This window comes from Campylobacter porcelli (assembly GCF_002139855.1).
In the GTDB taxonomy this organism is placed as follows: domain Bacteria; phylum Campylobacterota; class Campylobacteria; order Campylobacterales; family Campylobacteraceae; genus Campylobacter; species Campylobacter porcelli.
Genome location: NZ_CP018789.1, coordinates 1,556,986 through 1,610,870, shown reverse-complemented (window position 1 = coordinate 1,610,870; position 53,885 = coordinate 1,556,986). Strand labels below are relative to the sequence as shown.

General features: G+C 34.8%; 75 protein-coding genes, 1 tRNA gene and 1 pseudogene (2 of these 77 only partly in view). 58 read left to right on the top strand and 19 right to left on the bottom strand.

Features of this window, described 5'->3' with window-relative positions; translation table 11 throughout:
* Positions 1-521, top strand: the 3' portion of a protein-coding gene (locus CSUIS_RS08225) for an anthranilate synthase component II (RefSeq protein WP_086298485.1). 52 nt of this gene lie to the left of the window's left edge; 521 of the gene's 573 nt are visible here — the last part of the coding sequence; its start codon lies beyond the left edge, outside the window; the stop codon is at positions 519-521.
* Between the two features lie 2 nt (positions 522-523).
* On the opposite strand, the gene CSUIS_RS08220 is transcribed toward CSUIS_RS08225, so the two are convergent.
* Together CSUIS_RS08220 and thiC are read right to left on the bottom strand one after the other, a co-directional pair.
* Positions 524-1,510 (bottom strand): YeiH family protein, encoded by a 987-nt coding sequence (locus tag CSUIS_RS08220; RefSeq protein WP_086237517.1) that lies wholly within the window; start codon positions 1,508-1,510, stop codon positions 524-526.
* On the bottom strand, positions 1,491-2,855 hold the full coding sequence (gene thiC, locus CSUIS_RS08215; protein WP_086237516.1) for a phosphomethylpyrimidine synthase ThiC: 1,365 nt from the start codon (positions 2,853-2,855) through the stop codon (positions 1,491-1,493). Before thiC ends, CSUIS_RS08220 begins: the two co-directional genes overlap by 20 nt.
* A gap of 367 nt (positions 2,856-3,222) precedes the next feature.
* Between thiC and CSUIS_RS08210 the strand changes: the two genes are divergently transcribed.
* The 9 genes from CSUIS_RS08210 to sodB all read left to right on the top strand — a co-directional run bounded on the left by CSUIS_RS08210 (position 3,223) and on the right by sodB (position 11,657).
* Complete coding sequence (locus tag CSUIS_RS08210) at positions 3,223-4,338, top strand: bifunctional 2-C-methyl-D-erythritol 4-phosphate cytidylyltransferase/2-C-methyl-D-erythritol 2,4-cyclodiphosphate synthase (RefSeq protein ID WP_086298483.1); 1,116 nt, start codon at positions 3,223-3,225, stop codon at positions 4,336-4,338.
* Entirely contained in the window at positions 4,335-5,207 is an 873-nt protein-coding gene (locus CSUIS_RS08205; RefSeq protein ID WP_086298481.1) for a response regulator, read from the top strand. Before CSUIS_RS08210 ends, CSUIS_RS08205 begins: the two co-directional genes overlap by 4 nt.
* Entirely contained in the window at positions 5,185-6,363 is a 1,179-nt protein-coding gene (locus CSUIS_RS08200; RefSeq protein WP_086298479.1) for a sulfate adenylyltransferase, read from the top strand. Before CSUIS_RS08205 ends, CSUIS_RS08200 begins: the two co-directional genes overlap by 23 nt.
* 8 nt (positions 6,364-6,371) lie before the next feature.
* A complete protein-coding gene (locus CSUIS_RS08195; RefSeq protein ID WP_086298477.1) occupies positions 6,372-6,866 on the top strand; it encodes a phosphatidylglycerophosphatase A family protein in 495 nt (164 codons plus the stop codon).
* Positions 6,867-6,920: 54 nt separating this feature from the next.
* Complete coding sequence (locus CSUIS_RS08190) at positions 6,921-8,420, top strand: nicotinate phosphoribosyltransferase (protein ID WP_236860784.1); 1,500 nt, start codon at positions 6,921-6,923, stop codon at positions 8,418-8,420.
* Positions 8,421-8,479: 59 nt separating this feature from the next.
* Positions 8,480-9,502, top strand: coding sequence for a ribonucleotide-diphosphate reductase subunit beta (locus tag CSUIS_RS08185; protein WP_086237511.1), 1,023 nt, complete (start codon positions 8,480-8,482; stop codon positions 9,500-9,502).
* The gene (locus tag CSUIS_RS08180) at positions 9,492-10,160 is read left to right on the top strand and encodes a carbon-nitrogen hydrolase family protein (protein WP_086298475.1); all 669 of its coding nucleotides are present in this window, start codon (positions 9,492-9,494) and stop codon (positions 10,158-10,160) included. Before CSUIS_RS08185 ends, CSUIS_RS08180 begins: the two co-directional genes overlap by 11 nt.
* Positions 10,153-10,788 (top strand): protein-L-isoaspartate(D-aspartate) O-methyltransferase, encoded by a 636-nt coding sequence (locus CSUIS_RS08175; RefSeq protein WP_086298473.1) that lies wholly within the window; start codon positions 10,153-10,155, stop codon positions 10,786-10,788. The genes CSUIS_RS08180 and CSUIS_RS08175 overlap by 8 nt, the downstream gene beginning before the upstream one ends.
* A gap of 212 nt (positions 10,789-11,000) precedes the next feature.
* A complete protein-coding gene (gene sodB / locus CSUIS_RS08170; RefSeq protein WP_086292881.1) occupies positions 11,001-11,657 on the top strand; it encodes a superoxide dismutase [Fe] in 657 nt (218 codons plus the stop codon).
* A 42-nt stretch (positions 11,658-11,699) separates the two neighbouring features.
* On the opposite strand, the gene CSUIS_RS08165 is transcribed toward sodB, so the two are convergent.
* Together CSUIS_RS08165 and CSUIS_RS08160 are read right to left on the bottom strand one after the other, a co-directional pair.
* Entirely contained in the window at positions 11,700-12,092 is a 393-nt protein-coding gene (locus CSUIS_RS08165) for a PepSY domain-containing protein (protein WP_086298471.1), read from the bottom strand.
* A complete protein-coding gene (locus CSUIS_RS08160; RefSeq protein ID WP_086298469.1) occupies positions 12,061-12,792 on the bottom strand; it encodes a PepSY-associated TM helix domain-containing protein in 732 nt (243 codons plus the stop codon). Before CSUIS_RS08160 ends, CSUIS_RS08165 begins: the two co-directional genes overlap by 32 nt.
* Before the next feature lie 168 nt (positions 12,793-12,960).
* Here CSUIS_RS08160 and CSUIS_RS08155 point away from each other — a divergent pair, with 168 nt between their 5' ends.
* The 3 genes from CSUIS_RS08155 to CSUIS_RS08145 are packed head-to-tail and all read left to right on the top strand — an operon-like array spanning position 12,961 to position 16,737.
* Positions 12,961-13,530, top strand: a complete 570-nt coding sequence (locus tag CSUIS_RS08155) for a cytochrome C (protein ID WP_086298467.1) — start codon at positions 12,961-12,963, stop codon at positions 13,528-13,530.
* On the top strand, positions 13,527-16,043 hold the full coding sequence (locus tag CSUIS_RS08150; protein ID WP_086298465.1) for a molybdopterin guanine dinucleotide-containing S/N-oxide reductase: 2,517 nt from the start codon (positions 13,527-13,529) through the stop codon (positions 16,041-16,043). The genes CSUIS_RS08155 and CSUIS_RS08150 overlap by 4 nt, the downstream gene beginning before the upstream one ends.
* A 52-nt stretch (positions 16,044-16,095) precedes the next feature.
* The gene (locus CSUIS_RS08145; RefSeq protein ID WP_086237504.1) at positions 16,096-16,737 is read left to right on the top strand and encodes a Crp/Fnr family transcriptional regulator; all 642 of its coding nucleotides are present in this window, start codon (positions 16,096-16,098) and stop codon (positions 16,735-16,737) included.
* 12 nt (positions 16,738-16,749) lie between these two features.
* Here CSUIS_RS08145 and CSUIS_RS08140 read toward each other — a convergent pair whose 3' ends face one another.
* Positions 16,750-17,439, bottom strand: coding sequence for a methyltransferase domain-containing protein (locus tag CSUIS_RS08140; RefSeq protein ID WP_086298463.1), 690 nt, complete (start codon positions 17,437-17,439; stop codon positions 16,750-16,752).
* 306 nt (positions 17,440-17,745) lie between these two features.
* Between CSUIS_RS08140 and rpsJ the strand changes: the two genes are divergently transcribed.
* The 41 genes and pseudogenes from rpsJ (at position 17,746) to tkt (ending at position 41,626) form a co-directional block, all read left to right on the top strand.
* Positions 17,746-18,057 carry a 30S ribosomal protein S10 gene (rpsJ, locus tag CSUIS_RS08135; protein ID WP_002847957.1) on the top strand — a complete coding sequence of 104 codons (312 nt, stop codon included), beginning with the start codon at positions 17,746-17,748 and terminating at the stop codon, positions 18,055-18,057.
* 18 nt (positions 18,058-18,075) lie between these two features.
* Positions 18,076-18,654: a 50S ribosomal protein L3 gene (gene rplC / locus CSUIS_RS08130; protein WP_086237502.1), complete on the top strand. Its 579-nt coding sequence runs from the start codon at positions 18,076-18,078 to the stop codon at positions 18,652-18,654.
* Positions 18,651-19,265: a 50S ribosomal protein L4 gene (gene rplD / locus CSUIS_RS08125; protein WP_086298461.1), complete on the top strand. Its 615-nt coding sequence runs from the start codon at positions 18,651-18,653 to the stop codon at positions 19,263-19,265. The genes rplC and rplD overlap by 4 nt, the downstream gene beginning before the upstream one ends.
* A gap of 2 nt (positions 19,266-19,267) precedes the next feature.
* Positions 19,268-19,549 carry a 50S ribosomal protein L23 gene (locus tag CSUIS_RS08120; RefSeq protein WP_086298459.1) on the top strand — a complete coding sequence of 94 codons (282 nt, stop codon included), beginning with the start codon at positions 19,268-19,270 and terminating at the stop codon, positions 19,547-19,549.
* Between the two features lies 1 nt (position 19,550).
* Positions 19,551-20,381 (top strand): 50S ribosomal protein L2, encoded by an 831-nt coding sequence (gene rplB, locus CSUIS_RS08115; protein WP_086298457.1) that lies wholly within the window; start codon positions 19,551-19,553, stop codon positions 20,379-20,381.
* A 2-nt stretch (positions 20,382-20,383) separates the two neighbouring features.
* Positions 20,384-20,665, top strand: coding sequence for a 30S ribosomal protein S19 (gene rpsS / locus CSUIS_RS08110; protein WP_063997500.1), 282 nt, complete (start codon positions 20,384-20,386; stop codon positions 20,663-20,665).
* Between the two features lie 9 nt (positions 20,666-20,674).
* Positions 20,675-21,007: pseudogene (gene rplV, locus CSUIS_RS08105) on the top strand (50S ribosomal protein L22); the annotation flags it as partial.
* A gap of 7 nt (positions 21,008-21,014) precedes the next feature.
* Positions 21,015-21,713, top strand: coding sequence for a 30S ribosomal protein S3 (gene rpsC, locus CSUIS_RS08100; RefSeq protein ID WP_086298455.1), 699 nt, complete (start codon positions 21,015-21,017; stop codon positions 21,711-21,713).
* The gene (gene rplP, locus CSUIS_RS08095; RefSeq protein ID WP_086225391.1) at positions 21,713-22,138 is read left to right on the top strand and encodes a 50S ribosomal protein L16; all 426 of its coding nucleotides are present in this window, start codon (positions 21,713-21,715) and stop codon (positions 22,136-22,138) included. Before rpsC ends, rplP begins: the two co-directional genes overlap by 1 nt.
* Positions 22,125-22,310, top strand: a complete 186-nt coding sequence (gene rpmC, locus CSUIS_RS08090) for a 50S ribosomal protein L29 (protein ID WP_086225392.1) — start codon at positions 22,125-22,127, stop codon at positions 22,308-22,310. Before rplP ends, rpmC begins: the two co-directional genes overlap by 14 nt.
* Before the next feature lie 22 nt (positions 22,311-22,332).
* Entirely contained in the window at positions 22,333-22,578 is a 246-nt protein-coding gene (gene rpsQ / locus CSUIS_RS08085; RefSeq protein ID WP_418229014.1) for a 30S ribosomal protein S17, read from the top strand.
* On the top strand, positions 22,578-22,946 hold the full coding sequence (rplN, locus tag CSUIS_RS08080) for a 50S ribosomal protein L14 (protein WP_086298453.1): 369 nt from the start codon (positions 22,578-22,580) through the stop codon (positions 22,944-22,946). The genes rpsQ and rplN overlap by 1 nt, the downstream gene beginning before the upstream one ends.
* The gene (gene rplX, locus CSUIS_RS08075) at positions 22,946-23,179 is read left to right on the top strand and encodes a 50S ribosomal protein L24 (RefSeq protein ID WP_086292867.1); all 234 of its coding nucleotides are present in this window, start codon (positions 22,946-22,948) and stop codon (positions 23,177-23,179) included. The genes rplN and rplX overlap by 1 nt, the downstream gene beginning before the upstream one ends.
* A 2-nt stretch (positions 23,180-23,181) precedes the next feature.
* Positions 23,182-23,724 (top strand): 50S ribosomal protein L5, encoded by a 543-nt coding sequence (gene rplE / locus CSUIS_RS08070; RefSeq protein WP_086237493.1) that lies wholly within the window; start codon positions 23,182-23,184, stop codon positions 23,722-23,724.
* Position 23,725: 1 nt separating this feature from the next.
* Positions 23,726-23,911 (top strand): type Z 30S ribosomal protein S14, encoded by a 186-nt coding sequence (locus CSUIS_RS08065; protein WP_038452543.1) that lies wholly within the window; start codon positions 23,726-23,728, stop codon positions 23,909-23,911.
* A gap of 10 nt (positions 23,912-23,921) precedes the next feature.
* Positions 23,922-24,317 carry a 30S ribosomal protein S8 gene (rpsH, locus tag CSUIS_RS08060; protein ID WP_086237492.1) on the top strand — a complete coding sequence of 132 codons (396 nt, stop codon included), beginning with the start codon at positions 23,922-23,924 and terminating at the stop codon, positions 24,315-24,317.
* Positions 24,318-24,423: 106 nt separating this feature from the next.
* On the top strand, positions 24,424-24,960 hold the full coding sequence (rplF, locus tag CSUIS_RS08055; protein WP_086237491.1) for a 50S ribosomal protein L6: 537 nt from the start codon (positions 24,424-24,426) through the stop codon (positions 24,958-24,960).
* A gap of 9 nt (positions 24,961-24,969) precedes the next feature.
* Positions 24,970-25,326: a 50S ribosomal protein L18 gene (gene rplR / locus CSUIS_RS08050; RefSeq protein ID WP_086298451.1), complete on the top strand. Its 357-nt coding sequence runs from the start codon at positions 24,970-24,972 to the stop codon at positions 25,324-25,326.
* A gap of 14 nt (positions 25,327-25,340) precedes the next feature.
* A complete protein-coding gene (gene rpsE, locus CSUIS_RS08045; RefSeq protein ID WP_086292863.1) occupies positions 25,341-25,784 on the top strand; it encodes a 30S ribosomal protein S5 in 444 nt (147 codons plus the stop codon).
* 9 nt (positions 25,785-25,793) lie between these two features.
* Positions 25,794-26,195 carry a 50S ribosomal protein L15 gene (gene rplO / locus CSUIS_RS08040; RefSeq protein WP_086237488.1) on the top strand — a complete coding sequence of 134 codons (402 nt, stop codon included), beginning with the start codon at positions 25,794-25,796 and terminating at the stop codon, positions 26,193-26,195.
* Entirely contained in the window at positions 26,195-27,457 is a 1,263-nt protein-coding gene (gene secY, locus CSUIS_RS08035) for a preprotein translocase subunit SecY (RefSeq protein ID WP_086298449.1), read from the top strand. The genes rplO and secY overlap by 1 nt, the downstream gene beginning before the upstream one ends.
* 1 nt (position 27,458) lies before the next feature.
* Positions 27,459-28,220 carry a type I methionyl aminopeptidase gene (map, locus tag CSUIS_RS08030; protein WP_086242389.1) on the top strand — a complete coding sequence of 254 codons (762 nt, stop codon included), beginning with the start codon at positions 27,459-27,461 and terminating at the stop codon, positions 28,218-28,220.
* A 28-nt stretch (positions 28,221-28,248) separates the two neighbouring features.
* Entirely contained in the window at positions 28,249-28,467 is a 219-nt protein-coding gene (gene infA / locus CSUIS_RS08025; protein WP_009649712.1) for a translation initiation factor IF-1, read from the top strand.
* Positions 28,468-28,470: 3 nt separating this feature from the next.
* Positions 28,471-29,082 carry a Crp/Fnr family transcriptional regulator gene (locus CSUIS_RS08020; RefSeq protein ID WP_086298446.1) on the top strand — a complete coding sequence of 204 codons (612 nt, stop codon included), beginning with the start codon at positions 28,471-28,473 and terminating at the stop codon, positions 29,080-29,082.
* A gap of 67 nt (positions 29,083-29,149) precedes the next feature.
* Positions 29,150-30,475 carry a hydroxylamine reductase gene (hcp, locus tag CSUIS_RS08015; protein ID WP_086237484.1) on the top strand — a complete coding sequence of 442 codons (1,326 nt, stop codon included), beginning with the start codon at positions 29,150-29,152 and terminating at the stop codon, positions 30,473-30,475.
* Between the two features lie 198 nt (positions 30,476-30,673).
* Positions 30,674-30,787 (top strand): 50S ribosomal protein L36, encoded by a 114-nt coding sequence (gene rpmJ, locus CSUIS_RS08010; protein ID WP_002848032.1) that lies wholly within the window; start codon positions 30,674-30,676, stop codon positions 30,785-30,787.
* 3 nt (positions 30,788-30,790) lie between these two features.
* Positions 30,791-31,159, top strand: coding sequence for a 30S ribosomal protein S13 (rpsM, locus tag CSUIS_RS08005; RefSeq protein ID WP_086225406.1), 369 nt, complete (start codon positions 30,791-30,793; stop codon positions 31,157-31,159).
* Positions 31,160-31,168: 9 nt separating this feature from the next.
* Positions 31,169-31,561, top strand: a complete 393-nt coding sequence (gene rpsK, locus CSUIS_RS08000; protein WP_086225407.1) for a 30S ribosomal protein S11 — start codon at positions 31,169-31,171, stop codon at positions 31,559-31,561.
* A gap of 27 nt (positions 31,562-31,588) precedes the next feature.
* Positions 31,589-32,215, top strand: coding sequence for a 30S ribosomal protein S4 (gene rpsD, locus CSUIS_RS07995; RefSeq protein ID WP_086298444.1), 627 nt, complete (start codon positions 31,589-31,591; stop codon positions 32,213-32,215).
* A 13-nt stretch (positions 32,216-32,228) separates the two neighbouring features.
* Positions 32,229-33,227 (top strand): DNA-directed RNA polymerase subunit alpha, encoded by a 999-nt coding sequence (locus CSUIS_RS07990; RefSeq protein ID WP_086237481.1) that lies wholly within the window; start codon positions 32,229-32,231, stop codon positions 33,225-33,227.
* 16 nt (positions 33,228-33,243) lie between these two features.
* Positions 33,244-33,600: a 50S ribosomal protein L17 gene (gene rplQ, locus CSUIS_RS07985; RefSeq protein WP_086237480.1), complete on the top strand. Its 357-nt coding sequence runs from the start codon at positions 33,244-33,246 to the stop codon at positions 33,598-33,600.
* A gap of 130 nt (positions 33,601-33,730) precedes the next feature.
* Positions 33,731-34,006 (top strand): NifU family protein, encoded by a 276-nt coding sequence (locus tag CSUIS_RS07980; protein WP_086237479.1) that lies wholly within the window; start codon positions 33,731-33,733, stop codon positions 34,004-34,006.
* A 206-nt stretch (positions 34,007-34,212) separates the two neighbouring features.
* Positions 34,213-34,341 carry a hypothetical protein gene (locus CSUIS_RS08650; protein WP_257789240.1) on the top strand — a complete coding sequence of 43 codons (129 nt, stop codon included), beginning with the start codon at positions 34,213-34,215 and terminating at the stop codon, positions 34,339-34,341.
* 61 nt (positions 34,342-34,402) lie between these two features.
* Positions 34,403-35,197 (top strand): autotransporter outer membrane beta-barrel domain-containing protein, encoded by a 795-nt coding sequence (locus CSUIS_RS07975; RefSeq protein ID WP_086237478.1) that lies wholly within the window; start codon positions 34,403-34,405, stop codon positions 35,195-35,197.
* 114 nt (positions 35,198-35,311) lie between these two features.
* On the top strand, positions 35,312-35,857 hold the full coding sequence (locus CSUIS_RS07970) for a hypothetical protein (RefSeq protein WP_086242386.1): 546 nt from the start codon (positions 35,312-35,314) through the stop codon (positions 35,855-35,857).
* Positions 35,838-37,127 (top strand): UDP-N-acetylmuramoyl-L-alanyl-D-glutamate--2,6-diaminopimelate ligase, encoded by a 1,290-nt coding sequence (locus CSUIS_RS07965; RefSeq protein ID WP_086298442.1) that lies wholly within the window; start codon positions 35,838-35,840, stop codon positions 37,125-37,127. Before CSUIS_RS07970 ends, CSUIS_RS07965 begins: the two co-directional genes overlap by 20 nt.
* The gene (gene panD, locus CSUIS_RS07960; protein ID WP_086298440.1) at positions 37,117-37,464 is read left to right on the top strand and encodes an aspartate 1-decarboxylase; all 348 of its coding nucleotides are present in this window, start codon (positions 37,117-37,119) and stop codon (positions 37,462-37,464) included. Before CSUIS_RS07965 ends, panD begins: the two co-directional genes overlap by 11 nt.
* Before the next feature lie 55 nt (positions 37,465-37,519).
* Positions 37,520-37,837 (top strand): YbaB/EbfC family nucleoid-associated protein, encoded by a 318-nt coding sequence (locus tag CSUIS_RS07955; RefSeq protein ID WP_086237474.1) that lies wholly within the window; start codon positions 37,520-37,522, stop codon positions 37,835-37,837.
* The gene (locus CSUIS_RS07950) at positions 37,834-38,895 is read left to right on the top strand and encodes a DUF7488 domain-containing protein (protein ID WP_086298438.1); all 1,062 of its coding nucleotides are present in this window, start codon (positions 37,834-37,836) and stop codon (positions 38,893-38,895) included. Before CSUIS_RS07955 ends, CSUIS_RS07950 begins: the two co-directional genes overlap by 4 nt.
* The gene (locus tag CSUIS_RS07945) at positions 38,892-39,719 is read left to right on the top strand and encodes a polyprenyl synthetase family protein (protein WP_086292855.1); all 828 of its coding nucleotides are present in this window, start codon (positions 38,892-38,894) and stop codon (positions 39,717-39,719) included. The genes CSUIS_RS07950 and CSUIS_RS07945 overlap by 4 nt, the downstream gene beginning before the upstream one ends.
* 2 nt (positions 39,720-39,721) lie before the next feature.
* Positions 39,722-41,626 (top strand): transketolase, encoded by a 1,905-nt coding sequence (gene tkt / locus CSUIS_RS07940; RefSeq protein ID WP_086298437.1) that lies wholly within the window; start codon positions 39,722-39,724, stop codon positions 41,624-41,626.
* Positions 41,627-41,633: 7 nt separating this feature from the next.
* Here the strand turns inward: tkt and CSUIS_RS07935 are convergent, their stop codons facing one another.
* Together CSUIS_RS07935 and moaC are read right to left on the bottom strand one after the other, a co-directional pair.
* The gene (locus CSUIS_RS07935) at positions 41,634-41,900 is read right to left on the bottom strand and encodes an HP0495 family protein (protein WP_086237470.1); all 267 of its coding nucleotides are present in this window, start codon (positions 41,898-41,900) and stop codon (positions 41,634-41,636) included.
* Positions 41,884-42,369, bottom strand: coding sequence for a cyclic pyranopterin monophosphate synthase MoaC (gene moaC, locus CSUIS_RS07930; protein WP_086237469.1), 486 nt, complete (start codon positions 42,367-42,369; stop codon positions 41,884-41,886). Before moaC ends, CSUIS_RS07935 begins: the two co-directional genes overlap by 17 nt.
* Positions 42,370-42,555: 186 nt before the next feature.
* On the opposite strand from moaC, the gene CSUIS_RS07925 reads away from it, so the two are divergent.
* Positions 42,556-42,643: transfer RNA gene (locus CSUIS_RS07925), tRNA-Ser, on the top strand.
* 211 nt (positions 42,644-42,854) lie between these two features.
* Here CSUIS_RS07925 and CSUIS_RS07920 read toward each other — a convergent pair.
* The 11 genes from CSUIS_RS07920 to CSUIS_RS07870 all read right to left on the bottom strand — a co-directional run bounded on the left by CSUIS_RS07920 (position 42,855) and on the right by CSUIS_RS07870 (position 51,274).
* Positions 42,855-43,661: an ABC transporter substrate-binding protein gene (locus tag CSUIS_RS07920; protein ID WP_086298434.1), complete on the bottom strand. Its 807-nt coding sequence runs from the start codon at positions 43,659-43,661 to the stop codon at positions 42,855-42,857.
* 1 nt (position 43,662) lies between these two features.
* Entirely contained in the window at positions 43,663-44,430 is a 768-nt protein-coding gene (locus CSUIS_RS07915) for an ABC transporter ATP-binding protein (RefSeq protein ID WP_086298632.1), read from the bottom strand.
* Position 44,431: 1 nt separating this feature from the next.
* Entirely contained in the window at positions 44,432-45,418 is a 987-nt protein-coding gene (locus CSUIS_RS07910) for a FecCD family ABC transporter permease (protein ID WP_086298432.1), read from the bottom strand.
* Position 45,419: 1 nt separating this feature from the next.
* Positions 45,420-46,181 (bottom strand): HugZ family heme oxygenase, encoded by a 762-nt coding sequence (locus tag CSUIS_RS07905; RefSeq protein WP_086237467.1) that lies wholly within the window; start codon positions 46,179-46,181, stop codon positions 45,420-45,422.
* Positions 46,182-46,246: 65 nt separating this feature from the next.
* Entirely contained in the window at positions 46,247-46,831 is a 585-nt protein-coding gene (locus CSUIS_RS07900; RefSeq protein WP_086298430.1) for an ABC transporter domain-containing protein, read from the bottom strand.
* A 9-nt stretch (positions 46,832-46,840) separates the two neighbouring features.
* On the bottom strand, positions 46,841-47,356 hold the full coding sequence (locus CSUIS_RS07895) for a flavodoxin family protein (protein ID WP_086298428.1): 516 nt from the start codon (positions 47,354-47,356) through the stop codon (positions 46,841-46,843).
* Positions 47,353-47,535 carry a hypothetical protein gene (locus CSUIS_RS07890; protein WP_086237464.1) on the bottom strand — a complete coding sequence of 61 codons (183 nt, stop codon included), beginning with the start codon at positions 47,533-47,535 and terminating at the stop codon, positions 47,353-47,355. Before CSUIS_RS07890 ends, CSUIS_RS07895 begins: the two co-directional genes overlap by 4 nt.
* Positions 47,536-47,538: 3 nt before the next feature.
* Positions 47,539-48,216, bottom strand: a complete 678-nt coding sequence (locus tag CSUIS_RS07885) for an energy transducer TonB (protein ID WP_086298426.1) — start codon at positions 48,214-48,216, stop codon at positions 47,539-47,541.
* Between the two features lie 8 nt (positions 48,217-48,224).
* On the bottom strand, positions 48,225-50,240 hold the full coding sequence (locus CSUIS_RS07880; protein ID WP_086298424.1) for a TonB-dependent receptor: 2,016 nt from the start codon (positions 50,238-50,240) through the stop codon (positions 48,225-48,227).
* Between the two features lie 21 nt (positions 50,241-50,261).
* Complete coding sequence (locus CSUIS_RS07875; RefSeq protein WP_086237461.1) at positions 50,262-50,675, bottom strand: ExbD/TolR family protein; 414 nt, start codon at positions 50,673-50,675, stop codon at positions 50,262-50,264.
* Positions 50,672-51,274 (bottom strand): MotA/TolQ/ExbB proton channel family protein, encoded by a 603-nt coding sequence (locus CSUIS_RS07870; protein WP_086242379.1) that lies wholly within the window; start codon positions 51,272-51,274, stop codon positions 50,672-50,674. The genes CSUIS_RS07875 and CSUIS_RS07870 overlap by 4 nt, the downstream gene beginning before the upstream one ends.
* 215 nt (positions 51,275-51,489) lie before the next feature.
* Between CSUIS_RS07870 and CSUIS_RS08410 the strand changes: the two genes are divergently transcribed.
* Together CSUIS_RS08410 and CSUIS_RS07860 are read left to right on the top strand one after the other, a co-directional pair.
* Positions 51,490-51,996: a hypothetical protein gene (locus CSUIS_RS08410; protein WP_192940188.1), complete on the top strand. Its 507-nt coding sequence runs from the start codon at positions 51,490-51,492 to the stop codon at positions 51,994-51,996.
* A 435-nt stretch (positions 51,997-52,431) separates the two neighbouring features.
* The gene (locus CSUIS_RS07860) at positions 52,432-52,635 is read left to right on the top strand and encodes a hypothetical protein (protein WP_086298422.1); all 204 of its coding nucleotides are present in this window, start codon (positions 52,432-52,434) and stop codon (positions 52,633-52,635) included.
* 179 nt (positions 52,636-52,814) lie between these two features.
* On the opposite strand, the gene rpsU is transcribed toward CSUIS_RS07860, so the two are convergent.
* Positions 52,815-53,027, bottom strand: a complete 213-nt coding sequence (gene rpsU / locus CSUIS_RS07855; protein WP_086237457.1) for a 30S ribosomal protein S21 — start codon at positions 53,025-53,027, stop codon at positions 52,815-52,817.
* A 153-nt stretch (positions 53,028-53,180) separates the two neighbouring features.
* Between rpsU and ccoG the strand changes: the two genes are divergently transcribed.
* Positions 53,181-53,885: the 5' portion of a cytochrome c oxidase accessory protein CcoG gene (ccoG, locus tag CSUIS_RS07850; protein ID WP_086237456.1), read on the top strand. Its footprint extends 672 nt past the window's final position; only the first 705 of its 1,377 coding nucleotides appear in the window; the start codon lies at positions 53,181-53,183; the stop codon falls past the right edge of the window.

The following is a 53,885-nucleotide window of genomic DNA, read 5'->3' as shown; positions in this document are numbered from 1 at the left end:
ATTATTTAAAAGAGCTTGGTGTTAAGGTTAAGGTAGTAAAAAATGATTTTGCCAAAGCTAGAAAAGCCATAAAATACGCAAAAAAATTTGATAGAATTATCATCTCGCCTGGATTTGGCACGCCTGATGATTCTGGAGTTTGTATGGATATTATAAAAGCTCTTGGGGATAAAAAGAAAATTTTAGGCATTTGTCTAGGTCAGCAGTGTATAGCCAAAGCTTTTGGTGCTGATATTATCCGTATGCCTCGCCCTTTTCATGGTGTAAAAGTGGAGTGTGAATTTAAAAAATCCCCACTTTTTAAAGGGGTGAAAAAGCCACTAAAAATCGCTTTGTATAACTCCTTATGCGTAGAAAACATATCTGAATTTGATATCTTGGCGTATATAAAAGTGGAGAATAAAAGGGTTATTATGGCTATAAAACATAAAAAATATAGTTGTTATGGAGTGCAGTTTCACCCTGAGTCTATATTACAAGAGCAGGGCAAAAGGATACTAAAAAATTTTTTAGATATTTAGGGTTAAAATAGTAAATTTGCTAAAACAAAAGCCAAAATAATAAGCCATAAAAATATCAAGCTAGAGGCTATAAATACCTTTAAATTCGCATTTTTTAGTGCTTTTTTGGTGATTGTAAGTCCTAGTGCGCTCATAGCAACGCTAAGTAAGAAATTATCAACCAAAGATATAAATTCCTTAATTTGCGGATTTATAAATCCAGAACAAAACAGAGCTACAAAAAACCATAGAGCAAAATATGGAAAATTCGATTTTACACTAGATTTTTCTCCTAAGAAAAAGCCGCTTGCAAGGCTTAAGATTATCAAAAATGGGGCTAACATAAGCACTCTTAGCATTTTGATGATTATTGCGTTATTGGCAGCTACTACATCATACGCACTAGCCCCTGCTACATGTGCTACTTCATGTAAGCTAGCACCGATTATAAAACCAGCCTTTATATTATCAATCCCACTAAGTATAAATGGATAGATAAACATACCCAAACTACCAAATACCACAACCGAGCAAAGTGCGATAGCAACAGCATTTGGTGATGCTTTTACTATGCTTTGAGTAGCCATTAAAGCAGCCGCTCCACAAATGCTAGATCCAGAGCTTATCAATACAGAAAGTTTCTTATCAATGCCAAAAATACGGCATATAAAATATCCAAAAACAAAGCTACTAAAAACAATGATAAAAGCACTCAAAACACCAGCATAACCGATACTAAGCACATCATCAAGGCTGATTTTAAAGCCATATAAGATAATTCCAAGTCTTAGAATTTGCTTTGTAGATATGCCTAAAATACCGCTTCTAGCTACTAAATTTACACTTTTTTTGCTGGTATTGGCTAAAAGCGCTCCTAAAATCACAGCAATTATCAAAGCACTTATACCAAAATCAGCTAAAAAAGTGGCTAAAAAAATTGAGATCGCCGCTAAAATGATTAAGATAGTAGCGGCGTAAATTTTCCTTGTTTTATATATTTTTTGTATCATCTTCTTTTGGATAGCTCTCACAGCTATTTTTGGCTATCTCTTGACTTATTTTATAAGCACAAAATTTCGGCCCACACATAGAGCAAAACTCAGCTTCTTTAAAGACATCTTGAGGCAAACTCTCATCGTGAAGTTCTCTTGCTTTATCTGGATCAAGTGCTAACTCAAATTGTTTATTCCACTCAAATTTATATCTAGCGTCGCTCATAGCGTGATCTCTATCTATTGCCCCTGGTCTATTCAGGGCTATATCGGCTGAGTGAGCAGCGATTTTGTGAGCTATGATACCATCTCTTACATCTTTGGCATTTGGCAGACCTAAATGCTCTTTTGGCGTTACATAGCATAGCATACTAGCACCGTGATACGCAGCCATAGTCCCACCAATAGCACTTGTGATATGATCATATCCAGCACCTATATCAGTTGGAAGTGGCCCAAGGATATAAAATGGAGCGTCGTCGCAAAGCCTTTGCTCCTCTTTCATATTAAATTCAATCTGATTAAATGGCACATGACCAGGGCCTTCTACCATTACTTGGACATTTTTAGCCCATGCTCTTCTAGTTAGGTTTCCAAGCTCTTTAAGCTCTGCCATTTGTGCTGCGTCACTTGCATCAGCTAAGCAACCAGGACGCAAACTATCGCCTAAGGATAAAGAGACATCGTATTTAGCACATATATCGCATATATCATCAAAGGCGGTGTGGAATGGATTTTCTTTATGATGTTTCATCATCCAGCTAGCCATCAGGCTTCCACCACGACTGACAATCCCCATTTTTCGTTTAGCCACTAATGGCATAAACTCAAGCAAAAATCCAGCGTGAATAGTGAAGTAGCTTACGCCTTGTTTGGCTTGTTTTTCGATACAATCAAGCATAATTTGCGGTGTTAGATTGTCTAAATCTTTAATATCGTGAATGATTTGGTATATTGGCACAGTGCCAATTGGAACGGTTGAATTTGCTATTATAGCTTTTCTGATAGCATCCAAATCCCCGCCAGTGCTTAGATCCATAACGGTATCAGCTCCATATTTTAAGCATACATTTAGCTTTTCTATCTCTTCGTTTATATTGCTAATTATCGCACTTGAGCCGATATTGGCGTTGATTTTACAAGTTACGGCTCTACCTATTGCCATTGGGATTAGATGATGATGATTGATATTAGCTGGGATTATGAGTTTTCCACTTGCGACTAGATCTCTAACCTTACTAGCTTCGAGCCTTTCTATTTTTGCTACATACTCCATCTCTTTGGTGATTATGCCGTTTTTAGCATAATACATCTGTGTTGGAGTAGGGTCATTTTGGCGTTCTTGACACCACTCTTTTCTCATTTTTTATCCTTTTTAAGCTTTTGAAAGTGAAATTTTACAATATATAATTAAATACAAAACAACTCTTAAATATATTTATTTAAATTTTCTTTATTTTAGTTTGCTATTTTAATCTAAGTGTTACAAATTTATCCTTAAGAGTATAGACTGGGAAGAGATTACACATTTCAAAGCGTTAAATTTAATATATTTTAAACATATCTTTTAAGTAAGATATATAAGCAAATTTAACCTATTTATAGATGATAATATCTAAATTTTGGCTATTAAATGGCTAAATTTGGATTAAATTTTCTTCTTATTTCAGTCAAATGAAATTAAAAAAAATGTATAATTTAGTAACATAATTTTAAATTTAGGATCTACTTTGATTGATATATCTTTAGTAATGCTAGGTGCTGGAAGCTCTACAAGATTTGGTTTAGCTGCTAAAAAGCAGTGGCTACGCACTGGCGATACTCCACTATGGCTAAAAGCAACTAAAAATATAAACTCAAATTATAATTTTAAAGAGATTATTGTTGTTAGTAATGAGTGCGAGTATATGTCTAAGTTTGATTCAAATATCAAATTTATCCAAGGTGGTGCTACTCGTCAAGATAGCCTTAAAAACGCTCTTAATCACATAAATAGCGATTATGTAATGGTAAGTGATATAGCTAGAATTGATATCCCACAATCATTGATAAAACGCTTAATAGATGATGCAAATTTGGCTGATTGTATCGTCCCAGTGCTTAAAGTAAGCGATACAGCAGTTTATGGGGATAGTTATATAAATAGAGATGAGCTAAAGCGAATTCAAACCCCGCAACTTTCTAAAACCAAGCTATTAAAACAGGCTTTAAATAGCGATAAAATTTACACAGATGATAGCTCAGCTATAGCTGCTATTGGCGGTAAGGTTTGGTATGTTAGTGGTGATGAGAGAGCTAGAAAGCTTACTTATAAAGATGATTTGAAGCTTATTAATCTTAAGCCGCCTTCACCTGATATTTTTTGCGGAAATGGCTTTGATGTGCATGCTTTTTGCGATGGGGATTATTTGAGTTTAGGTGGGATTAAGGTGCCATTTAATAAGGCTTTTAAGGCTCATAGCGATGGCGATGTGGCGATTCACGCACTTTGTGATGCGATTTTAGGGGCGGCTAGTGCACCTGATATTGGTCAGCTCTTTCCAGATAATGATATGAAATTTAAAGGCATTGACTCTAAAATTTTGCTTGAGCGTAGCGTGGAGTTTGTGCGTTCTGTTGGGTTTGATATTGTAAATGTGGATTTGACTATTATTTGCGAACAGCCTAAAATATCGCCATATAAAGATGAGATGGCAAAAATTTTAGCAGATGTGATGAAACTAAGCAGATTTAGAGTAAATATCAAAGCCACTACAAGCGAGAAATTAGGATTTACAGGGCGTGGAGAGGGTGTAGCAGTCATAGCAAATGCGAATTTAAAATATTTTGATTGGACTAGACTATGAGAGTTTTAATAGTAGAAAATGAGATTTATCTAGCTCAAAGTATCGCCAGTAAGCTATCTGAATTTGGCTATAGCTGTGAGATTGCTACTCATACCTTTGAGGCATTAAGAGAAGATAGATATGATGTGGTATTGCTATCAGCAAGCTTTAACTCAAATGAATTTTATAAAGTTATAGAAAATCACAAAAGCTCAATTATAATTTTATTAATTAGCTATATTAGCTCTGATACTGTATCTAATCCTATTAAGGCTGGGGTGAGTGATTATATCCAAAAGCCATTTATGATAGAAGAGTTAGTTAGAAAGATTAAATTTTTTGAATCATTTAAGCGTTATGAGATGCTAAATCAAACCTATGATATTATGCTAGAATCCGCAATGCTAAGCAATAAACCAGCGAATTTGGATTATAAAAAGATAAAGCTCCCACTAATTATTAGCTCTAGTAAAATTCAAATTAGCGATGGATTTGCTTTTTCATATGCTAAGGAGAGTGGGTTTAATTGTAAGATTGTAGATGCTAGGGTTGGATTTGATGTTAAGACCTTGTTGCCAAAGAGCTTTTTATATATTAGAAATATAGATGAACTTGATATAAAACAGCAAGAGAGCTTACTTGATTACTTTAAAAACTCGCCAGTTATTATCCATGGCAAAAAGGAGTATGCAGGATATAATTTTATGGTATTAAGCCACTCTAGAGCTGCTACTATGAGTGATATTTTATCAATTGATGAGTATGTTAAGCAGATGATTTTATTATACCAAGATATATTGCCAGATACTGAAATTTCAAAAAAGCTTGGAATATCACGCAAATCAATATGGGAAAGAAGAAAAAAGCATGGTATCTATAGACAAAAATAACATTATAAATATAAATCAAGATACATATGGCACACTAAGCCTAATCAAAAACCAAATTCTAGGCAAATTCAAAAGGCTTATGGATGAAAATGAGGCTAAAATCGTCCATCAAACGGGTTATTTTAGAGGTGAGCCTATGCCGTATGCTTATACATTTGCACCATTTGGCAGACGCAATCAAGCTATAATTAGATCAGTTAAGCAAGGTCAAAAGCTAGAATTTGCTCTAAATGGCAATATAGTAGGGCATATGATAGTCTCATCAGTTTATAAGCTAGAAAATTCGCATAATAGCATCTTTGCTGCTAGGGAGATTGAGTTTAGCGATGATAATAAAACAGGTAAATACGCTATAAGTGGGGAATTTGAAATTTATGATAACTCACTAGCTAATATTAAACAAAGAGTTCTAGATACCATAAAAGAGAAGAATTATCAAAAGGTAACGGCTCTAATGCTCACAGCAGATCCGTTTAATAGACTTCATGAAAGATTGGTTAGAATGACTATTGATAAGGCGGATATTACTATAATTTTCTTAATTTGCACGCTTGAAAATAGGCGAAATTTGGATTTTAAATTAAGGCTAAAGACGCTAGAGTATTTTGTAAGCAACTTCTTGCCTAGTGAGCGTGTTATAGTGGTGCCATTTGAAAATACATATCTATTTAGCAATCATATAAATCCAGTTTTAGAGTGCTTAGCTGCTTATAATTTTGGTGCGACAAAGCTAGTAGTAGGGCAAAATCACGGCGGTATTGGAATGTTTTATGACCATAATCAGCCAAATACAATCTTAGATAGTGTAACAAAAAATTTAGATATAGAGCTTATAGTTATGCCTGAATTAGTCTATTGTAATCAGTGTCGCACGATTGTAAGCACTAAGACTTGTCCGCATGGTCAGCACCACCACATTAAGTATAAATCCGATACTTTAAAAGAGCTTTTATTTAGTGGGATTTTGCCTCCTGCTATTTTAATGCGAAAGGAGATTTCAGCTATGATATTAAGCACCCTATTTCCAGATAGATTTGAAAATTTCCAAAAAATTTGTAATGATCTATTCCCAAATGTTGGGCTATTAGAAGAGCGCACCCAAAATGATTTTTATCTAGATTTAATGGGATTATATCAGACAACTTCACTTACATAAGGATTAGTATGCAAAAGCTATTTGTAACATTTTTTTACTCTGGATTGTTGCGGCCAGCACCTGGGACTTGGGGGAGCTTAGCTGGGGCTATAGTTGGAGTGGCGATATATTATTATATCGGGCTTGAGACGCTATTTTTAGCTAGTATATTGCTATTTTTAGCTAGTATTAGCATAATTGACTCTTATGAGGCTAAAAGTGGCACCCACGATGATAGCTCCATAGTTATAGATGAGGTTGCTGGGGTATGGGTGGCTATATCTATAGCCTTATCTAGCTGGGAGCAGTTTGAGGTAGATAAATTTGGCTGGATTAGCGTGGTTTTGGCTTTTGTGTTTTTTCGAATTTTAGATATTACTAAGCCTAGTATCATCGGTAGGCTAGATCGCAATCTCAAAGGCGGCCTTGGTGTAATGAGCGATGATATGGTCGCTGGTGGATTTGCTGGGCTTATCGCTGCTGCTTGCGTGGCTATTTTGGTTAAATTTGGCTTGATTATTTAACTAGCCTTAGCTAAAAGCTTTTAGCATATTTTAAGCTTTATTGCTAAGGCTCTTTTGAGTAGCAAATTTGATTTAGCTCATTTAGAAGCTTGGTATGACTACTTTCATTTGTTTAAATTTGTGCTGATTATACTTAAAATTAAAATTAAATTTGATAAAATACTAGCCAAATTTATCAAAAGAGTAGATATGAATCCAATATTAAATACCGATAGTTACAAGATTTCGCACTATTTACAATATCCAAAAGATATTAAATTTATCAGCTCATATATAGAGTCTCGTGGTGGGCGGTGGAATCGCTTGCTTTTTTATGGATTGCAGATATTTTTGATGGAGTATCTAAGCCAAAAGATAAGCTATGATGATATAGATGAGGCTGATGAGTTCATCAAAGCACACGGAATGAAATTTAATAAAGATGGCTGGAAATATATAGTAGAGCATCATGGCGGAGCCTTGCCTTTAGAGATAGAAGCAGTCGCTGAAGGTAGCATTATCCAAACCGAAAATGTGCTTTTACAGATTAAAAACACAGATCCGAATTTAGCGTGGCTTGTGGGGTATTTTGAAACGGCGATTTTACGCTCGATTTGGTATCCGGTGGCTGTAGCGACTAATAGCTATTTTTGTAAGCAAAATATCTTACATTTTCTAAAAGAGAGCGGAACGCCTGAGAATATTGACTTTGCCTTACATGATTTTGGCGCTAGGGGGGTTAGTAGCTTTGAGAGTGCTGGGATTGGTGGTAGCGCTCATATGGTGAATTTCAAAGGCTCAGATACCATCACTGGCGCACTCTTTGCCAAAAAATATTATGGTGCGGATATGGCAGCTTTTAGCATACCAGCTAGCGAGCATAGCACGATGACTTCGTGGGGGAGAGATGGGGAATTTCAAGCTTATGAAAATATGGTTAAAAGCTATGGCGATGGGACTTTTGCTTGTGTGATAGATAGCTATGATACGCTAAATGCCATTGATCTATGGGGAAGGCTCTTTGATAAGGTCAAAAAGCAAGGCGGCAAGGTGGTGCTTCGCCCAGATAGCGGTAATCCAGTAACGATGGCTAGTGAGTGTATCGAGAAGATGATGAGCCTAGCTGGATATAGTATAAATTCCAAAGGCTATAAGGTCTTGCCAGATCATATAAGGCTAATTTATGGTGATGGGATAAATCCGCAAAGCATAGAAGATATATTAAATGAGCTTAAATTTAGAAAAATTAGTAGCGATAATATCGTTTTTGGTATGGGTGGGGCGTTGCTTCAGCACTTAAATAGGGATACTTTAAGATTTGCGATGAAAGTAAATGCCGTAAGTAGCGATGGGATAAGCTGGAGAGATGTATATAAAAATCCAGTCACAGATCCTAAAAAGCGCTCAAAATCTGGCCGCTTAGCCTTAATTAAAGAGAATGAGCTTTATAAAACTATAAGATTTGATGAGCTAAATGGTAGGCAAAATTGGCTAACTAAGGTATTTAAAGATGGTAAGATTTTGCGTAAATTTAGCTTTGATGATATTAGATCTAGGGCTAAAGAGTATGATTAATCTATTAATTCTTGAACCTATTTTAGATAAATTTACACTTTTAAATTAAAGGATATGAAATGTATAGAAAAAAGATATATAATCCAGCTTCAAATGAGACGCTAAATGAGCGAAAAGTTTTTAATGGCAATCCGCATGGAATTTTAAATTTCACAAAGGCCAAATACACTTGGGCGCTTAAGCTTTGGGATCTTATGGAGGCAAATACTTGGTTTCCAAAAGAGGTTGATACCACTGATGATGTGCGTGACTATGCTTGTAATCTCACAGCAGCTGAAAAGCGTATGTATGATCTAGTATGGAGCCAACTAATCTCAATGGATAGCTTTCAGACAAATAACCTAGCTGATAATATAAATCCATATATCACAGCTCCAGAGATAAATGCGGTTTTAGCTCGTCAAGCCTACGAAGAGGCAAATCATAGTAAATCATACGCAGTAATGGTAGAGGCGATTTGCGATAATACAGATTTGATCTATGAGATGGAAAAGCACGATGAGGTCCTAAGACGCAAAAATGACTATATCTCAAGCGTGTATGAGGAGCTTGCTGGAGATGTAACTGATGAGAAATTGCTTTTAGCAATGGTGGCAAATCAAATTTTAGAAGGCGTATATTTTTATAGTGGATTTACAGCGATTTACGCATTAGCAAGGGCTGGGAAAATGCTTGGCAGCGCTCAGATGATACGCTTTATCCAGCGTGATGAGATAACTCACTTGCTTTTATTTCAAAATATGATAAATTCAGTCCGCAAGGAGCGTCCAGATCTCTTTACAAGTGAGATTGAAGCTAAAATTTATGAGATGTTTCAAAAGGCTGGTGAGCTAGAGATTGAGTGGGGAAAATATATCACGCAAAATCAAATAATGGGCTTTACAGATGATATTATAGACCAATATATCAAATATTTAATCGATGATAGGCTAACTTCAATTGGGTTAAAAAAATTATATAATGTCTCTCATCCGATAAAATGGGTTGATGATTTTGCTAAATTTAACGATCAAAAGAGCAACTTTTTTGAAAGTAAAGTTACAAATTATAGCAAAGGTAGCCTAAGCTTTGATGATTTCTAATCTCATAGCTCACAATCTTAGCTCTATTGGTGCTATTAATAGGGCTAGTGAGTTGTGCGATTTTGCTGCCTCTTTAAAAGATGGGGATTTAGCGCTTTGCTCTGAGCTTTGTGTTGGTGGATATGAGAGGCTTGGAGATGAATTTGAGCAGGATTTAGAAAGAAATTTAATCAGCTCTTTAAAGAGTGGCGCTTATCTTGGATTTAGTAGAATTTTTAATGATTATAATGAGTTTATTTTGCTTAGCTCCAAAGGCGTGGAATTTAAGCAAAATAAATATAGACTATTTAAGCCAAATAACGAGGATAAAATCACTCTTAGCGGTAGCTTAGATGGGATTAAAATTCATAATATAAATGGGGTTAAAATCGGAGTTTTAATCTGCTTTGAGCTTCGTTTTATTAAGCTTTGGGATAGATTAATGGGTGCTAGTATAATCTTAGTCCCAGCTATGTGGGGTAAAGCTAGAAAGGCTCATTATAAGGTGCTTTGCCAAGCCTTAGCCTTACAAAATAGAGCCTATGTAATTGCGTGTAGCGATATGGATTTGAGATTTAAATCCATATTTGCTCCAGATGGCAAAAGGAGCGAAAATATGAAATTTGATATAAATTTAATAGATAAATTTAAAAAATCACTTGGGATAGATGATGGATAATTTAGAAAGTGCAAAATGTCAAACAATGAGCGATGAGATAGCTAGTTTAGTTCAGCTTAGTCCTATGGTCTATAGAGCGTTTATTAATACGCCAAGGACGCCATTTGTGCCAGTATCTATAAATGCTTTTAAGCTTGATGCTCATCCGATAGGATCTAATCAATGGATAAGCTCTCCGCTAACTGTGGCTAAGATGACAATGGCGTTAGAGGCTGAAAATTGCGATAATATACTTGAAGTTGGCTGTGGCAGTGGGTATCAAGCGGCGATTTTGGCTAAGGTCGCAAGGCGAGTTTTTAGCGTGGAAAGAATCGAAGCGTTAGCCAATTCAGCAAAATCTCTAATGAAAAATTTAGGGATAAATAATGTATTTATACGATTTGATGATGGCAATCTAGGCTGGAGAAGCTACGCCCCATATGATAGGATTATCCTTAGTTGCTTTTGTAAAAGTGTGCCAGATAGGCTATTTTCTCAGCTTAAAGATGATGGAATTTTAGTAGCTCCAGTTGAGAAAGATGGCAAGCAATACATAACTCAATATAAAAAATCAAATAATCAAATTAGCAGTAAAATCATAGATGAATGCGTATTTGTCCCGCTACTTGATGGGACAGAGCAAAGATAGCCAAAGGAGCAGTATGCCATCTTTAAATTTGGATAGGAAAGGATAAGGTGATAAACTACAATCCGCCTTATCACACGCTAGAGAAAAAATATACATTTAATGCTGAAAATATTAAATTTAACAATATTTGTAAATTTGTTTAAGAGTTTTATACTCTTATTTAATATTTTAGGCTATAATTGGCATCTATAAATTTCATTAAAGGATATGATATGTTAGAGTTAAGAAATCTACCATTTGACCCAAATTCCAACGCAGTAGTGAGTAAAGAAGCCTGTGATTATCACCACGGCAAACACCACCAAACATATGTAAATAACTACAACAACCTAACAAAAGATAGCGAACTAGCTAATGCTAGTTTGTATGATGTGCTTGTAAGCTCTCAAGGCGGATTATTTAATAACGCCGCTCAAGTATATAATCACGATTTTTACTGGGATTGTATAGCTAAAAAAAGTGATAAAAGCAGCGAGCTTGAAGCAGCTTTAAAAAGCGATTTTAAAGATTTTAAAGCTGAATTTATAAACTCAGCTACAACTCTTTTTGGCGCTGGTTGGACTTGGCTTGTTTATAACCCAAATACAAATAAACTAGAGATCAAAAACACTTCAAACGCAGCTACTCCAGTAACTGATGGCTTAGTGCCACTTTTAGTAGTTGATGTGTGGGAGCACGCTTACTATATAGATAGTCGTAATGCTCGTCCGGCGTATTTAGAAAAATTCTATGAAAATATCAACTGGGATTTTGTAAGCACAGCTTATGAATGGGCGAAAAAAGAGGGGCTAAAATCTGTTAAATTCTACATTGATGAACTTCACCCAGTGGCTGGTTGCTGTGGCGCTGGATGTGGCTGCAGCCATTAAATTCCCAGCTCAAACTCTAAGAAATTTAGAGTTTGATTATACTTAGATTTTATTTTTAGCACTTTTTGGCTTTATTCTAGCGTATGTTATGATGAAGCCAAGGATTGCTATCACTCCTCCTATAAAAGAAGCTACGCAAAATACAAACTCACCTATAAAGCCAAAAGCTCTACCAGAGTGTAAATCTAAAACTTTTCTAGCTAGATTTTTATTTTGCGATGCGTCTGTTTGTGTTAGTAAATTTGGATTATCTATGTCAATTGTTACTACCCTTTGCTCATTTGCTTTTTTAATGTTAAATGTATAGTGTTTAGGTTTGCTTTGCGAAATGGATATGCTATCAAAGTTGGTGAAATTTGGCATTATGGCTATTAATGCGGTTTTAAGCTCATCACTATTAAATCTATTTTCTATTATGGCAAGTTTTATTGCCACCTTTTGGTCTTTGCTGGATTTCTACGCCATAAGCCCACGCAAATGCCTTTTTGACGCTATCATATGGCCAAAATAGCCCTGTAAAACTCATTGTTAGAAATATAATGCCAAATATCACTCCAAGTGCGGTATGAGACTTATAGGCTAACATTAGCTTTTTAGATTTAAAGCTAATAGTAAGTGCTTTAATGAAATTATTTTTTAACGCTGGTAAATAGAGATATATTCCGCTTAAAGTAAGAATTATAAACCCAATAGCCGATATTGCGACAATTTGCCTACCAATAGTGGTGCTATCAAATTCGCTAAAGAGTAGCCATCTATGTAACGAGCGGATTGTTCGCATAAATTGAGCTCCATTATCGCTACTTAAAATTACGCCATCGTCATTAACTAAATAGCTAATATTTTTGCCATTTTGATTAGTGGATATTGTATAGTAGCGACTATTAGTTTCATAGGAGATGCTTGATATATCAAGCGATGGATTTTGGGCTTTAAATTTGCTTATTAAATCAGCAAAATCTGGATTTAAAATCTTATTAGAATTTGGCGTGATGATGGCATTTATGGCATTTGCTATTGGCTTATCATATGAAAGCATAGCTCCGCTAATACATATTATAAATAGTGGAATTACCAGTATCATAGCGACTATTAAGTGAATATTAAATATCCACTTTTTCTTTTTTAATAGCATATTTGTTCCTTAAATTTAATTGTAATCTTTAATTCTAATATCGATTTGTTAAGTAGTTGTGAAATTTATAATCTTTATCAAATATAGCAGATATGTCATATTTCTGACAAATCCGAATTTGCATTTATTATATAATCTAAATAAATTTATTTTTATGAAAGGATGAGAATGAGTAAAATCATATTGGTTAGTCTGATTTTAGCTGGATGTTTAAATGCTAAAATCTTATATTCAACTACGGTAAAATCAGTCTATTTAGATGATAATTCCAAAGATGTAGCTGGTAAGCTCTTGCCTACAAATGCTATAGAGATTCTACAAAAATCTGGCGATAGAGTTAAATTTGCCCTAAAAGGCTATGTAAATCCATCTTCACCAAATGTTATATATTACAGCAATGGGGATCGCATTATAGCCTTATCATTTGCTAAGACTAAAACTCCTAAATATGAGATAATCCAAAAAGCAAAAGATGGCAAATTCGATGAAGTAAGGGTGGTTGCTTACACTACAGATGATGAGCTAGAAAATGAGCTAAAACCTATGATATATAGGGCTAAACAGACATATCAAGAGAGTTGCTCGATTTGTCATCAGCTCCATAAAGAGAGCCAATACAATCCAAATCAATGGCCTTCTCTATTTAGGTCAATGCTATCTAGAACGCCAATTGATAAAAAAGATGAGTGGCTAATAATACAGTATCTACAAAAAGCTTCAAAAGGAGATATAAAATGAAAACAAATAGAAGAGAATTTTTAAAATTAGGTGCGGCATTAAGCCTTGCTCCAATGCTACCAAGTAATATATTTGCTAATAATATTGATACTAAGCTTATCAAAGATGGAGAGGTATTTACAGCGGCTCACTGGGGTATGCTAAAAGCAACTATAAAAGATGGTAAGATCATAAGCTCAAAGCCATATCAAGAGTTATCTAAAATTTCAAATCCACTTCAAAATACAATGGCAGATTTAGTCTATAAAACTAGAATTACCGCCCCAATGGTAAGAAAGAGCTATTTAGAAAACCCAGATAGCCCAAAACCTGAATTAAGAGGGGTTGATGAGTGGGTAGAAGTAAAATATGAAGATGCCATTAAATTAGTCGCAAGAGAGCTTAAAAAGACTAGAGAGCAAAAGGGTATGCAAAGCGTATTTGCTGGAAGTTATGGATGGTATAGTAGTGGCAAACTTCACAATCCTAGAATTTTATTACATAGATTTATGAATTTAAGTGGCGGATTTACTGGTAGTTTAGGGGATTACTCTACTGGTGCTAGTCAGGTTATTATGCCTTATGTGGTTGGTAGTATAGAAGTTTATGAGCAACAAACCAGTTGGCCTGTAGTCTTAGAGCATTCAAAAGTAGTAGTTTTATGGGGTATGAATCCTATATCTACTCTAAGAATTGCTTGGAGTGCTACAGATGACCAAGGGCTAAAATATTTCGAGCAATTAAAAGATAGCAGCAAAGAGATTATCATAATTGATCCATTGTGGAGCGAAACTGGCAAATTCTTTGGCGATAAAGCTAGATGGATAGCACCTAGACCAAATACAGATGTTGCTATGATGCTTGGTATGGCTTACTATCTATATACAAGCGGTAAATATGATAAAGATTTTATAGCTAATTATACTACTGGATTTGATAAATTCTTGCCATATTTACTAGGAAAAAGCGATAAAATCCCAAAAACAATCAAATGGGCATCTAAAATTTGTGGCGTAAAAGAGAGCGTGATTAAAAATCTAGCTGATACCATTTATGCTAATAGAACAATGCTAATGAGTGGCTGGGGAATGCAAAGAGCACACCACGGAGAGCAGCCACACTGGATGCTAGTTACTCTAGCTTCTATGCTAGGACAGATTGGCTTGCCTGGTGGGGGATTTGGTCTTAGCTATCACTATAGTAATGGCGGGGCTCCTACTTGCGTAGGTGGAGTTTTAGGCGGTATAAATGCCGCTAGCGTAGGAGTTATCAAAGATGGGAAATATCAAGGCTTGGCTAGTCAAGCAAGTGGCGATGAAGCAGCTCAAAGCTGGTTAAATGCTGGGACTGATTATGCCTTCCCTGTAGCTAGAATAGCCGATGCCTTGCTAAATCCTGGCAAAATTTTAGAGCATAATGGGACTAAAATCACATATCCTGATATAGACTTTATCTACTGGGCTGGTGGTAATCCTATAACCCAACATCAAGATACAAATACAAATTTAAAGGCTTGGAGACGCCCAAGAACAATAGTCGTAAATGAAATTTACTGGACTCCTACAGCTAAGATGGCTGATATAGTATTTCCAGTAACTACGCAGTATGAGAGAAATGACCTTACAATGACAGGAGACTACTCAAACCAAAATATCTGTCCGATGAAGCAAGTAGTAGAAAGACAGCACTTTGCTAAGAATGATTATGAGATATTTAGTGATCTATGTAAGGCTTATGCTGATGGCTTAGTGGAGGCATTTACTGAAGGTGGCAAAACGGAGATGGATTGGCTAGAGGAGTTTTATAATGTAGCAGCAAATGCGGTAAATGCTAACACAGCTCTTGGTATCACTATGCCTAAATTTAATGAGTGGTGGAACAAGAATGAGCCAACTACATTTGCGCCAACTCTAGAGAGCGAGAGTTGGGTAAGAATGGCTGACTTTAGAGAAGATCCGATCTTAAACGCGCTTGGGACGCCATCTGGATTAATCGAAATTTATAGCCAAGCAATTGAGAATATGAATTATGATGATTGTGCGGCTCATCCAAAGTGGTTTGAACCAGCTGAATGGCTAGGTATGAAGAATAAACCGGCTAAATTCCATCTTATCACAGCTCATCCTACAGATAGGCTTCACTCACAGCAAAATAATACATCTTTAAGGGATAATTATGCTATAGCAGGTCGTGAGCCAGTGCTGATTAACGCTAAAGATGCAGTCAAATTGGGTATCAAACAAGGCGATTTGGTAAGAGTGTTTAATAGGCGTGGCGAAGTGCTAGCTGGTGCAGAAGTTAGCAATGATATTATCCCAGGCGTTGTAAGGCTTAGAGAGGGTGCGTGGTATGATGGATTTGGCGATGGACTATGTAAAAATGGTTGTGCTAATGTCCTAACTCTAGATATTCCAACAAGCAAATTATCAAATGGCAATATCTCTCACACAGGACTTGTCAATATAGAAAAATATCAAGGCAACGCTCCTAAACTTGAAGCATTTAACGCTCCAAAAGGTGTAAAAAATATCTAATATTCTAATCCCTTCGTTGGCGAAGGGGTTAAATTTAAAATTAATCAAATTTATGTTAAATTTAAAAAATTTATGGTGGCGTGCGATGAATATTAGTAGATTTAATCAAGATAGTTATAATGATTTTGAGCTATTAAGCAATGAGGATTTGTCGCTATTTCGTCAAGAAAAATATAGCAAATCTGAGCTAATTTACGCACAAAATATCAAATTTATAATCCTAAAAAGCGGTCAAGCAAAGCTTAGCTATATCAGTGGAACAAATGAATTTATCATAAATTTTATAAATAAAGGCTCAATTGTATTAGTTGATAAAGATAGTGTTTTAGAGTTTATGAGCGACTCTTTGACAATGGAGTTAAATCTTTGCGATATAAAAGAGCTTTTTGAGAATGAGAAATTTAGTATGGCGATGGTAAATTCGCTCATTCGCACCACGATAATGACACGTCAGATTGTCGCTGATATAGTATTTGGAAGTTTAGAAAGTAGAATTGTAAGTTTTTTACATAGCTTAGCTGATGAGCAGCATATGATGGTGCGGGATAAAAAGGTAGTTCAAATTCCATTTTCTATTGCTACCTTATCAAATCTTTTAGGTGCTCAACGCCAAAGCGTCTCAACCATATTTAACAAGCTTATCAAAAGTGGCAAACTCATAAAATATGGCAAGAGTAGCTATATAATAAGCTAATTTTAGATGTAATTACTTTTGACCTATGTAGATATAGTGCTCTACGCTACCTTCGTAATTATATAAATTCATCAGCTCATAATCTCCCCAAAATAGCGGTTTAAACGGCCTAAAATCCTCTTTTAATTGCTCAATGCTATGAGTGTATCTGATATATGATGAGCCTTTTATCCTGCCAGTTGGACAACCTTTTACCTCGCAAAGCCCATTTGGCATAATCTCACCTCTTTGATACTGACTATAGCCTTTGTCGCTCATCATCGTAGCAAAGATTATCGCACCATCATTACACATATTGTAAAATTCATTAATTGTCTCTTTGAAGCTGGAATTCGTAAGATAGTATAAACTTTGATTGGCAAATATAAAATCCATTTTTACACAAAATAGATCTTTTATACTTGAATTTGGTTTTATTATGTGGAAGTTTTTAGGGTTAATTGTCTTATTATTGTCCCAAACCTCTCTTAAGCTAGGCACAATATCAACGCCATAAGGCTCAATACCCCCCCCAGTAATATCCTTGAAATATTGTGAGTGAATGCCATTTCCACAGCCAAAATCTAGTAAATTCCCGCTAGTTTTATGGAGTTCAAATTTAAGAATTCTCTCATAAAATCTAATCACATGACCATCTGGATATTGAAGTCCGTAGCCCTCCTTATCATACTTTTGAGTGTATGCCTCTAAAGAGTTATCCATAAAAATCCTTTATATTAAATTTAGGCTAAGCCTACAAGAAGTATTGTATCAAAAAATAGTTAATTGCTTGATATTAAAATTATTAACACTATTATTTTATTCCTAATAATAAGGAAAAAAATATTATAAAATTTAGAAAAATATCGGTAAAATTTGATTTTAAAACTTATTTTGGATATAATTCGTGTCTTTTGATGAGAAGCGTAAGCTTTGCTTGTATGCTTGAAGTTTGGTTATAAGCCTCTGCAAGAGCACTATATCAAAAGGTCGCAAGTTGGCGACAAGTTATTTTTAAAGGAAAAAAATATGGAAAGAATTAGGCTTAAGCTAAAAGCTTATGACCACAGAGTTCTAGACCGCACAGTTGCAGCCATAGTAGAAGCTGTCAAACGCACTGGTGCCGATGTTCGTGGGCCAGTACCAATGCCTACAAAGATTAAACGCTATACAGTGTTAAAATCTCCACATGTAAATAAAGATTCTCGTGAGCAATTTGAGATGAGAATTCACGCTCGTATGCTAGATATTGTAGCAGCTACACCTGATACAGTTGATAGTCTAACAAAGCTTGACCTTGCCCCTGAGGTAAATGTCGAAGTTCGTGCTATGGGCAAGTAAGTATAAAAGGAAGAGATGATGGAATATATCGTAGAAAAAATAGGTATGAGCAGAACTATCTCAAACCCAAGTACTCCTGTTACATTGCTTAGACTTTTACCAGCTAAAGTGTGCGAAGTAGGTGAAAATAGCAGAGCTATCGTAGCTTATGCTTATACAAAAGCAAACAACAAAGCTATAAAAGGTCAGCAAAAAAAATATGGTTTAAGTAGCGAATTTAACCAATTTGCAACTTTAAGCGTGGCAAATAGCGAAGCTGGTGATTTAGATACAACTCCACTAAATGAGGCTAAAGTTTTAAAAGTTAGCTTTAATACAAAAGGTAGAGGCTTTCAAGGTGTTATTAAAAGACATGGTTTCTCAGGTGGTCCAGCAAGTCATGGTTCAAGATTTCACCGCAGACCAGGCTCTATAGGTAACTGCGAATGGCCAGGTCGTGTCCAACCAGGTAGAAAGATGGCAGGACACTATGGTAATGAAAAAACTACCGTTAAAAACGAAGTTGTAAGCTTTGATAGTGCTAATGGAATTTTAGTATTAAAAGGCTCAGTTCCAGGATTTAATGGTGCTATGGGCAGAGTAAGGATAGTTAAATGAGTAAAATAGCAGTTTTAAACGATAAATTTGAAAAAACAAGTGAATTAGAGCTTCCAGCAAGCTATGCTGAGGTAAATTCACACAATTTATATCTATATGTTAAAAGCTACCTTGCTAGTATGAGAGCAAACTCCGCCCACACAAAAGGTCGCTCAGATGTAAGCGGTGGTGGTAAAAAACCTTGGCGTCAAAAAGGCCGTGGTGGTGCAAGGGCTGGTTCAACAAGAACGAATGTTTGGGTTGGCGGTGCTGTGGCATTTGGTCCTAAAAATAATAGAAATTATAATCAAAAAGTTAATAAAAAACAAAAAAGATTAGCGCTTGAATTTGCTCTAAATGAGAAAGTTTCAAATGGCAAATTCTATGCAGTAGATAGTATCGCTATTGAGAGTGGTAAGACAAAAGATGCAGTAGCTATTATCAAAAAACTTGGTATTAGAGATGCGTTAATCATTAAAAATGAGCTTGATGCTAAGACACTTTTAGCATTTAGAAATCTAGCAAATTGCTATGTGGTAGATGCTAGCGAAGTAAATGCTTATTTAGTATCAGTCTATAGTGCAGTTATAGCTGAAAAATCAGCACTACAATCAATAGTAAAAGAGGGCTAAAAATGGCAGATATAACAGATATTAAAACTATAGTATATACAGAAAAAACTCTTGGCCTTCAAGAACAAGGTGTAGTAGTAATCCAAACTTCACCAAAAATGACTAAAAATAGTCTAAAAGAGGTATTAAAAGAGTATTTTGGTGTAACACCGCTTAGAGTAAATTCACTTAGAATAGATGGCAAAGTTAAGCGTTTTAGAGGTAGAGTTGGCGTAAGAAATGATTACAAAAAATTCTATGTCAAACTACCAGATGGCGTAAGCCTAGCAAGTCAGGAGGCATAAGATGGCAATAAGAAGTTTTAAACCTTATACTCCAAGTAGAAGATTTATGACTAGTCTTAGCAGTGAAGATATCACAGCTAAAGCTAGCGTAAGAAGCCTACTTGTGAAAATTCCTGCCGCAGCTGGTAGAAATAATAATGGTAGAATTACAAGCCGCCATAAAGAGGCTGGTGCGAAAAAACTATATCGTATTATTGATTTTAAGCGTCGTAAATTTGGAATTCCAGGCAAAGTTGAAGCTATAGAGTATGATCCAAATAGAAATTGCCGTATCGCTCTTATATCTTATCTTGATGGAGAAAAAAGATATATAATCCGCCCTAGCGGCTTAAATGTAGGCGATGTTATCAGTGCAGCTGAAGCTGGTCTTGATATAAAACCAGGCAATGCTATGAAATTAAAAAGCATTCCAGTTGGTACAATAGTGCATAATATAGAGCTTAAACCTGGTAAAGGTGCTCAAATGGCTAGAAGTGCTGGTGGTTACGCTCAACTTATGGGTAAAGAAGAGAAGTATGTAATACTAAGACTTCCAAGTGGTGAGATGAGACAAGTTTTAGCTGAGTGTATGGCTACAGTCGGTGTAGTTGGTAATGAGGATTGGGCAAATGTAACTATCGGTAAAGCAGGACGCAATCGCTACAGAGGAATTCGCCCTCAAACTAGAGGTAGTGCCATGAACCCAGTAGATCACCCACACGGCGGTGGTGAAGGCAAGAAAAACTCAGGTCGACATCCAGTTACTCCATGGGGCAAACCAACTAAGGGTGCTAAAACTCGCCGTAAAAAAGCTAGTGATAGACTTATAATATCAAGAAGGAAAGGTAAATAACGATGGCTAGATCGCTAAAAAAAGGTCCTTTTGTAGATGACCATGTAATGAAAAAAGTCATCGCTGCAAAAGCCGCTAATGATAACAAACCAATTAAAACTTGGTCAAGAAGAAGCACAATCACACCTGAAATGATAGGTTTGACATTTAATGTGCATAATGGCAAAAGCTTTATTCCTGTATATGTAACAGAAAATCATATAGGTTATAAACTAGGCGAATTTGCACCAACAAGAACATTCAAGGGTCATAAAGGCTCTGTTCAGAAAAAAATAGGTAAATAAGGGGAAGTTATGAGTAAAGCTATTATTAAATTCATAAGACTATCTCCAACAAAAGCTAGATTAATAGCTAATGAAGTTCAAGGAATGAATGCCGAATTAGCATTAGCAAGCCTTAGCTTTATGCCAAATCGTGGAGCAAAGTATATCGCAAATGCTATAAGTTCAGCTGTAGCTAATGGCGGATTTGAGCCTGAAGAGGTAGTTGTGAAAAGTTGTAGAGTAGATGCAGGTCCTGTATTAAAAAGATTCCGCCCAAGAGCAAGAGGAAGTGCAAGTAGAATTCGCAAACCTACTAGCCATATCTTAGTAGAAGTAGCTAAAGCAGCAAAAACAGAGAAGGAAGCATAAAATGGGACAAAAAGTTAATCCAATAGGTCTTAGACTAGGTATAAATAGAAACTGGGAGTCTAGATGGTTTCCATCAAAAGCAACACTTCCAGAAAACATAGGCGAAGACCATAAAATAAGAAAATTCCTAAAAGCTAAGCTATATTATGCTGGTGTTAGCCAAATTTTAGTTGAAAGAACAGCTAAAAAACTAAGAGTAACAGTAGTTGCTGCTCGCCCTGGTATCATCATCGGCAAAAAAGGTGGCGAAGTAGAAAATTTAAGATTAGAAGTTGCTAAATTAGTCAATAAAGATGTAGCTATCAATATCAAAGAAGAGCGTAAAGCTGGTAGCTCAGCTCAATTAGCAGCAGAAAATGTAGCTATGCAACTTGAGCGTCGTGTGGCATTCCGCCGTGCTATGAAAAAAGTCATTCAAGGTGCTCAAAAAGCTGGTGGCAAAGGTATTAAAGTAAGCGTATCAGGTCGCTTAGGTGGTGCTGAAATGGCTAGAACTGAGTGGTATCTTGAGGGTCGTGTGCCTTTACATACTTTAAGGGCTAGAATAGACTATGGCTTTGCTGAAGCTCATACAACTTATGGTAATATAGGTGTAAAAGTATGGATATTTAAAGGCGAAGTGTTACAAAAAGGTATCCAAGCTGAAAAGAGCGAAGAGACAGCTCCTAAAAAAGCAAAACGCGCTAGAAGGGGTAAATAATGTTATTACCAAAAAGAACGAAATATCGTAAAATGATGAAAGGCCGCAATCGTGGCTATGCAACTCGCGGTACAGCTTTAGCGCTTGGCGAATTTGGATTAAAAGCTGTAGAAGCTGGTAGAATCAACTCTCGCCAAATAGAGTCAGCTCGTCAAGCATATACTCGTCATGTAAAAAGACAAGCTAAAACTTGGATTAGAGTATTCCCAGATAAACCTATTACTAAAAAACCTTTAGAAACTCGTATGGGTAAAGGTAAAGGTGGAGTTGAAGAGTGGGTTATGAATATCAAACCAGGTAGAATAATATTTGAGATGGCTGGGGTATCTGAAGAGCTTGCTAGAGAGGCTCTGACATTAGCTATGCACAAACTACCATTTAAAACTAAGTTTGTAACAAGAGAGAGCGAAAATGAAATATACTGATATAAGTGGGAAAAATTTAAGCGAACTTAACGCTTTATTAAAAGAGAAAAAGGTGCTTTTATTTACACTTAGACAAAAGCTAAAAACTATGCAGCTAACTAACCCTAATGAGATCCGTGAAGCTAAAAAAGATATAGCTAGGATCAATACTGCAATTAGTGCTGCGAAGTAAGGGGTGAATGATGGCAGTAGAAATGAAAAGAGAAATTCAAGGTGTCGTAGTAGCCATAGCTGGGAATAAAACTGCAACTGTATTGGTTGAAAGAAGAGTTATGCACCCAAGATACCATAAATTTGTAAAACGCTTTAAAAAGTATCTAGTTCATGATGAGAAAAATGAGCTAAAAGTGGGAGATACTATATCAGCTGTTGAGTGCAGACCGCTAAGTGCTAGAAAGAAATTCCGCTTACAATCAGTTTTGAAAACAGGAGTTGAATAATGATACAAAGTTTTACAAGACTAGCAGTAGCAGATAATAGTGGCGCAAAAGAGCTTATGTGTATAAAAGTTTTAGGTGGTAGTAAAAGACGATATGCAAGCCTTGGCGATGTTATCGTTTGCTCAGTTAAGAAAGCTCTACCAAATGGCAAAATTAAAAAAGGTCAAGTTGTAAAAGCAGTAGTAGTAAGGACTAAAAAAGAGGTTCAAAGAGGCAATGGCTCTCTAATCCGCTTTGATGAGAATGCTGCTGTTATCCTTGATAATAAAAGAGAGCCAATAGGTACTCGTATATTTGGCCCAGTGGGTAGAGAAGTAAGATATGCGAATTTTATGAAAATCGTATCTCTTGCACCGGAGGTTCTATAATGGCAGTAAAATATAAAATCAAAAAAGGCGATGAGGTAAAAGTAATCGCAGGTGATGATAAAGGCAAAGTTGCTAAGGTTTTAGCGGTGCTTCCTAAAAAAGCTCAAGTAATAGTAGAAGGTGTAAAAGTTGCTAAAAAAGCGGTAAAACCAAGTGAGAAAAATCCAAATGGTGGCTTTATAAGCAAAGAGATGCCTATTGACATTTCAAATGTTGCAAAAGTTGAGGGTTAAATATGAGATTAAAAGCAAAATATAATGAGAGTATTAAACCAGCTCTAGTAAAAGAATTTGATATTAAAAACCCTATGCTTATTCCAGCAATTGAAAAGATCGTAATTAGCGTTGGAGCTGGAGAGGGTGCCAAAGATCAAAAATTGCTTCAAAATATGGCTGATACAATATCTTTGATAGCAGGACAAAAAGCAGTTGTTACAAATGCTAAAAAGTCAGTTGCTGGCTTTAAAGTTCGTGAAGGCTTCCCAGTAGGTATAAAAGTAACATTAAGAAAAGAGCAAATGTATGCTTTCTTAGATAAGTTAATTAGCATTGCGCTTCCTAGGGTAAAAGACTTCCGTGGTTTGCCTAGAGATGGATTTGATGGTCGTGGTAATTATAACTTTGGTTTAAATGAACAACTAATGTTTCCAGAAGTTGTATATGATCAAATTCTAAGAACACATGGTATGAATATAACTATAGTTACAACAGCTAACGATGACAAACAAGCGTTCAAACTACTTGAACTCTTTGGTATTCCATTTGCAAAAGGAAAGTAATATGGCAAAAAAATCAATGATAGCAAAAGCAGCGCGCAAACCTAAATTTAGCGTGCGTGGATACACTAGATGTCAAATTTGTGGTCGCCCACACTCTGTTTATAAAGATTTTGGAATTTGCCGTGTGTGCCTAAGAAAAATGGCTAACGAAGGACTAATACCAGGTCTTAAAAAAGCAAGTTGGTAAGGGAAATAATATGATAAATGATTTAATTTCAGATGGACTAACACGCATTAGAAATGCGGCTATGAGAAGACTAGAGACTACTCAACTTCTACACTCAAATGTTGTTGAGGCGACTTTAAAAATTCTAGCACAAAAAGGTTATATTGAGAGCTATAATGTAATTGAAGAGAATAATAAAAAATTCATTAATGTAGTTCTAAAATATGATGAACGCGGTGCAAGTGTAATAAATGAATTAAAAAGAGTTTCAAAGCCAGGTCGTAGAGTTTATCAAGGTAAAGATGAGATCAAAAGATTTAAAAATGGCTATGGAACGATTATAGTTAGCACTAGCAAAGGCGTTTTAAGCAATGACGAAGCACATAAAGCTGGTGTTGGTGGCGAAGTGCTTTGTACAGTTTGGTAGTAGTTGAATTAGCTATTGAGCGCATTGCTCAAGGCTAATCTTTTTATGGTATTGGGTATCCATTCGCACGGCGTAGAAATACCCTAGACAAGTAAAAAGGAAAGATATGTCAAGAATTGGAAAACAGCCAATATCTATTCCAAGTGGTTTAGATGTTAGTTTAAATGGTTCGGTTTTAGTGTTTAAAAAAGGTAACGCTACTAAAGAGTTAGACACTAAAGGCAATGTTAATGTAGAAGTTAAAGATGGCATCATCACATTTACTAGTAAGGGTGATGATAGACAAAGCAGAGCCTACTGGGGCACATATCGTGCTTTAGCAAATAATATAGTAATTGGCTTAACAGCTGGATTTACTAGACAACTAGAGATTAATGGTGTTGGTTATAAAGCTGCAGCAAAAGGTAAGGTATTAGAGTTAGCTTTAGGCTTTTCACATCCTATTAACTATGAACTTCCTGAAGGCGTAGAAGTAAGCGTTGAAAAAAACATTATCACTATCAAAGGTAGCGATAAACAATTAGTAGGTCAAGTAGCAGCTGAAGTAAGAGGCTTTAGACCGCCAGAGCCATATAAAGGCAAAGGTGTCAAATATGTTGAAGAGCGCATAATCCGCAAAGCCGGTAAAACATCTAAGAAATAAGGGTAAGCAATGGTAGCAAATGTATTAAAAAGAAAATTATCTCTAAGAATTAAGAGAAAAAGAAGAATTAGAGCTAAAATCAGCGGTACCGCGTCTTGCCCTAGAATTTCTATATTTAAATCCAATAGAACTCTATATGTCCAAGCGATAGAAGATATTAACGCTACTACTCTTTGTGCTAGCGATGGTAGAAAGCTAGGCATCAAAGCAAATAAAGCTGGTGCGGTGATTCTTGCCAAAGATATTGCTAGCAGATTAGAAAAAGCTGGAATCAAAGAAGCGGTATTTGATAGAAATGGCTATCTATACCATGGTGTAGTTGCAGCATTTGCTGAAGCTCTAAGAGAAAATGGCATTAAGCTATAACGCAAGGATTATTGATGGAAAAGTATAATAGAGAAGAATTCGAAGAAGTAATCGTTGATATTGGTCGTGTTACTAAGGTTGTCAAAGGCGGTAGAAGATTTAGATTTACAGCTCTTGTTGTTGTAGGGGATAAAAAGGGTCATGTTGGTTTTGGTTTTGGTAAAGCCAAAGAGGTTCCAGATGCGATGAGAAAAGCAACTGATGATGCTTTTAAAAACATTGTAGAAGTTAAGTTAAAAGGTAGCACTATCCCACATGATATTGAAGTTAAATATAACGCAAGTAGAATTTTATTAAAACCAGCTAGCGAAGGTACTGGAGTTATCGCTGGCGGTGGTGCTCGTCCGGTTGTAGAGTTAGCAGGTATTAAAAATATACTTACTAAGTCTCTTGGCTCAAATAACTCTGCAAATGTCGTTCGTGCTACAATTAAAGCATTAAGCATGCTAAAAGGTTAAGGAGAGAGTATGGGACTAGAAAATTTACAAAAAGCTGCAGGCTCAACTCGCAATACTAAAAGAATTGGTCGTGGTCAAGGTAGTGGCTGGGGCAAAACCGCTACAAAAGGTGGTAAAGGTCAAACAGCTAGAAAAGGCTATAATGAAAAAAGAGGGTTTGAAGGTGGTCAGCAACCACTTCAAAGAAGACTACCAAAAGTAGGCTTTACTTCTAAATTTGAAAAACCATACGCAATTAGCGTTGATAAAAATCCTGCTATTAAAGAGTTAAGCGAAATTACGCTAGATACTCTTAAAACAGTACATAAATTCTCAAATAGCATCAAAAAAGTTAAACTTATAGGTGCTGGGGCTAAAGATCTACTTAGCAAGATAAAAGATGAGAATATAAAGGTAACTGGAAATAACTAATGAATAGAGCATTAATCAACAAGATATTAATTACGCTTGGATTTTTGTTTGCTTATAGGGTGCTGGCTTATGTGCCAGTCCCTGGTGTAAATATTGATGTTATTAGGGAATTCTTTACTTCAAATAGTTCAAATGCACTTGGAATGTTTAATATGTTTAGCGGCGGTGCTGCTGAGCGTTTAAGCATTATCTCATTAGGTATTATGCCATATATCACAGCTTCGATTATTATGGAGCTTTTAGCAGCTACATTTCCAAATTTAGGCAAGATGAAAAAAGAGCGTGATGGTATGCAAAAATATATGCAAATTATCCGCTATGCGACTATCGTTATTACCATTATACAAGCAATTGGGGTAAGTATAGGCTTACAAAGCTTAACTGGCAAAGATGGCGCAAGTGCTATAATGATAGATATGAATTTATTTATCGCTATTAGCTGCGTATCTATGCTAACTGGGACAATGCTACTTATGTGGATAGGTGAGCAAATCACTCAAAGAGGTATTGGAAATGGTATTAGCCTTATAATATTTGCTGGTATTGTAAGTGGTATTCCAAGTGCTATTGGCGGTACAATTGATTTGGTAAATACTGGAGAGTTAAATTTCTTAGTAGTTATCGCAATTGCTTTGGTTATTCTAATCACTGTAGGCGTGGTAATATATGTAGAAATGGGCGAAAGAAGGGTGCCAATCTCATATTCTCGCAAAACAGTTATGCAAAATCAAAATAAGATAATAATGAATTATATCCCTATAAAAGTAAATTTAAGTGGTGTTATTCCGCCGATTTTTGCTAGTGCTATTTTGATGTTTCCTGGGACAATTTTACAAGCAAGCACAAATGAGTTTATAGTAGCGATAAATGATTTTTTAAATCCAAATAGCTACTTTTTTAACATCTTAACATTTTTGTTTATTCTATTTTTTGCATATTTTTATGCCTCCATTACATTTAATGCAAAAGATATAAGCGAAAATTTAAAAAGACAAGGCGGATTTATCCCTGGTGTCAGACCTGGTGAGAGCACGGCTAATTTCTTAAACGAAGTAGCTAGTAGGCTTACCTTGACTGGTTCTATATACCTTGGTCTTATATCTACTTTGCCTTGGGTTTTAGTTAAATTTATGGGAGTGCCATTCTACTTTGGTGGTACATCTGTATTGATTGTGGTGCAAGTAGCACTTGATACGATGAGAAAGATAGAAGCTCAAGTCTATATGAGTAAATATCAAACTCTAAGTGCAGTTGGACTATAAGATGGCTATAGGAATTAAAACCCCAAAAGAGATAGAGAGTATGCGTGCGGCTAATAGAATAGTCGCAGCTACTCTAGATCATCTTCATACGATTATTAAGCCTGGAATTTCACTTCTTGAAATTGATAAAATTTGCGAAGATATGATTAAAGCTGCTGGAGCTAAACCAGCTTTTAAAGGGCTTTATGGCTTTCCAAATACTGCTTGTATCAGTGTAAATGAGGTTGTAATCCACGGAATTCCAAATGGCTATATCTTACAAGATGGCGATATAGTATCAGTTGATATTGGATCAAATTTAAATGGCTTTTTTGGCGATAGTGCTAGAACTTACCCAGTAGGCAATATCTCAAAAAGCGATGAATCTTTGATTGCGTGCAGCAAAGATGCTTTGTATTATGCCATTGATGAGATTAGGGCTGGTATGCATTTTAAAGAGCTTTGTTATAAGCTTGAGCAGTTTATCTTAGGGCGTGGATATGTGCCATTAAAGGGATTTTGCGGTCATGGAATAGGTCGCAAGCCGCACGAAGAGCCTGAAATTCCAAACTACTTAGAAGGGACAATGCCAAAAGCTGGACCAAAAATTAGAAATGGTATGGTTTTTTGCATTGAGCCAATGATTTGTCAAAAAGATGGCACACCAAAGATTGCTGCTGATAAATGGACCGTTACTAGCGTAGATGGCTTAAGAACTAGCCACTATGAGCATTGCGTAGCAGTGATTAATGGCAAGGCTGAGATACTTAGTGTAGTTGATTGAAATTTAAGTTTATTTAAGGAGATAAAATTTGGCAAAAGATGATGTTATAGAGATTGATGGCAATGTGGTCGAGGCTCTACCTAATGCTACCTTTAAAGTAGAATTAGATAATAAGCATGTAATTTTATGCCATATTGCTGGTAAGATGAGAATGCACTACATCAAGATTATGCCAGGCGATAGGGTTAAGGTCGAGCTAACTCCATATAGCTTAGACAAGGGTAGGATTACATATCGTTATAAATAATATATGATAGATGCCTTAAAAGATAAGCTCAAAAGATTTGGCGTAGCTTCGCAAGATTTAGATAGGATAGAAAAATTTTTACAAATTAGAAAATTTAGCGATGGTAAGCTACTTACAAAGAGTCATTATGGACTTTTGATAATTGGCTCTGGAGCTCTTAGAGTTTATACTATTTTTGGCTCTCAAGAAAAGACAATTCTCACCCTTGAAAAGGGTGATGAGTGGGTAATATGCCAAATTTGTACTCAAAAATCACTTGAGCTAGAGTTAAATCTCCAAGCGCTTGGTGATTTAGAAATCATTATAATTCCAGATAATATTTTTAGAGATTTAAGACAGAAGTATCCTAAGCTTAGTGAGTATATTTTAACTATTTTTGCTAAGCAATTTGCTAAGAGCATAGAGGTGGCTTCAAAAAGTAAAACCATACCATTTCGTGATAGATTGGTTGAATTTATCAGAAAAAATGCTATAAATAATGGCATAAAAATAACTCATCAGCAAATAGCAAATCATCTAGGAGTAACAAGAGAGTGTGTATCTAAAAATCTTAAACAACTAGAAAAAAATGGATTTTTAACCTTATCAAGGGGTAAAATTTATTTAGAAATGTGAAGTGATTACATACAAAAATATAAAAATTCTATAAAATCCAAATTTAATTTATTTTTAAAGGATTTTTATGGATTTAGAGATGTTTTGTCATCAATGTGAGATGAGTGCTAATGATGGGTGTGGCTCTAAAGGGCAAAGTATGGGGACTTGCGGTAAAGATGCTACACTAGCAAGGCTGCAAGATATGATGATATTTGCCCTAAAGGGTTTAAGCGCATATCGCCACCATGCAAATGAACTAGGAGCCAATACAAAAAATGTAGATGATATAATGGCTCAAACTCTATATTTTACACTTACAAATATGAATTTTAATTTCGATCAGCATATCGAGCAATTGCTAAAAGTAGGCAAGGCTGGAGTAGAGGTTATGGATATTTTAAGCAATGCCCACACTAGTAAATTTGGTATCCCAACTCCTGTAAAAATCACTCAAAACAAAGCAAGTGGCAAAGCTATTTTAGTAAGCGGTCATAATCTTCACGCACTAAAAGAGCTATTAGAGCAGACCAAAGATAAAGGGATTAATATCTACACCCACTCTGAGATGCTTCCAGCTCATGGCTATCCAGAGCTTAAAAAGTATCCACATTTAAAAGGAAATTTGGGTAAAGCATGGTTTGACCAAACTGAGCTTTTTAATAAATTTGGTGGAGCTATTTTGATGACTACAAATTGTATCGTTCCACTTCGCAAAAGTGCTAGATATAGCGATAGATTGTTTGGATATGATATCGCAAGCACCCAAGGCATAGCTCATATTAATGGCGATGATTTTACTCCACTAATCAATAAGGCTTTAGAGCTTGATGATGTAAGTGGCTTTGATAGCGATGAAGTAATCAGCACGGGTCATCATTATAAGGCTATTTTGCCTATGGCTAGTGAGATTTTAGATGCGATTAAAAGCGGTAAAATTCGTAGATTTTTTGTTATAGCAGGATGTGATGCCCCAGGTAAAGGCAGAGAGTATTATAGGGAGTTAGCCCTTAGTGTGCCAAAAGATTGCGTGATTTTAACTTCAAGTTGTGGTAAATTTAGATTTAACGATATAGATTTTGGTTTAATAGAAGGGACAAATATTCCAAGATATTTAGATTTGGGTCAGTGCAATGATAGTAATGGTGGAGTAAAAATAGCTATGGCTCTAAGTGAGGCTACAGGGATAGCCATCAATGATTTGCCGCTTTCAATAGTGCTAATGTGGATGGAACAAAAAGCTATAATAATATTAGTAGCACTATTATATTTAGGTGTAAAAAATATCCATATTGGCCCTAGTTTGCCAAAATTTTTAAATAGCGAAATATTAAATTTCTTAGTAGAAAAATATAATTTATCGCTAATTAGCTCAGATCCAAAGGCGGATTTAGAAAAATTCTTAAATTCTTAAGTTTTTAACAGAGTTACGGCTCTGTTAAATTTATAAAAATTAAAGCCAATTTTAGATACAATTCCAAGCTTTGCATCCAAACTGGATAAAGAAGTATTTTCAAAGTGTGCCACTTGTTTTGAAAATAGTTGGTTTAGGCGTGTTCTTAGACCTAAGTGCAGTCTAGTAAAAGTGGTAAATAATTTTTAGGAGACTCAGATGAAAGTTCGTCCTTCTGTAAAGAAGATGTGTGACAAATGCAAAATTGTCAAACGCAAAGGCATAGTTCATGTTATTTGCGAAAACCCAAAACATAAACAAAGACAAGGATAAGGTATGGCTCGTATTGCAGGTGTTGATTTACCAAAGAAAAAAAGAGTAGAGTATGGCCTTACATATATCTATGGTATAGGTCTATATACTTCAAGAAAAATTCTTGATGCTGTAGGTATCTCTTATGATAAGAGAGTTTATGAGTTAAGCGAAGATGAAGCTGCTGCTATCCGTAAAGAGATTCAAGAGCATTACATGGTCGAAGGTGATTTAAGAAAAAGCGTGGCTATGGATATAAAAGCTTTGATGGATTTAGGTAGCTTTAGAGGATTAAGACATAGAAAAGGTCTGCCAGTGCGTGGTCAAAAAACAAAAACCAACGCAAGAACTAGAAAGGGCAGAAGAAAAACCGTTGGCGCTGCTACTAAATAAGGATAAGATATGGCAAAAAGAAAAGTAATTAAGAAAAAAGTAGTTAAAAAAAATATAGCTAGAGGTATCGTGTATGTCTCTGCTACATTTAATAATACAATGGTTACAGTAACTGATGAGATGGGTAATGCTATAGCGTGGAGTAGTGCTGGTGGTTTAGGCTTTAAAGGTAGTAAAAAATCAACCCCATATGCAGCTCAACAAGCAGTAGAAGATGCATTAAATAAAGCAAAAGAGCATGGCATTAAAGAAGTAGGCATCAAAGTTCAAGGCCCAGGTAGCGGTAGAGAAACAGCAGTAAAAAGTATCGGTGCAGTAGAAGGAATTAAGGTGCTATATCTAAAAGATATAACTCCACTAGCTCACAATGGCTGCAGACCACCAAAACGCCGCCGCGTGTAATTGTAGATAGAATTTAGGAGAATTATAATGGCAAGATATAGAGGACCAGTTGAAAAATTAGAAAGACGCCTAGGTGTATCTCTTGCACTTAAAGGCGAAAGAAGACTAGCTGGCAAGAGCGCATTGGAAAAACGACCATACGCTCCAGGCCAACATGGACAAAGAAAAGCTAAAGTAAGCGAATATGGCCTACAATTAAGAGAGAAACAAAAAGCTAAATTTATGTATGGTGTAAGCGAAAAACAATTTAGAAGATTATTTGCCGAAGCCGCAAGAAGAGAGGGAAATACCGGTGCACTTCTTATCTCTTTGTTAGAGCAAAGACTTGATAATGTGGTTTATAGAATGGGTTTTGCATCGACTAGAAGATTTGCAAGACAGTTAGTAACTCATGGCCATATCTTAGTAAATGGTAAAAGAGTGGATATCCCATCATATAGAGTAAGAGCCGGTCAAAAAATAGAGATTGTTGAAAAAAGTAAAGAGAATCCGCAAATCGTTCGTGCTATCGAGCTTACTAATCAAACAGGTATAGTAGCTTGGGTTGATGTAGAAAAAGATAAAAAATATGGAATTTTCACAAGAATTCCAGAACGCGAAGAGATTGTCATTCCAGTTGAGGAAAGATATATAGTCGAGCTTTACTCTAAATAATAAGGAGATTATGATGAGAAAGATAACAACATCAGCTTACATGCCTACTGACATAGAGGTTACCCCAATAAGTGAAAATGTGGCTAAAATAGTAGCGTATCCTTTTGAAACCGGCTATGCAGTTACTCTAGCTCATCCGCTTCGCAGACTACTTTATACAAGCACAGTTGGATTTGCTCCAACTGCTGTTAAAATCGAAGGCGTCTCTCATGAATTTGATAGTATGCGAGGAATGCTAGAGGATGTAACGCTATTTATCATAAATCTCAAAAATTTACGCTTTAAGCTTAAAAATGATTCAGAGCATGAGGTTATTGAGTATAGCTTTAAAGGTCCAAAAGAGATTACCGGTGCAGATCTATGTAATGATATTGTCGAGATAGTAAATCCTGATGCGTATCTAGCTACTATTAATGAAGATGCCGAGCTAACTTTCTCTTTGGTTATAGAAAAAGGTATTGGCTATGTGCCTAGCGAAGAGATTAGAGAGAGCGTAGAGAGTGGATATATCGCACTTGATGCATTTTTTACACCTGTTAAACATGCAGTTTATGAGATAGAAAATGTTTTGGTTGAAGATAATCCAGACTATGAAAAAATCGTTTTAACGATAACTACAGATGGTCAGGTCTCTCCTTTAGAGGCGTTTAAAAACTCAATTGAAGCTATGTATAAGCAGATGTCTATATTTAATAATATCCTAAATATAGATGTAAATATGGCTATGGCGTCATCTAAAGGCTCTAGCGAGCACTCAAAACTTTTAGAGAGTATTGAGAATTTAAATTTATCAGCTAGAAGCTTTAATTGCTTAGATAAGGCTGATGTTAAATTTATTGGTGAGCTTGCTTTGATGGAAGAGAGTGAGCTAAAAGATCTTAAAAATTTAGGTAAAAAATCTCTTGATGAGATTAAGGCTGTAATGGCTGAAATAGGCTATCCATTTGGTGAAAATAAGCTAGGTGATAGCAAAGAATCACTCAGAAAAAAGATAGCTGAGTTAAAATCATAAAAGCGAAGGAAATATAATGAGACATAATCACGGATATAGAAAACTAGGCCGCACTAGCTCTCATCGTGCTGCTTTGCTTAAAAACCTTACGATCGCAATCGTTAAGGCTGGTAAGATAGAAACTACTTTACCAAAAGCAAAAGAGCTAAGAAGCTATATAGAAAAATTAATCACAAGAGCTAGAAAAGGCGATTTTAACGCCCATAAATATGTATTTGCATATTTACAAGATAAAGAAGCAACTAATAAATTAGTTACACAAATCGCCCCAAAATATGTAAATAGAAATGGCGGCTATACTAGAATCATCAAAACACGAGTTAGAAAAGGCGATGCTTCTGAGATGGCCTATATAGAACTAGTATCTGAATGATATTTGCTAGGAGAGATCCTAGCAAATTTAGCTTATCTAATTTATAATCTTTATAATCTAATTTCTAAAATATTATTTAATCTAAGTTTTTTATATTTGTATATAATTGCTAAAAATATAAAGGATACTTATGATACCATTTAGCGATGAAGAGCTTTATGAGCCAGTTTTAGAAAGTCTTAATGTTGTATTGCCTATGCTCCAAAGAGATGGTGGCGGTATGGAGCTTTTGGGTATTAAAAACGGAGTTGTTTATGTGCGTTTAACCGGTCATTGCCACGGCTGTGCCGCAAGCTCTCAAACGCTAAAATTTGGCGTTGAAAAGCAAATTCGAAATGATATTCATCCAGAATTAATAGTGGTAAATATCCCAATTGGTCAAGAATTTGATCTAGAAAAGGTATAGATTTTATCTGAAAATTTATTAGTTGGACTGGATATAAAATTTAGAGTATTAAAAAATATTGGCATTAGTTTTATAACAATATTTTTTCTGTTAGGCTGTGGTGGCGGCTCAGATAAATCTGCTGAGCAAACCATCAAAACTACTCAAGAGATCCCTACAAACACTCAAGAGATTGCCGTAAATAGGGAAGTTTGATAGCACAACCAATGAATAATCATAGTGTAGTAGCATATCCGAGTTTGGCTAAAAATTTAGCTAATACATTTAACTCTCTTACCACAACACATATAAATAAACGCTTATCTAGCCGAGCTATAATCACGCAAGATAGCTAGTTTTATCAAATCTCTCCAAGGGGAGAAATTCGCTAGTGTAAATAATGAGATTTTTGCTTTTATGATGGCTGATGAGATGGATGATTTTTTAAATTCATTCTATTTTAATACCCTAGCAGGCGATTTTAAAGATGGGACAAATCCTAGGCTTTATGGCGGAATTTTTGGTTATGATAGATTTGTAGATGATTTATTGATAGGCACTTACTTTTCATATGCAAACTCAAAAAGTTATAATGTAGAGCTTAAGAGTAATATATATGAGCTTGGATTTTATACTAGATATTTTATGGATAGTAATGAATTTGACTTTAATTTAGCTGGTGGTTATGGCAATTTAGAGCAAAATCTAGATAGATATTTTAACTCTAAATTTGATATTGGTTATATGAGCTTTGGATTGGGTTATGGATATAGAGTATCTTTAAATGAAAAAACATCTATAAAGCCATATATTGGTGCGGATTATCTCTATTTTAAAAGCGAAGATTATATATTAAAAGATAAAAACTCATATGAAACTCAAAAAGTTCAAAGCAACACAGCTAAGAATTTAAAAGCCAAAATTGGTCTTGAGACTATACAAGAATTCAATGATTTTAGTCTATATACAGATTTAAAAATTAAAAGAGATTTAATAGTAGATGATGGCGTGATAAGAAGTTCATTTACTAGCAGCAATGCTGGATTTATAATAGACAGCAAGGATAAAAAGCATACAAATTTCGCAATTGATACAGGTGTTTTATATATAGTTAATAAAAATTTAAGTATCAATTTAAATCTAGGTGCTGATATAAATAGCGATGATAAGCTATATAGTGCAAATTTTGGCTTATCGTATAGATTTAATTAATTATTATTAGATAAGCCTAGAAATCGGTGCTATTTAATCTAAATTTTTTATATTTTGTGTATAATTAGCCATAAATTCTAATCCATATCGTAAATTTGCAATCAGAGGAAATAGATGGGGCAAAACTACAAAGATATTGCAATAAAGCTATTTAAACAAGGGAAATTTGAACTAGCTAAGATGAGCTTTAATATTGCTTATAATAGATCTCCAAGCGATGAGATACTTGCTTTTATAGAGCTTTGCGACACGGCAAAAGATAATCCAAGCGACACTCTTTCATTATTTGAGATATATTTTGATCCAGCTCAAAAGGATAATACTCAAACTATTCTTGAAATTATCGAGCTTATACAAAACGCAAACGATGAGAGCGCTATAATGCTAGAGAGCCAAAATGCCATCACCTACGCAGATTTTAAAAATTTATTAAATGATAATGATTTTAAAGAGTTATTTGAGAGTATTTTATTTTCTACCAAAATTATTATTACGCATAAAGATGAGTTATTTGATCTTGTTAATTCTCTTGTAGATAATGGATTTAGCGATATTGGGCTGAAGTATTTAGAGAGTTCGGTTAAAATGTTTATGGGCGATGAGAGGGTGGCTATGGTGCTACAAAAGATTAGGGATAAAGATGAAAATAGCCTTAAATAGCGGATTTATTACTGATAATTCTAAAGAAGTTAAGAGTGGTTGCTATTTTGTGCTTTCTAATTCAAATTCCAAATACTCCGCTCAAGCCTTAGATCTTGGGGCAAAATTGATTAGTCCAAGCGAGGCTATAGAGCTTTTAGGGCTTAAAAACCGAATTAAAATTATAGGTATTACTGGCACAAATGGCAAGACCACAACCGCATTTTTACTAGCTCATACCTTAGCAAATTTGGGCTATAAAAGTGCAGTTAGCGGGACTTGTGGCTCATTTATCGGCGATAGACAAATAGCCAAAAAGGGGCTAACAACAAGCCAAATTCTAGAGAGTATTAGCTATATTAAAGAGGCCGTTGATAGCGGGTGTGAATATTTTATAATGGAAGTTAGCTCGCACGCCATAGCACAAAATCGTATTGAAGGCTTAGAATTTAGCTTAAAGATTTTTACAAATTTAAGCCAAGATCATCTAGATTATCATAAAAGCTTTAGCGAATACGCAAGGGTAAAATCTAGCTTTTTAAATGATGAGTGCGATAAGATTATAAACGCTGATTGTAAAGAGATTAGCTATAATTCTATAAATTCGCTCACATATTCAACTAATCACGCTGATATTTATGCTGATAAAATTAATTTAGAAAATGGCATAAACGCAACTATTATAAATGGCGATGAGAAGGCGAATTTATCCCTTAATTTACATGGTAAATTTAATCTATATAATGCTCTTAGCGTGATCGCTGCTACAAAAAAGCTATTAAATTTGGATTTACAATCCATATGCGATGGGCTTAAGGACTTTAAGGGCGTGGCTGGTAGAATGGAGATTGTATCGCATTTGCCGACTATTATTGTGGATTTTGCTCATACTCCTGATGGGATACAAAAGGTATTAAGCTCTATGTGTGATAAAGAGCTGATTGTAGTATTTGGTGCTGGTGGAGATAGGGATAAAAGCAAACGCCCTATAATGGGGCAAATCGTCGCTAAGTACGCTAAAATCGCAATTGTAACAAGCGATAATCCAAGGAGTGAAGATCCAGATGATATAATAGAGCAAGTTGCTGCTTTAATGCCTAAAAATACGATTAAAATTCAAAATCGCAAAGAGGCAATCGCAAAGGCTATGGATATACAAAATGATGAGGTATTGTTGATTTTAGGCAAGGGAGATGAGAGTTATCAAGAGATAAATGGGGTTAAATATTCATTTAGCGACCAAGAAGTTGTAAAAGATATATTAGATAAAAAGGATAAAAATGAAAATTGAGATGCTATCTAGCAAAATTCACAGAGCCACTGTAACTGATGCAAATTTAAACTATATTGGCTCAATCACCATAGATGAAAAGCTCATGAAAGCAGCAAATTTGCTTGAGTTTCAAAAGGTAGAGATACTTGATGTAAATAATGGCGAGAGATTTGCTACTTATGTTATTAAAGGCGATAAAGATGGGGAAATTTGCCTAAATGGTGCAGCAGCTAGAAAGGTATGCGTAGGCGATATAATCATCATTGTAAGCTACGCTTCAATGAGCCTTAAAAAGGCTAAGAAATTTCAACCTACAATTATCCATGTGAATTCAAATAATAAAATAGATGGCTAAAAAGCAAGATTTAAAGGCACTTTTGCTATAATCGCCAAAATTTAAAGGTAAATAGATGTTTAAAGATTTTGATTTTTCAAAGATGACGCAAATGCTATCTCAAGCTCAGCAAAAAGCAGATGAATTCCAAGCCCAGCTCGCACAAAAGGAGTTTTGTAGTAAGTCTGGTGGGGGATTAATAAGTGTAAAAATTAATGGTAAATCTGAAATTTTAGATATTAGCATAGATGATTCTTTGCTTGAAGATAAGGATAGTTTGCAAATTCTATTAATTTCAGCCATAAATGACGCTATAAATTTAGCCAATGAAGAGAAGCAAAAAGCGGCTTCATCGCTACTTGGCGGATTTGGTGCTTTTGGGGGTGGATTATGATTAGGATTTTTGTTGCTATCTTAATGCTTGGGGCGATTTTAAATGCGGCTCCAGAGCCTACAATAGCTGATAGAGCTGCCATATATGAGAAGATGAGAGAGTCGCAATTTAACTATAAAGATAATATCGCAATCGCTCTAAATGGCGAGTATGCAGCTGTAGTGTATGATAAGAGTAATCCGCTAAATAAGGCAGATTATATCAAATTTGATCCATATCTTGGGCTATATCTTATCAAGCCTGGATTTACTTTGCGTGGGGCATTTATGCTTGATGAACTTGATAGTAGGCAAGATATGTGGGTTATGACCTTAGAAGAAAATATCGTAAATATGGGGCATATAAAGAGTTTTGGTAGTGAGCTTGGACAGCTTGATGAGCTTAGCTTTAGCACGGGCAAGGCTGGAATGCTAGTTTGTGATTGTGCTTCGATGGTTGGGATCAGCCTTGGAGAAGATAGATTTATACCAAATAGATATTTAAAGCATTTTATGCGTTATGATGATGTGTATTATGGGGATATTGGGGTTAAATTTAATGAAAACAATACCACTATAAAAGTAGTAAGCGCAAATCCATTTGGTGCTGGAAAAGAGCTTAGAAGTGGTGATGAAATTCTCTCAGTCAATGGTAAAAAGCCTACAAGTTTAAGAGAGATAAATGAGATGGTGCTATTTGCCGATAAGGGCTCTTTGCTTAAATTTGAGATTAAGCGTGGTTCGCAGATTTTAAATTATGATATTAAAATGTCAAATATAACAGCTAAAAATATTATAGATGATAATAAAACCGCTGAGGTTAAAAAGATTCCGCCAAAGCCAAAATTTCTACCTGAATTTGGACTAAATGTGGATAAAACAATGACAATTACTAGCGTAAAAGCAAATTCCAAAGCTAGTAAGCTAGGTTTAAAAGTTGGAGATAAAATTATGCAAATAGATGGCGTTGCTATTAAAAGTGCCATTGAAGTGGATAATATTATGAAAAATAAAAATGCTCAAGCATACTATCTAATCTCAAGAGATGATTTTCAGTTTTTTGTGCGAGTAAATAAATGAGTTTTTTGGAGTATTTAGAGTCAAATTTACCCAAAACAGATAGCTTTCATCCGCATTTTAACGAGGCAATTGAGTGGATTTTAAAAGCAGGTGGTAAGCATTTTCGTGCTCAATTATTAATCGGCACCGCTAAAGCCATAAATCCATCGTGTGATCCATATCCAGCGGCTTTAGCAGTGGAGCTACTACACGCGTATTCACTCATTCACGATGACCTTCCAGCGATGGATAATTCTAATCTTCGCCGTGGTGTGGCTACCTTGCATGTCAAATATGATGAGGCCACAGCTATTTTGGTTGGCGATGCTTTAAATACTGAAGCTTTTAGGGTTTTGGCTAATTCAAATTTGCCAGCGGATATAGCTATTAAATCCATTCAGATACTTAGTAAAAATGGCGGTCTTAATGGTATGGTAATTGGTCAAGCCATTGATTGCTATTTTGAAAATAAAAAATTAAATTTAGATGAGTTAAAATTCCTACACCTACACAAAACTGGCGCTCTCATCGCAGCTAGTATGCAAATTGGCGCAGTAATTGCCGGAGCTAGTGATAAAGAGTGTGATAAGATATATGAAGCTGGGCTAAAGCTTGGATTAGCATTTCAAATTCACGATGATATAATAGATGCCACTAGCAACGCTCAAATCGCTGGGAAACCCACAAATAACGATACTTTTAAAAATTCATTTACCAATTTACTTGGCGTAGATGAGGCAAAACGCATTAGAGATGAGCTAGAAGTTAAGATAGTAGATCAAATTCAAAATATCAAAGTAAAAGAGTTAATCTTGGATCTAATAAACAGATATTTAAAAGGATGAAAATGTATAAAAAGCAAGCTGATACGATAAGATTTCTATGTGCTGATATGGTACAAAAGGCAAATTCAGGTCACCCAGGTGCTCCGATGGGACTAGCTGATATAGTTGCGGTTTTAAGCACTCATTTAAATCACAATCCCAAAAATCCAACTTGGCTAAACCGCGATAGATTAGTATTTAGTGGTGGTCATGCTAGTAGCTTGGTTTATAGCTTTTTACATCTTAGTGGATATGATATTAGCATAGATGATTTAAAGGCTTTTCGTCAGCTTAACTCTAAAACTCCAGGTCATCCAGAGATCGAGACTCCTGGTGTGGAGATTGCTACTGGGCCACTTGGTCAAGGCATTGCAAATGCTGTTGGCTTTGCGATGGCGGCTAAATCAGCTGAGAATTTATTGGGTAGTGATATTATTAATCATAAGGTCTATTGCTTATGTGGGGATGGAGATTTACAAGAGGGGATTAGCTATGAGGCTTGCGCCTTAGCTGGTAAGCATAATTTGGATAATTTAGTAATAATTTATGATAGCAATGAGATTACTATAGAGGGTGATACGGCTATAGCGTGGTCTGAGGATGTTAAGGTAAGGTTTGAGGCGGCGGGATTTGAGGTGGCTAAGATTGATGGGCATAGCTATGATGAGATTGAATTTGCTCTAAATGAGGCCAAAAACAAGACAAAACCATACTTAATAATTGCTAAAACAAAGATCGCCAAAGGCGCTGGTGAGCTAGAAGGAAGCCATCACGCACATGGTGCTCCGCTTGGTGAAGAGGTGATAGCTAAGGCTAAGGAGGCGGCGGGATTTGATCCGAATTTAACTTTTTTTGTTGATGATGATGTGAAATTTTGGTTTAATCTCGCACTTGAAAGGGGCGATTTGGCAAATGCTGTGTGGGATAAGAGGGTAAGTGAGCTAGATAAAGAGAAAAAAGAGCTTTTAAATTCGCTTTTAAATCCTGATTTTAGCAAGATTGAATTCCCTGTATTAAAAGGTCAAAAGATGGCAACAAGGGATAGCAATGGTAAAATTTTAAATGCTATTGCCGCTGCTTTACCTGGATTTATCGGTGGTAGTGCTGATCTAGCTCCAAGCAATAAAACCGAGCTAAAAGGATTTGGCGATTATCCAAATGGCAAAAATTTGCATTTTGGCATTAGAGAGCACGCTATGGCGGCGATTTGTAACGCGTATGCTAGATATGGGATTTTTATCCCTTTTAGTGCGACATTTTTTATATTTAGTGATTATCTTAAGGCTGGGGCTAGACTAGCAGCACTTATGGGGCTTAGGCACTATTTTATCTGGACGCATGATAGTATAGGCGTTGGAGAAGATGGCCCAACACATGAGCCAATCGAGCAGCTTAGCACATTTAGAGCTATGCCAAATTTCTATACTTTTCGTCCTGCTGATGGTGCTGAAAATGTGGAGTGCTGGAAGATCGCCCTTAAGCTAAATGCTCCTTGTGGTTTTGTCTGCTCAAGACAGGGGCTAAATCCATTAGATGAGCCTAAATTTGGTAGCGTGGAAAATGGTGCATATCTAATCAAAGAGAGCCAAAATCCACAAATAACACTTGTAGCTAGCGGTAGCGAGGTTGGATTATGCCTTGAAGCATCTAGATTGCTAGAAAATAGCGGTATTGGTGTAAATGTCGTCTCAGCTCCTTGCTTTGAGCTTTTATGCGAGCAAGATGGTAGCTATATCGAGCGTGTATTTTTGCCTAATACTAAGGTTTTAGCCGTAGAGGCTGCAAGTGCGCTTGAGTGGTATAAATTTGCTGATAATGTGCTTGGAATGAGCTCTTTTGGAGCCTCAGCTCCAGCTGATGAGCTATTTGGGCATTTTGGATTTAGTGCTACAAATATAGTAAATGTAGCCAAAGAGATGATTAAATAAAGTCAATTTATAATACAAATTTAGAGTATTTTTTAAGCAAGGTAAATAGCTCCAAACGCTCGGTATCGCTATTTACCAATACGCTTAGATTGAAGCTTTTAAATTTACCATTTTTGCTTGTGTGAGAGATTTTAAGCTTATGCTTTCTATCTCCTACACACTCTTTGATTATGCTTTTTTCATCGCTTGAGCTATCAAAAATTATCTTATATTCCCAAAATGTTGGGTAGATTATTTCTGGTTTTTTACCATTTATTTCACAAATGTAAGCCATCTTCTCTCCTATATTCTCCGCTTTTTCCGCCACTTTTTGACTCTAGTTTTATATCGCTTATTATCATTGATTTATCAATCGCTTTTATCATATCATAGATGGTAAGAAGCCCCACACTAACAGCACTAAGCGCCTCCATCTCTACGCCAGTTTTGCCTTGAGTTGCCACTTTGGCAATGAGCTTAAATCCTAGCAATTCTTGCATATCTACTATATCTATATCAACTGAATTTATAGCAAGTGGATGGCACATTGGGATTAGATCGCTAGTGCGTTTAGCACCCATCACAGCAGCAACCACAGCAGTTTGCAAGACCGGACCCTTCTTGGCGGTATTATTCTTGATAGCTGTGTAGGCATCTTTAGACATTGTGATTACTCCACTAGCAATTGCTATGCGTTTGGTTATATCTTTATTGCTTACATCTACCATCTTTGGCATATTTTTTTCATTTAAATGAGTTAGCATTTTTATCCTTTTTATTATGATTATATCAAATTTTGTCTTAATAATTTTTACTTTAGTTTATATTTATTATATGTTAAAGAATTAATTATATAATCAAAACTCCTAAACAAATAATCTCCTTTTTGTAAAGACACTTGCTCTTTTGAGCTTGTGTTTTATTTAATCATTTTAATTTTTTGTTGTTTTGGGCAGATGTCCGAGTGGTTGAAGGAGCACGCCTGGAACGCGTGTAAGGTGAAAGCCTTCGGGGGTTCAAATCCCTCTCTGTCCGCCACTGAAAATCATAGCTAAGCCAAATATCCTAGTAGTAAAGGTGTATAACTTTAAAAATTATGAAAATAAATAGCATAACATCATGTAAAATTTACGCCTTTTGAGTGTTTATTTATGATTTGAATTAGACTTTTATAGCTAAAATATTATTTTATGTTTTCTTAGCAAATTTTTACTAAGAAAACAGATTATGCTATATTTGGTTTATTACTCTATCTCATCTCTTTTAGTAGAATTTGAATTCCCTCTTCTATTCTAGGCGTTCCTCTTAATAAAAGCGATGAAGGAATGGATATGATTTTTCCATTTTTTGCAGCTTTTACTCTTTTTAGTGCTGGATATGTTTTTATCAGGCTATTTTTTTGCTCATTATCTCCGATAACTACGATAAAATCAGGATTTGCAGTAAGTAGCATCTCTATTGGCAAAATGGGTGATTTTGCTTTTGTATCAGTTACTATGTTTTCTAATCCAAGCTTTGAGATAATATCGCCTGGCAAAGTTTGGTTATTAAATGCCATAATTGGATTTGTTGAAAACAAAATCGCAATCTTTTTTCCCTTTAGATTATCAGAGTTTATAGCATTATTTAATGAGTTTTTTAGCGAAGAAATAATTTCTTTAGCTTTAGAGCTCTTTTGGACTATTTCTCCGATTTTTTCTATATTTGAGTATATATTTTCAAGGCTATTAGCCTCAAAGATTGTGGCATTTATGTCGAATTTTTTAAGCTCACTTATTGTATTGATGGAGTGAAAACTAGCAATCACAAGATCTGGCTTTAGCTCGATAATTTTTTCTAAATTTGGCTTAGTGTAAGTGCCAACGCTAGTGAGATTTTGCGTTAGATTTTTGGGCCAAATTTTTGAAGTTGTCGGCTGTGCGATAGCGACAATTTCATCTTGAGCTTCAAGCATGTAAAGCATCTCAATAATGGCTGGATCAAGTACAACAAGGCGTTTAGCATTTAAATTTAAAGCAAAAAACGCAACTAAAATTAATATAAGAAATTTTTTCATTTTAATCCTTTGAAGCTATAACAAAAAATGAACCATTATATTCGATAATTTCGCAATCTAGGCAATAGATTTCTTTCAAAATTTCCTTCTTAAAAAGCTCTCTTGGAGCACCACTATAGCAAATTTTGCCATCTTTTAGCATAATTAATCTATCACAAAACATACTAGCAAGATTTAAATCATGAATTACCATTAAGCTTAGTAAATTTAACTTTTTTGTTAGATTTTTGCAAATTTTCATCATCTCTACAGCATAGTGTAAATCAAGCGCGCTTGTTGGTTCGTCTAAAAATAGGGCTTTTGGCTCACTAATTAGTGCTCTTGCAAGTAACACTCTTTGAAATTCGCCACCGCTTAATGAGTTTGCTATTCTATCTTTAAATTTAGAAATTTTTAGCAGATCCATAATCTCATTGACCTTTTTTATATCCATATTTGAGTAGTTTTCAAAGCTATTTTTTAGATATGAAAATCTACCCATCAAGAGAATATCAAAAACGCTTAAAGGCATAGATAGAGCCGATTTTTGCGGGACAAAACCGATGGTTTGGGCTAGCTCTTTTAGTGTGTAATTTTGAAGTGGTTTATCATTGATTTTTATAATTCCGCTTTTTGGCTCGATTAACCTTAAAAGATTTTTTAAAAGTGTGCTTTTTCCAGAACCATTTGCACCTAAAATTCCAATAAATTCGCCACTTTTAGCACTTAAATTTATATTTTCTAAAATAAGGCTTTTATCATAGCCAAAGCTTAGATCTTTTACGCAAATTTCACCCACTAGCTTTTCCTTGTTTTATTGCTAAAAATAGAAAAAATGGAGCACCGAAAAATGCTGTAACAACGCCTATTGGAATTTCTATAGGAGATAAAATACTTTTGCTTAAGTTATCACAAAATAGTAAGAATAAAGCTCCCACAATTAATGAAGCTGGAATTAGAGTTGCATTACTTGAAGTTTTAAGAATTAATCTTAGTGTATGTGGAATTATGAGTCCTACAAATCCTATCATTCCTGTAAATGCCACGCTAAAAGCAGTTGCGAGACTTGCTATTATGAGCAGTATTTTCTTACTCTTTTGAACATTCACGCCAAGGGTTTTTGCCTCATCATCTCCGCTTAAAAGTACATTTAATTCATGTCTTTTAAAGTAAAAATACATTGTAGAAAAAATCACTGGAACTATCAAAATAGTCACTTTCTCCCAAGTTGCTCCACTTAAAAACCCCATCATCCAAGCAACTATCTTAAAGCTATCTTCGCCAATCAAATATGTAGCAAAGCTCGTAAATGCTCCTAAAAAAGAGCTAAAGGCGATACCAATTATTAGCAAGGTGGCTATACTTTTCCCTTTTTTATACAGGCTAAAAATCACTAAAGATAGTGCTGAGGCTACAAAAAAAGCAAAAACCCCATAATAAATATCTGGGAGTTTTAAGAAGTATGCAATAACCGCACCAAATGTCGCACTTGCTGCAATTCCTATAATATATGGATCAGCAAGTGGATTTAAAAATACGCTTTGTACTATTACGCCACTACTTGCTAAAAGCATTCCAATCAATAATGCCATAATAAGTCTTGGAAGTCTTATTTCAAGTAAAATTGTTTTTTTCGCCTCATCTATACTATTTGGGTCGCTAAATAATTTTAAAATATCGCCAAAACTTATATCTGCTCCACCAACACTTAGCGAATAGATTACCAAAAAAATGCATAAAGCTATAAAAAATAAATTTGTCCGCCAAGCTTTTTGCATATTATTTTCCGTGTTTGTGAGGCATATTGTGAGGATTTACGCCATCGGCTTGGGATAAAATCTTAAACCCAACCATATCGTAAGCCGCACCAAAACCACGCACAAATCTACCATTTGTTAGACTAAATCTAATAACTTCAAAATCGCTCATTTCTCTTATAAAATTTGCCGCTTGATCTTGTGGAAATTTTTTGGTTATTTCGTCAAAGAAAAATTCTCTTAATTGGCTATTTTTATCAAAATTTGCCTTTGCTTCCCAGCTAGCCCTAATTCGTGCAAATATCGTGTTTGCCTTGCTTTCATCTTGTAAGAAAAGAATTGAAACCTTATCTGGATTTGATATTAAATTTTTATAGTGAGGTGCTACTGATGAGATTAAAGCTAAAATTTCATCATCTTTTCTCATAGCTGGTGCATAAGATGAAAATGGCATACCATTTTTTAGGCTAGAAATTATGACGCTATTATTGCTATCTATAAATTCAATTAATTGAGCTGAAATCTTTACAAGCTTATCACCGCTTGGCTTTAAATCTTTACAAATTTCCATTATCGCATCTTTGTATCCTTCGCCATTTTGATTGGCTTTTTTAGCAAATGGAACTCTTATTAAATTTCCATCAACATCAATATCCAAACCATCTTCATCAATATCTACTATTTTTGCATCTTTGGCATTTTGTAGTGAGCCAAATTTTATCGCCATTGCCTCGACTATATCGCCGTGCTCCTCATTCATATGCTTAATTGCATTATTTTTCATTTTTTCTCCTTAAAATTAAAGTTTAGCTCAAGCTGCATTACAATCTGAGCTAAATCTTAATCTTTTCATTTTTTTATCTCATAAATTTTTTGTGCAGCATAAAAATATCTACCATCATGACTAATTAATATAATAGTAAATCCAAGTGAGTTTAGATAAGGTAAAATTTCATTATAAAAAATGGCTTTAAAGTTTGGATCTTGATTAGTCGCCCACTCATCAAGAAGCAATAAACTTCTATTTTCTAAAAGAGCATTTATAAGAGCTAAACGCTTTTTTTGGCCTTCAATACACTCAGAATAATCCTTATAAAGTGTGTTTTTGCCAAGTCTATGTCTGTTAAAATATGTATAAGTTCTTTTCATAAAATAAAAACTTATAACAATCATAACAGCTAGGCAAAGCATAACCAAAATCCCAATACCAGGTGATAGATATGCTATATCGCTAGTTAATGATGCTAAGAGCTTGTTTTTTGGAATTTTATTTATGCTTTCAAATTTTGCATTTAATATCTCTTTTACGATTTTTAAGCGAATATTATATACAAAATTATGCCCTAAATGCGTGATAATAGCTCTAGATATAACGGCAAAAATTAAGAATAAAATCAAGATAAGCTCAAATGTAGATTTTAAATAGAATTTCACTTTTTACCTCTAAATTTTCAGTGCTAAAAATGCGTTTTTTGCATTTTCTAAGTCAGTTTTATCAGGATGGGTGCTTGCTTGTAGCCATCTAGCTTCTTTTTCTGGCGTGATTTTATAGCGTTTATCATTTGGATAAATTTTTGCCATTTCTCGCATTTTTTCTATAATTTTTGGATCGATCGCGCCTTGGGAATAAAAAGTAACTAAAATCTCATTTCCTTGCGAAATAAATTTAGCCTTAAATCCATCTATAGCATTTTTTGCATATTCGCTATTTGTATCTCCGCCCATTGTTATAAAAAGCCCTATTTTTTTAGAGCGAATTTGGCTTGTAAAGCCCTTAAAATCACTATCCATATCGCCTTTGTCTATGTAAAATCCTATAGCTATAAAATCATAATTTTCTAACTCTTGTAATGAGATTTGGGTATAATTTATGCTTTTACAATTTAACGCACTAGCAATGCTATTTGCAACTTTTTTTGTATTTTCTGTAAGTGATGAAACAATGACAATTTTTTTCACGCCAAATCCTTTTTAAATAAGCTTACTATATTTGCGATACTATTTTTCCAAAAAATATCAAATTTATGGTATTTTAGTATTTCTCTTTTAATGCTTAAGCATCCATCTATTTTACAAAATTCTACTATTTGCGATCTATTAAGGCTTGGCATTTTGTGGCATTTTATCTCTATAAGCACCTTTTATCCTTTAAATTTAAATTCATATGGTTTTATAATTTTACAATTACTAATACCATCTTTAAGTACCTTGATATCCAGCTTTTGGGTTAATATTTTAGCTTGGTCATTAAAAATTTCACTCTTTCCATTGACTTTTAGAATTTTAATACTTCCATCTTTGTTTATTTGAAATTCAACTTCAACTCTAAAAGTATCTCTAAGCTTTAATAAAAGTGCTTTTTTAGGGTAGGTTGGTTCTATTTTATTTGTGATTATAAAGCCAACCCCTTCTAGGCAGACATCTTCGCTTTTTTTAAACTCATTAACTATATTTTGAGTTGTTTTATTTGAAATTTGTGATTTATCAAATTGATTTTGAATTGAAATTTCGCTTATTTGCTCTATTTTTTCTACTTTGTGTATATCTTTAAGCACTTTTTTTGGTTTTGGCTGTGGTTTGGATTTTTGAGCTTCTTTTATAGGCTCATCTTTTGCCTTTTCGATTTTTGTTAATTCCTCTACTAGATCTTGTTTTATCTCCTCTTTTTTTGGTTTTGGCTCGATTTTTGGAGTTTCTTGCCCCTTTGTTTCATTTAATTTTATAGTGATCTTTTTTGGGGTAGTTATTGCTTCATCTGAGTGCAGTGGCAAAAATAATATCACCAAATTTATAATGAGAGAGAGCAAGAAATATCTCATTTTATGCCTTAAAATGTGTATTTAAACTCAGCATAAAAATTTCTCTCAGGTGCTGGAATATAGCTATTTTGTTTTTTATTTTGATATGTGTTATACCTTTCATTAAATAGATTTTTTATTCCAGCTGACATTGAGATATTTTTTGCAAAGTCATATTTTGTGCCAATATCAACGATAAAACGATCTTTTATCTTATCATAGTTGCTATCAACCGTGCTATCAAAATATTTAAAATTACTTAAAATTGTAAGCTTTTTAATTGGCAGATAATCAACTCCTAGCACAAATTTAGTTCTTGGGACAAGTGGCACTCTTTTTCCATTATCTTTGCCCTCTTTTATCTGTGCATTAATATATGAGAATGTTTGACTTAGTTTTAATTGGTCAAATAGCCATTGCTCTGAATATAGCTCAAGTCCATAACGGCGAGTTTTTGAGAGATTATAATATCTCCAAGCTTGAGCGTGGCGACCACCACCAAGCTCTTCATAAACAATCTCATCAGTTGTATCTGTTTTAAAGATTGTAGCACTTGAGAATTGACCAAAAATTAAGTCTTTTATACCAACTTCATATGTCCTAAATATCTCTGGCTTTAAATTATTAAATGAGTAGCCTTTGATTTGATCTTTATCTGTTAATTGAACTGGACTTGGCGATATAAAGCCACGCTCAAATTTTAAATAAACATTCCCAGTATCTGAATATTTGAAATTTGGCGTAATTTCAAATGCATAAGTATTAATATCAGTGTTATTTTGTATGCTATCTGTGGTATTTATAGGTCTAGGTGGCATTCCATTTGTTGTCATATTCACATTTGTAGTTCTGCTATTTGTATAATCAGCCCACTCATATCTTGCCCCAGCACCTAAAGAAAACCAGCTATTAAACTCATGCCTTTGAAGTGCGTATATAGAGTGAGTATTTTTTGTTATATCTACATTTATATCATTATGATAGCGCCCCCCTGTTGGCATATTCATATCCATAATAGAGCTTCTTGCTCCATCATTTTTCTCATATTCGTATCCAGCTACAAATTCGCCACTACCATAATCATATCTACCTTTTGTTTTTACGCCCTTTTTTTCATCTTCGAAAAGACCATAAGTAACATATGATGAGAAAATATCTGGTGTCATTTTTATTTTTTGATAATATGGCATTATTCGAATTTCGAGCTCATCAACTGGCTTAATAGAGTAGTCTAGGCTAATATCGAGTTGTCTATCTTTTTGGAATGTTTTATCACTTCCTGCTGCTTTTCTATTATTATTAAGCTCATCTTTTGTTATTGAGCTTGTTGTGTCTATTTTTGAGCTATAGTAGTTTGTATTTAGTGTTATGTTTTGAGTATCTGTTATCTGATAGATAGCTGATCCGCTTGTATAATATCCTCTATTTCTTTCATTATATCTATAGCCATTTTCGCTGAAGGCTTTTGCGTTAAATTTTAAATATAAATCATCGGTTGCTTTTACCCCTAGAGCTAAATTTGTAGATCTGTGAGAGTATGAGCCAAATTTAGCTGAAATATTAGCAAAAAAATCCTCAGGCTTTTGCTTTGTAATTATGTTTATAACGCCACCTGCAGTACCTCCACCATAAAGCACACTTCCTCCGCCTGGGATTACCTCAATTCTTTCTATATCATCGACATTTATCATATTGATTGGAACTACAGCATGAGCAGTGTCTAGCATATTTAACCCAATTCCGTTAATCAATACTTTTACAGATGTATTGGCTTTGCTTCCTTGACCTCTAAGATCTACCGTATCGCCAAATCCAGGATTGACGAAGGTTACACTTGGAACTTTTTCTAAGATCTCTTGGACGCTAGCATACCCTCGCCCTTGGATCTCATCAGCTGTGATGATAGAAACATTTCTAGTTTCATCTTTTAAGGGACTCTCAAAGCCTGTAGCCGTGATGACTGTGGTATCAAGCTTGGTATCAGCGGCATTAAGAGCGATAGCTGATGTGGCGCATAGACTAAAAATAGCAAATTTGTTTATCATTTTAACTCCTAAATTATTGGTTTAATTTTTTCTTATATTTAACTCTACATTATTGACATTTGCATCTTTTAAAATAGAAATAAGATCGATAATTTTCTTATATTCAAGCCCTTCATCGGCGCTTATTTTGATACTATTTTTATGATTTTCATCCAAATTCGAGATGAAATTTTTTAATGCGTCTATACTTAAAATTTGCTCTATTTCGCCAATTTTTAATGTAATTTTTTCATTTATTTCATAAAATAATTCTACTGGCAAGTTATTATCTTTTTCAAATTCAGTAGTAGTCTGCGGTAAATTTACATTAAAATGAGTAAGTTTGTTAAATGTTGTTGTTAGCATAAAAAATAGCAACAAAACAAAGATAACATCGATCAAATTTAGCATAGAAATTCTGCCGATTTTATTTTGTTCTCTTCTTACAAATTTCATGCAATTCTCCTGCTAAAAAGCCCAATTGTTCTATTTAAGTCATTTAAAATATAATCTATTTTCTTGTTTATCATTAGATGAATTATTAAGCAAGGAATTGCTACTATTAGACCGGCTGCTGTGGTGTAGAGTGCTTCTGAAATTCCTATGGCTACCTCTGGTGCATTTGCTCCGCCACTTAATCCAGCAAATGATCTAATCATTCCAGTAATTGTGCCTAAAAGCCCAAGTTGCGGAGCTACGCTTGCACACATTCTAAGAATCCAGTTATGTTTTTCCAAATTTACAATTTTATCATTTATAGCCTCTTCAATAATGTAGTCTATTTGCGATTTTGTATCTAGTTTAAAATTTACACTTTCAAGCACAAAAATAGTAGTTTTAGCAATTGTATTTTTATATTTTTGGCATAAAATTTTTACCTCTTCATCTTTGTTGCTGTTGATTAGAGTTGCTAACTTCATCTTAAATTTTGCCGTGGCATCTAGTTCGTAAATCAGAAAGTAACAGAGCTTTTCAAGTATTACCCCAAATGACAAAACAAAAAGGAAAAATATAGGCCACATAAATGGACCGCCAGTATAAAAATATGCTAACATTAAATTCTCCGTAAATAAAGATAAATTTACTCCTAAATATTATATTTTGATATTGCTTATCAAAAACTAAATGGAATTGTAACAATAAATTACTTAAATGATAATTAAAATCAATATTTTTTATCTATGGTAAATATATAAAGATAAAATTTTTATTTTTTAACTTTATCTGAAGCTAAAAAAAGAGATAAGAGGCATCCACAATGTAACTTATAATGATAAAAAAGCAACTTATATCAAGACTGAAGCTTTTAAATTTAGGCAACTCATTAAGAGAGTATATAAAAACATACAAAGAGCCTTTTATAGATAAAAATGGAGCTAGAATTTACGAATGGGAAAATAAAGAAGGGGTTAGATTTAGAGTTGTTGCTGATAGTAGCCGTAGGGACATGACGACCGCCGAATTACCACAACCTACGGTTACTGATGATATTATAACATTTTATTTTGATAGAAATATAAAAGATAAAATGATTTTTAGAAATCCAAAACTGAATAAAGATAAAAGAAAGCCAAATTCACAAGTTAAAGGCGATACCGCGAACTTGTCCGCTTATAGCGGTAAATTTAAGGGTGATATAGTATGGGGTGGGGACACGCTCTCTACTTTAAACGCCCCACAAATAGCTAAACAAGAAGTAGAAGCTATGGGTGAAACTATACCAAATCAAAGCATAAAAAAGCTGAAACTAGAGCCAAGCAATACGCTAAATTTCTAGCTGAAGCTAACGAGCCAACACAAGATGAGCTTTATCAAGTTTATAAAAAGGCTAAAAAGATATAGAAAAACCAACCAAAAAAATCCGCATTTGTCGGATGGATAACTTTCTCAAAGATAGTTCAAAGCACAAGAGGTGGGTCAAGGGAGTGTGGCTCCTTGTCGCAAAGTGGGGCTTAGCTCGTGCGGCGAAGTTAAAATAGGGGTAACCCTACGAAGTAGGGGCTTTAGTGCGTTTCCAAAACCAGCGAATGCGACACCTTTAGGGGTGGTTTCCTTGAAAACCAGCGAATGCGACACCTTTAGGGGTGGTTTCCTTGAAAACCAGCGAATGCGACGGCTTTAGCCGAGGTTTTTGTAAAGTGCTAAACTTTGGTCGCAAAGCTGGGCTTAGCTCGTGCGGCGAAGTTAAAATAATATAAATAAAGGAGAAAAAATGCTAAATTTAGACACAAATAAGCTAATTAGTGATTATAAACAAATAGAAGCGTCAATCGTTAGTGAAAACTCAATATTTGATAAGGCTATTAAATATCTTGATGATAGCTTTAATGATAAAACTCTAGCCCCAAAGGATAAATATTTTGCCACACTAGCCATTTTTACCATTTTATGGAATTTTTTAAGGCACTTAAACTAGCTAATATTAAAGTAAAATTTAGCTATAAGATTAAATTTTGCTAATCCATCACTAATAAATATTTTTGCGGAGTGCTATCATTTGCCTACACATAGCTAAAACGCAATGGAAAATATAGTTAAATTCAAAAAAGCTATAAAAATAGCGTTAAAAAGACCGCCGAAGCGGTCATTATGGTATTAGAGTCTTGACTCATAGCGTCTAAGCATATAGAGTCTTTTAAGCATTTTTTTACGAGCTGAAATTTTCTGCTTTTTGCGAACTTCAGTCATAGGCTCGAAAAATCTTCTAGCGCGAACTTCGGTAACTACTAAGTTACGATCAGTTTGCTTTTTAAAGCGTCTGTATGCCTCATCAAAAGACTCGTTTGGATGTACCTTAACTCCTGGCACGATCCTCACCACCTTTCGTTTAAAATTTAAAAATTGTAATTTTAATCAAATTTAACTTAAATACTCATTACAAATAATATAAAATTTTTTATTAATTATGTTTTAATATAAGAAGTTATATAATCGTCGCCAAAAATTCAAAGGAAATTCCAAATGTCTTGCTCTCCTACGCACTACACGAAGCGACGCTATATTGTCTATTCTATCGTTACTTTAATAGCTTTGATAACTCCATTTATTCGTATTAACGGCAATCATTTATTTTTGCTTAGCTTTGATAAAAAGCAGCTACATTTGCTATTTACTTCATTTGATATGCAAGAGCTATATTTGATGCCATTTTTGCTTATTATTTTGTTTTTGAGTATATTTTTTATGACTACTTTAGGCGGAAGGGTTTGGTGCGGATGGACCTGTCCGCAGACGATATTTCGTGTAATTTATAGAGATTTAATCAGCACCAAAATTCTTAGAATTCGTAAAAATATTAAAGACAAGCAAAAAGAATTTGATGGCAACATCATTAAAAAATTTATCTCAGTGATAATCTGGATAGCTCTTGCTTTTGTCGCTGCGAGTAATTTTATGTGGTATTTTGTGCCACCTGAGGATTTTTTTGCTTATCTTGCTAATCCAGCAGAGCATAAGCTTTTAGTTGGAATTTTAATAGGAATTAGTGCGTTTTTAGTATTTGATGTGGTGTATTTGGCTGAGAATTTCTGCGTTTATGTCTGTCCGTATGCGAGAATTCAAAGCGTTATGTTTGATAATGATACCATTCAAGTAATCTATGATGAAAATCGTGGTGGTAAAATTTATGATGGCCATATGAAATTAGGCAAAAAGCCTACCGCCCCA

Excerpts from the sequence above, each read along its gene's own strand:
- rplR (WP_086298451.1), top strand. The coding sequence starts at position 24,970 with ATGGTAGCAAATGTATTAAAAAGAAAATTATCTCTAAGAATTAAGAGA.
- CSUIS_RS07950 (WP_086298438.1), top strand. The coding sequence starts at position 37,834 with ATGATTAGGATTTTTGTTGCTATCTTAATGCTTGGGGCGATTTTAAAT.
- hcp (WP_086237484.1), top strand. The coding sequence starts at position 29,150 with ATGGATTTAGAGATGTTTTGTCATCAATGTGAGATGAGTGCTAATGAT.
- rplN (WP_086298453.1), top strand. The coding sequence starts at position 22,578 with ATGATACAAAGTTTTACAAGACTAGCAGTAGCAGATAATAGTGGCGCA.
- CSUIS_RS07945 (WP_086292855.1), top strand. The coding sequence starts at position 38,892 with ATGAGTTTTTTGGAGTATTTAGAGTCAAATTTACCCAAAACAGATAGC.
- CSUIS_RS08220 (WP_086237517.1), bottom strand. The coding sequence starts at position 1,510 with ATGATACAAAAAATATATAAAACAAGGAAAATTTACGCCGCTACTATC.
- CSUIS_RS08650 (WP_257789240.1), top strand. The coding sequence starts at position 34,213 with ATGAATAATCATAGTGTAGTAGCATATCCGAGTTTGGCTAAAAATTTA.
- rpsJ (WP_002847957.1), top strand. The coding sequence starts at position 17,746 with ATGGAAAGAATTAGGCTTAAGCTAAAAGCTTATGACCACAGAGTTCTA.
- rplB (WP_086298457.1), top strand. The coding sequence starts at position 19,551 with ATGGCAATAAGAAGTTTTAAACCTTATACTCCAAGTAGAAGATTTATG.
- CSUIS_RS08155 (WP_086298467.1), top strand. The coding sequence starts at position 12,961 with ATGAGTAAAATCATATTGGTTAGTCTGATTTTAGCTGGATGTTTAAAT.
- rplQ (WP_086237480.1), top strand. The coding sequence starts at position 33,244 with ATGAGACATAATCACGGATATAGAAAACTAGGCCGCACTAGCTCTCAT.
- CSUIS_RS07875 (WP_086237461.1), bottom strand. The coding sequence starts at position 50,675 with ATGAAATTTGTAAGAAGAGAACAAAATAAAATCGGCAGAATTTCTATG.
- CSUIS_RS08410 (WP_192940188.1), top strand. The coding sequence starts at position 51,490 with ATGATAAAAAAGCAACTTATATCAAGACTGAAGCTTTTAAATTTAGGC.
- rplP (WP_086225391.1), top strand. The coding sequence starts at position 21,713 with ATGTTATTACCAAAAAGAACGAAATATCGTAAAATGATGAAAGGCCGC.
- CSUIS_RS07920 (WP_086298434.1), bottom strand. The coding sequence starts at position 43,661 with ATGAAAAAATTTCTTATATTAATTTTAGTTGCGTTTTTTGCTTTAAAT.
- CSUIS_RS07905 (WP_086237467.1), bottom strand. The coding sequence starts at position 46,181 with ATGAAAAATAATGCAATTAAGCATATGAATGAGGAGCACGGCGATATA.
- CSUIS_RS08160 (WP_086298469.1), bottom strand. The coding sequence starts at position 12,792 with ATGCTATTAAAAAAGAAAAAGTGGATATTTAATATTCACTTAATAGTC.
- rpsM (WP_086225406.1), top strand. The coding sequence starts at position 30,791 with ATGGCTCGTATTGCAGGTGTTGATTTACCAAAGAAAAAAAGAGTAGAG.
- rplC (WP_086237502.1), top strand. The coding sequence starts at position 18,076 with ATGGAATATATCGTAGAAAAAATAGGTATGAGCAGAACTATCTCAAAC.
- rpsH (WP_086237492.1), top strand. The coding sequence starts at position 23,922 with ATGATAAATGATTTAATTTCAGATGGACTAACACGCATTAGAAATGCG.
- CSUIS_RS07975 (WP_086237478.1), top strand. The coding sequence starts at position 34,403 with ATGATGGCTGATGAGATGGATGATTTTTTAAATTCATTCTATTTTAAT.
- CSUIS_RS07965 (WP_086298442.1), top strand. The coding sequence starts at position 35,838 with ATGAAAATAGCCTTAAATAGCGGATTTATTACTGATAATTCTAAAGAA.
- rpsE (WP_086292863.1), top strand. The coding sequence starts at position 25,341 with ATGGAAAAGTATAATAGAGAAGAATTCGAAGAAGTAATCGTTGATATT.
- rpsQ (WP_418229014.1), top strand. The coding sequence starts at position 22,333 with ATGAAAAGAGAAATTCAAGGTGTCGTAGTAGCCATAGCTGGGAATAAA.
- CSUIS_RS08150 (WP_086298465.1), top strand. The coding sequence starts at position 13,527 with ATGAAAACAAATAGAAGAGAATTTTTAAAATTAGGTGCGGCATTAAGC.
- CSUIS_RS08120 (WP_086298459.1), top strand. The coding sequence starts at position 19,268 with ATGGCAGATATAACAGATATTAAAACTATAGTATATACAGAAAAAACT.
- CSUIS_RS07880 (WP_086298424.1), bottom strand. The coding sequence starts at position 50,240 with ATGATAAACAAATTTGCTATTTTTAGTCTATGCGCCACATCAGCTATC.
- moaC (WP_086237469.1), bottom strand. The coding sequence starts at position 42,369 with ATGCTAACTCATTTAAATGAAAAAAATATGCCAAAGATGGTAGATGTA.
- CSUIS_RS07885 (WP_086298426.1), bottom strand. The coding sequence starts at position 48,216 with ATGAGATATTTCTTGCTCTCTCTCATTATAAATTTGGTGATATTATTT.
- secY (WP_086298449.1), top strand. The coding sequence starts at position 26,195 with ATGAATAGAGCATTAATCAACAAGATATTAATTACGCTTGGATTTTTG.
- rpsC (WP_086298455.1), top strand. The coding sequence starts at position 21,015 with ATGGGACAAAAAGTTAATCCAATAGGTCTTAGACTAGGTATAAATAGA.
- CSUIS_RS08140 (WP_086298463.1), bottom strand. The coding sequence starts at position 17,439 with ATGGATAACTCTTTAGAGGCATACACTCAAAAGTATGATAAGGAGGGC.
- CSUIS_RS08065 (WP_038452543.1), top strand. The coding sequence starts at position 23,726 with ATGGCAAAAAAATCAATGATAGCAAAAGCAGCGCGCAAACCTAAATTT.
- CSUIS_RS08145 (WP_086237504.1), top strand. The coding sequence starts at position 16,096 with ATGTTAAATTTAAAAAATTTATGGTGGCGTGCGATGAATATTAGTAGA.
- CSUIS_RS07990 (WP_086237481.1), top strand. The coding sequence starts at position 32,229 with ATGAGAAAGATAACAACATCAGCTTACATGCCTACTGACATAGAGGTT.
- rplF (WP_086237491.1), top strand. The coding sequence starts at position 24,424 with ATGTCAAGAATTGGAAAACAGCCAATATCTATTCCAAGTGGTTTAGAT.
- rpsD (WP_086298444.1), top strand. The coding sequence starts at position 31,589 with ATGGCAAGATATAGAGGACCAGTTGAAAAATTAGAAAGACGCCTAGGT.
- CSUIS_RS07980 (WP_086237479.1), top strand. The coding sequence starts at position 33,731 with ATGATACCATTTAGCGATGAAGAGCTTTATGAGCCAGTTTTAGAAAGT.
- CSUIS_RS07860 (WP_086298422.1), top strand. The coding sequence starts at position 52,432 with ATGCTAAATTTAGACACAAATAAGCTAATTAGTGATTATAAACAAATA.
- CSUIS_RS08020 (WP_086298446.1), top strand. The coding sequence starts at position 28,471 with ATGATAGATGCCTTAAAAGATAAGCTCAAAAGATTTGGCGTAGCTTCG.
- rplE (WP_086237493.1), top strand. The coding sequence starts at position 23,182 with ATGAGATTAAAAGCAAAATATAATGAGAGTATTAAACCAGCTCTAGTA.
- CSUIS_RS07955 (WP_086237474.1), top strand. The coding sequence starts at position 37,520 with ATGTTTAAAGATTTTGATTTTTCAAAGATGACGCAAATGCTATCTCAA.
- CSUIS_RS07910 (WP_086298432.1), bottom strand. The coding sequence starts at position 45,418 with ATGCAAAAAGCTTGGCGGACAAATTTATTTTTTATAGCTTTATGCATT.
- rplD (WP_086298461.1), top strand. The coding sequence starts at position 18,651 with ATGAGTAAAATAGCAGTTTTAAACGATAAATTTGAAAAAACAAGTGAA.
- sodB (WP_086292881.1), top strand. The coding sequence starts at position 11,001 with ATGTTAGAGTTAAGAAATCTACCATTTGACCCAAATTCCAACGCAGTA.
- rpsS (WP_063997500.1), top strand. The coding sequence starts at position 20,384 with ATGGCTAGATCGCTAAAAAAAGGTCCTTTTGTAGATGACCATGTAATG.
- CSUIS_RS08200 (WP_086298479.1), top strand. The coding sequence starts at position 5,185 with ATGGTATCTATAGACAAAAATAACATTATAAATATAAATCAAGATACA.
- rplO (WP_086237488.1), top strand. The coding sequence starts at position 25,794 with ATGGGACTAGAAAATTTACAAAAAGCTGCAGGCTCAACTCGCAATACT.
- thiC (WP_086237516.1), bottom strand. The coding sequence starts at position 2,855 with ATGAGAAAAGAGTGGTGTCAAGAACGCCAAAATGACCCTACTCCAACA.
- map (WP_086242389.1), top strand. The coding sequence starts at position 27,459 with ATGGCTATAGGAATTAAAACCCCAAAAGAGATAGAGAGTATGCGTGCG.
- CSUIS_RS08175 (WP_086298473.1), top strand. The coding sequence starts at position 10,153 with ATGGATAATTTAGAAAGTGCAAAATGTCAAACAATGAGCGATGAGATA.
- rpmJ (WP_002848032.1), top strand. The coding sequence starts at position 30,674 with ATGAAAGTTCGTCCTTCTGTAAAGAAGATGTGTGACAAATGCAAAATT.
- rpsK (WP_086225407.1), top strand. The coding sequence starts at position 31,169 with ATGGCAAAAAGAAAAGTAATTAAGAAAAAAGTAGTTAAAAAAAATATA.
- CSUIS_RS08195 (WP_086298477.1), top strand. The coding sequence starts at position 6,372 with ATGCAAAAGCTATTTGTAACATTTTTTTACTCTGGATTGTTGCGGCCA.
- CSUIS_RS08205 (WP_086298481.1), top strand. The coding sequence starts at position 4,335 with ATGAGAGTTTTAATAGTAGAAAATGAGATTTATCTAGCTCAAAGTATC.
- CSUIS_RS08180 (WP_086298475.1), top strand. The coding sequence starts at position 9,492 with ATGATTTCTAATCTCATAGCTCACAATCTTAGCTCTATTGGTGCTATT.
- rplX (WP_086292867.1), top strand. The coding sequence starts at position 22,946 with ATGGCAGTAAAATATAAAATCAAAAAAGGCGATGAGGTAAAAGTAATC.
- CSUIS_RS08185 (WP_086237511.1), top strand. The coding sequence starts at position 8,480 with ATGTATAGAAAAAAGATATATAATCCAGCTTCAAATGAGACGCTAAAT.
- CSUIS_RS07935 (WP_086237470.1), bottom strand. The coding sequence starts at position 41,900 with ATGGCTTACATTTGTGAAATAAATGGTAAAAAACCAGAAATAATCTAC.
- rpmC (WP_086225392.1), top strand. The coding sequence starts at position 22,125 with ATGAAATATACTGATATAAGTGGGAAAAATTTAAGCGAACTTAACGCT.
- CSUIS_RS07870 (WP_086242379.1), bottom strand. The coding sequence starts at position 51,274 with ATGTTAGCATATTTTTATACTGGCGGTCCATTTATGTGGCCTATATTT.
- tkt (WP_086298437.1), top strand. The coding sequence starts at position 39,722 with ATGTATAAAAAGCAAGCTGATACGATAAGATTTCTATGTGCTGATATG.
- panD (WP_086298440.1), top strand. The coding sequence starts at position 37,117 with ATGAAAATTGAGATGCTATCTAGCAAAATTCACAGAGCCACTGTAACT.
- CSUIS_RS07970 (WP_086242386.1), top strand. The coding sequence starts at position 35,312 with ATGGGGCAAAACTACAAAGATATTGCAATAAAGCTATTTAAACAAGGG.